A 57,270-nucleotide genomic window follows, 5' to 3' on the forward strand; every position below is an offset into this window, starting at 1 on the left:
ATTGGTCGGGACGAGAGGATTCGAACCTCCGACCCCCACACCCCCAGTGTGATGCGCTACCAGGCTGCGCTACGTCCCGACCGGAAGGGGGGCTATAGGGAGGGGGCTTGGCGAAGGCAAGGGGCGCGATGGCCTTGTTGTGCGCCCCCCATCTGGCTCGTGATGGCCTCGTGATTGCCTTGCGCAGGGCAAGGTGCTAGTCGCGCGTCCCATCACCGGCCAGCGCGGGGCATCCAATGCCACATGCTGGTCTGCCCCGAAAGTTGACGCCGATCCCATGAACGGTCCTGCCATGCTCATGCTCCTTGCCGCAGCAGCCCCGCGCGCCGCCGCCGAACCGCCGATCTACCTGCGGTTCTTGCCGCTGGTGGCGATGGTGGCCATTTTCTACATCCTGATCCTGCGCCCGCAGATGCGCGCGCAGAAGGACAAGCTGGCCAAGATTGCAGGCATCCAAAAGGGCGATCAGGTGGTGACGGCGGGCGGCTTACTGGCCAAAGTGATCAAGGTCGACGAGCATACCGTCGATCTCGAACTGGGCCCCAACGTGCGGGTCAAGGCAGTGAAATCGACCATCGGCGATGTCGTTCCGCCCACCGGCGTCAAGCCCGCCAACGACTGATCAGGTCCACAGGTTATCAGGCTTGCCCTGCCGGGTCGGCCTCATCAGGAAATTTGCAGGCAATGCTGGAATTCTCGCGCTGGAAGGTGATTTGGCTGTGGGCCGTGACGCTGGTGTGCGTCGCGGCCGCGCTCCCTTCTTTAACCGCCACTTTTGGCATCAGGTGGCCCGCTGCGCTCCCGGCGCCGCATGTTAATCTGGGGCTAGACCTCGCAGGCGGCAGCCACATCCTGCTCGAAGCCGATCCTGCGCAAGTAGGCCAGCAGCGCATCGAAGGCATGGACGAATCGGTCCGCGCCAAACTGAAGGCCGGCGCCACGCCGATCCGTATCAGCGATATCTCGAACCGGGGCGGGGCGCTCACCTTCCTTGTCGAAGACGTGTCGAAGATTGATGCGGTGCGCGAAGCTATTCTTCCGCTGACCAACGGCGCAGGCCTTACCGGACAGCGCGACTGGAAGATCGAGGTAATCGACGGCAACCGCTTTGTGCTCACGCCTACTGCCGAGGGGATTGCGCTGGCGGTCTCGCAGGCGATGGAAACCGCCGTCGAAGTCGTGCGCAAGCGCATCGACGCACTGGGCACCCGCGAACCCACGATCATCCGTTCGGGCACCAACCGCATTGTTGTGCAAGTGCCGGGCCTGCAGGACCCGCAGGCGCTCAAGAACCTGATCGGCAAGACCGCCAAGCTTGAATTCAAATTGGTGGACGGCACCGCCTTGCCTTCGGATATCGCGCGCGGGATCGCGCCTCCGGGCAGCGAGATCGTGCCGTTTGCCGATGCCAAGGAGGGCGGTGCGCCATCGATCGCAGTCAAGCGGCTGGGCGGCATTCGCGGTGATCAACTGACCAACGCACAGCTCTCTAATAACCAGCAGACCAACGAGCCGACCGTCGCGATCACGTTCAACAGCGAGGGCGGCGCGAAGTTTGCCAAGCTGACGACCCAGAACGTGAACAAGCCGTTCGCGATCATTCTGGATGGCAAAGTGCTCTCCGCGCCCAATATCAACGAGCCGATTCTGGGCGGCAGCGCCGTGATTTCGGGTAACTTCACCACCGAAAGCGCCAACAATCTCGCCATTTCTCTGCGTTCGGGCGCGCTTCCGGTCGATCTCAAAGTGGTCGAAGAGCGCACCGTGGGGCCGGATCTTGGCGCGGATTCGATCCGCAAGGGCATGATCGCGATGGGCGTAGGCACGCTGGCGCTGATGACCTTCATCCTGCTCAGCTATGGCCGGTTCGGCGCTTATGCCTGCATCGCGCTGGTGATCAATGTCCTCATGATCCTTGGCATTATGGCGATCATCAACACGACGCTGACCTTGCCGGGCATCGCCGGTTTCGTGCTGACCATCGGCGCGGCGGTGGATGCCAACGTGCTGATCAACGAGCGCATTCGCGAAGAGCGGCAGCGCGGACGGCGCGTGGTGCAAGCCATCGAAGTGGGCTATAAAGAGGCCAGCCGCGCAATTTTCGATGCCAATATCACCAACGTTATTGCCGCGCTTTCGATGGCCACATTTGGCACCGGGCCGGTGCGCGGCTTTGCCATCGTGCTGCTCATCGGGATTGCCACATCGGTATTCACGGCGGTGACGCTGACCCGGATGTGGGTGGCGCAATGGCTGCGCCGCGCCCGCCCCACCGATATTGCGCTGTGAAGGAGCAGATGATCCCATGAAACTGCTCAAGCTCGTTCCCGATCATACCAACATCAAATTCCTGCGCTGGCGCATTCCGTTTTATGCCGGTAGCCTGCTGCTGATGGCGCTCAGCCTCACGCTGGTGTTCACCAAGGGCCTCAATCTCGGCGTCGATTTCGTCGGCGGGCAGATGATCCGCGTCACCTTCGTGCAAAGTGCCGAGGCTCCGGTGGCGCAGTTGCGCGGCGAAGTGGGCGCGCTCGGCTTTGGCGAGCCGATCATCCAGCGTTATGGCAAGCCCAACGAGATTTCGATCCGGATGAAGCTGCCCGCGGGCGCTGACCGCGACACAGCGATTTCGGACAAGATGGCGCGCACGATCACTGCCGACCTGAAAACCCATCATCCCGATGCACGGATCGACGGGGTGGATTCGGTCTCGGGCAAAGTGTCGGCTGAACTTTGGCAGAGCGCTATCCTGTCGCTCGGGCTCGCCGCTCTTGGCGTTGCGGCGTATATCTGGGTGCGCTTCGAATGGCAGTTCGGCATTGGCGCACTGTTCAGCCTCGTGCACGATGTGATGCTGACTTTGGGCATGTTCGCGCTGACGCAGCTGGAGTTCGATCTCAATATCGTGGCGGCCTTGCTGACGCTGATCGGATATTCGCTCAACGACACGATCGTGGTTTACGATCGCATCCGCGAAAACTTGCGCAAATACCGCAAAATGCCGATGCCTGAGCTGCTGGATCTGTCGGTGAATGAGACTTTGCACCGCACGATTGTGACCTCGCTGTCGATCCTGATCACGTTGGTCGCGCTGTTGCTACTGGGGCCGGACGTGATCTTCGGGTTTACCGCTGCGATTACGCTGGGCATCTTTGTCGGCACCTATAGCTCGATCTATATGGCCGCGCCGATCCTGATCTGGCTCAAGGTCACGTCAAAGAGCTTTGTGCCGACCGAAACCGCGCTCGACCGGCAGGAAAAGCTGGCCCGCGAACGGGGTTAAGCTTCAACGACCGGCGATCACGCTTTCGTAAATCTTTGCCAGCGCGGTGGCGTTCGCCGCCCAGCTGAAGCGGGCGGCGCAGGCAGCGACTTCGTCTTGAGGGGCCGGATTGGCGATGAGATCGGCCAGCGCAGCGGCAATTTCGGCGGGGTCGCGCGCAACGATGCGGCCTGCCGCCGGAGAGGTGACAACCTCCCGCGCGCCGCCGACATCGGGAATGACGATCGGCGCTCCGCAGGCAAGCGCCTCGATCCAGGCATTGGCAAGGCCCTCGCTCTGCGAGATCAGCACCATGGCGCTGGCCGCACTCAGCAATTGCGGCAGGATATCGTGTTCGACGTTGCCAAGAAAGCGGACGCGGCTGGCGAGGCCGGCCTGCGCGGCGCTCGCTCGCAGGCTTTCCTCGAGCGGTCCTGTGCCAACGATCGCGAGGTTTACCTCAGGCGGCAGCAGCGCCATCGCCGAGATCGCGATCTCGTGGCCCTTGACCGGCACCAGCGCGCCGACGCTCAGCACCCGCGGACCTTCGCCAAGGTTTTCGAGCCCGGGTAGCACCCTCGCTGCCTCACGCGCGGAACCGCGCGGGGAGGGGAAGAAGCGGTCACGATCCAGCCCGGTATAGTGCACGTTCAGCTTATCGCCGCCAAGGCCAAGCGCAGTCATGTCGCGCCCCAAGGCCGCCGAGACCGACAGCACCGCAGCAGCGGCCTGCGCCGCCGCGCGCATCTGGGGCAGCGCGCCCGGTTGCCCCTGCCACACATGAATATCCGATCCGCGCGCCTTGATCGCTAGCGGCACGCTCAGCGCGCTGGCAATCCTCATCGCGGCGGGGCCATCGGGATAGAAGAATTGCGCATCGATCAGATCGAAAGGCGCTTCGGCGTGTAGTCTGGTCGCGAGCGGCATGACCGCACGTGCGATCAGCGCCGGATTGATCCGCCCCGAAAGCGCCGGGATGAGCATGAAGCGCGGATGATGAACGGTAACGCCGCCTTCGTGCTCGATGCGCGGGATCGCGGCCAGCGGCGCATAGCGGCCAATCCGCAGCGGCGGCAGGCCCACCGGGTTGACCACGGTCACATCCCAATCGCCGCGCGCACTCAGCGCTTGCATCTGGCGCGCGACAAAGCGCCCGAAGCCGGGACGCCCCGGCGCGGGATATAGCGTGGCGAGCGAGAGCAGTCTGCGCTTCACCGGCAGATCAAATCTGCCTGACCAGGGTTTCGGCGATGCCGAGCCAGACCGGATGATCGATGATGATCTGCCGCTGGCCCGCGCCGGGCGGTAGCACAGCGATCCGGTCGCCATTTGGCCCTTCGGCCCGGTCGATCATCCGTCCGAACACAAACCGCCCGCCCGGGCGCGGCGCGAGCACATCGCGGTTCAGTGCGCGGGCAAAGTCTTCGGGTTCGATCTGGCGCAGCCAGACTTGATCGCCGCTGCGGTAGTCACCGGCGCTGACTTCTACTGCCATGACCACGAACCGCGCATTTCCGCTGCCAATCTCCAGCACCGCATCCATCGGCCGGGTCATGGCCTCTGCCCCTGATGCTGTCAGCCGGGCGACGAAGCTTGGTTGCACGCTCTGGTCGGGCTTCACCAGAACTTGCGGATCAACCGCCAGCGCGGCGGCAATGCGGTTCATCCATACCAGCGAGAGCGAGCGCATCCCGGTTTCCAGCCGCCCGATTGTCTGCGCGGTGGTCGGCGGATCGCAGCGCGCCGCTACATCGGCCAGCGTGAAGCCCTTTTGGCGGCGGATGTCGCGGATACGATTGATCATGAAGCACGCTCGGCGAGGGTTAGTTCTGCGCGATATACAGTGTTTGCGGGTCGGGGCAAACCGGCCTGAACCGTCTCCCCGCTGTGAAATATGGACGTGACATTTCCTTTGGCACGCTGCACAAACAAAAAGTTAATAGTTAAGCTGGTGACCCATGTGGAAACTACGTACTGAGAGCGAAAAGTTTCTTCATCTGGATGCAATTCGGATAATCTCATCCATTTTGGTTGTAATTTACCACTATAGAAACCAATGGAATTTCGGATCGACGTTTGGAAGCGATTACCCTCAATTTGAGGTGCTACGTCTGTCTGTTGATATGTTCTTTGTTATCTCAGGGGCGATAATCTGCTACTGCTATGGTGAAATGAGAGGTAGTATTGAATTCTGCCAATTCATGTGGAAGCGCGGCGCGCGCCTGCTACCCCTTCATTGGGCGACGCTGGCGTTTTATGTTCTAGTTGGTCTGGTCTATATGCGGATAGATGCCTCACCTGGCGATCCGAGCAAGTATGATTGGAATTGCCTGATCCCTAACGCACTGCTGCTAAATTCTTTTCACCTATGTCCGGGGCATTCTTTTAATCATGTAAGCTGGTCAATTAGTGCAGAGATGTTTTGCTATGCCGCATTTCCTGCATCGCTCATGATCATTAAATGGCGTCGATGGGCGCCTGCGGCGCTGGCCGCGGCATGGATCGTCGGACTCTTTGCCATGCAGTCAACGTTACCAGAAGATTGGACCAACCTCACTCATGACTTCGGGGTCATCCGATCATTGCCAGCATTCCTGCTCGGAATGTCCGCATTTGCTTTGCGCTATGAAATTGCTCGATTTCTTGTCGTACCCGCTGCGGCCTTAGTGTTTGGCTTAGGTTGCTTGATAATCGGAGCAATTTTCTTATTGCCAATCCAATTATTGATCTTTTTGGTCTATTTTATCGCCATCTCCGCCATTGCTGCTGATACGAAGGAGAGTGGGACTTTTGTGAGGTTTCTCGCTCCGTGGGGCCAACTTGCGTATGGCGTATATATGCTTCACACGGTTGTTCGCACGATTATATTTTCAATTTGTGCGAAGGGGTACCTTGGGTCTTCAATTGCAGTTCAGAATTTGGCGTTGGTGATCTGCTTCTTTGCTTTCTTCGGCTTGGCCTATGTGTCATTCTTTGCTTTTGAACGCCCAGCCAGAAAGTGGTTGTGCTCGCTGTGGTCTGAAAGCGAGAGACAAGCGCCTAAAGCTGTAATGAGCGAGAACGATTCCGTTATCCCTCGACCAGCTCCGCTAGGCTGAGCCAACGTTCCTCCGCCGCGTCCTTCTCCGCGCGAGCCTTATCGAGCGCGGCAGAGAGGGCAGCGAAGCGGGCAGGGTTCTTTGTATAAAGGTCGGCGTCAGCCAGCGCGGCCTCATCCCGCTTGATCGCAGCTTCGATTTCAGAGATGCGCGCGGGCAGCAGATCGTAATCGCGCTGGTCCTTGTAACTGAGCTTGCTCTTTTTGGGCGGCTGCGGGGCAGGGGCGGCGGTCTCGGCGGGGCCTGAAAGCTTGGCCACCGGCTTGTTCGCCAGCCTCGCCTTGCGCTGCTTCTCCCAGTCGGCATAGCCGCCCGCGACCACATCGACCGTGCCCGAGCCGTCCATGCCAAGTGTGACCGTGACCGTGCGGTCCAGAAAATCGCGGTCGTGGCTGACGATCAGCACGGTGCCTTCGTAATCGGAGATCACTTCCTGCAGCAGATCGAGCGTCTCCAGATCGAGGTCGTTGGTGGGCTCATCGAGCACCAGCAGATTGGAGAACCGCGCGAACTCGCGCGCCAGCAGAAGCCGCGACCGTTCGCCGCCCGAGAGCGTGCCGACCCGCGCCTCGACCAGATTGGGATCGAACAGAAAATCCTTGAGATAACCGTGGATATGTTTGCGCACCCCCCGCACATCGATCCAGTCGCCGCCTTCAGCCAGCACATCGCGGACGCGCTTTTCCGGGGTCATCAGGCTGCGCTGCTGGTCGATCACGACCGGGGTAAGCGTGTTTGCCAGTGTGATCGTTCCGCTGTCGGGGGCCAGCTCGCCAGTGAGCATTTTGAGCAGGGTGGTTTTCCCCGCGCCATTCGCGCCGACCAGCCCGATCCGGTCGCGCCGGGTGATCCGCAGGCTGAAGTTTCTGACGATGGTGCGCTCGGCTTCACCTGCGCCAAAGACTTTGGTGATCTTGTCCGCCACGATGACCGCCTTGCTCTTGGCGTCGTCGCTGGCGATGGCGATCTTGGCCGCGCCTTGCGGTCCGAGCATGGCTGCGCGCGTGGCGCGCATTTCCCAAAGTTTTTCGAGGCGGCCCTGGTTGCGCTTGCGCCGCGCGGTGACGCCGCGCTCCAGCCAGTGCGCCTCGATCTTGAGCTTGGCGTCGAGCTTGTCAGCGGCGCGCGCTTCCTCGGCGTAAACCGTCTCCATCCAGGCTTCATAGCCGCCAAAGCCGATTTCGCGGCGGCGCAGCGCCCCCCGGTCGAGCCACAGCGTGGCCTTGGTAAGCCGTTCCAGAAACGTGCGATCGTGGCTGATCACCACAAACGCGCCATTATAGCGCATCAGCCAGCTTTCCAGCCATTCGATCGCTGCCAGATCGAGGTGGTTGGTCGGCTCGTCGAGCAGCAACAGATCAGGCTCGCTGGCGAGCGCGCGTGCCAGCGCCGCGCGGCGGCGCTCGCCGCCCGAGGCATTGAGCGCCGGGCGGGCCATGTCGATCCCGAGTTGTCCGGCGATGGCCTCGACCTCGTGACGCGGCGGCGCGTCTGGTCCAGACAGGGCAAAGTCCATCAAGGTATCGAAACCGGTGAAGAACGGGTCCTGCTCCAGCGTGATGATACGCGTGCCCGGCTGAAGCGAGCGAGTCCCTTTGTCGGCATCGACCGTTCCGGCGAGCAGCTTGAGCAGCGTGGTCTTGCCCGCGCCGTTGCGCCCGATCAGCGCCAGCCGGTCGCGGGGGGTTACATGAATGTCGAGATCGCGGAACAGCCAGCCGTTGCCCTGGAGGAGGCTCAGGCCTTCCCAGCTGAGGATCGGTGCAATTGCCATAGGCGATGGCGCTTAGCGGCCGCGCGCGCGCAGGTCCAGCGGTTCGGCAGGCCTTGCACATCGGCGCTCGGTGCTGGCATAGGCTTAGCGCGGGGTAAGGCTTTATGAACTGCACAGATCGGCAACATTCACTACCCGTTCAATGGGTCGAGGCTATACAAACGACCATCATGCGCTTGATCACTTCCCTTTTTGCCTTCGGCCTCATCGCGTTTGCTCCGATTGCCGAGGCGCAGCAGCGCGCCGATGAGCAAGGGCTGGCGCGCCGCGAGATGCGCGCAGGCAACGTCCGTTCGCTGCGCGAGATCGAGGAGCGGGTGCTGCCATCCATGTCCGGCATGCAGTATCTTGGCCCTGAATACGATCCGATCGCGATGGCCTACCGGCTCAAATTCATCCGCGATGGGCGCGTGGTGTTTATTGATATCGATGCGCGCACAGGCCAAATACGGCGATGAATGCGCCGACAGTGCGGTCTCTCGCCGCGCTGTTCCTTGACCGTTCAGCTTCGCTGGACCATTAACTGGCGTATGACTGAAGCGCACTGCGGCGCGCAAAACATGGGGCAGTGTGGAATGCGCATCCTGATCGTCGAGGACGAGCCAACCCTTGGCAAACAACTGAAGTCCACGCTTGAGCAAAACGGCTATGCCATCGACCTCGCCGTGAATGGCGAAGACGGGCACTATATGGGCTCAAGCGAAGAATACGACGCCGTGATCCTTGATCTTGGTTTGCCTGAGATCGATGGTCTCACGGTGCTGGGCATGTGGCGCAAGGAAGGCCGCAAATTCCCCGTGCTAGTGCTGACCGCGCGCGATAGCTGGTCGGACAAGGTCGCTGGGCTTGATGCCGGTGCAGACGATTATCTGGCCAAGCCATTTCAGACCGAAGAGCTCATCGCGCGGCTGCGCGCGCTGATCCGGCGCGCTTCAGGCAATTCGTCGTCCGAGCTGATGGCGGGCGATGTGCGGCTCGATACCCGCTCGGGACGGGTTACGCTCGATGGTGAGCCGGTGAAGCTCACGGCGCAGGAATACAAGCTGCTCTCGTATCTGCTCCATCACAAGGGCAAGGTGGTCAGCCGCACGGAGCTGATCGAGCATATCTATGATCAGGATTTTGACCGCGATTCGAACACCATCGAAGTGTTCGTGACCCGCATCCGCAAGAAGCTCGGCCCCGATGTGATCACCACCATCCGCGGGCTGGGCTATAGCCTCGACGATCCGGCGCTGCCCGGGCGCGGCTGAGGCTGGCGGCGCTGACTGTGAGCAAGGCGCCTGCCATCAAGGACGGCACCGCGAGCCCGCGTAAGGCTGCACCAGCAATCGCCCCGCACACCGGATCGCTGACGCGGCGGATGCTGCTGATTGCGCTGGCCTGGATCACCGTGCTGCTGCTGGGGGGCGGGATTGCTCTCGATCGTACCTTGACCGGGCTGGTGACGCGCAGCTTTGACGAGCAATTGGGCTATATGCTCACCGCCATGGTAGCCTCAGCCGAACTTGGCCCGGACGGCGAGGTTTTCTTTAACCGGCCGCTGGGCGATCAGCGCTTTCTTGAGCCCAATAGCGGGCTTTACTGGCAGATTTCAGGGCCCGGCCACGAGGATTTCCCTTCCCGCTCGCTCTGGGACCGGACGCTCAAACTCAAAGACGACCATTTCGACACCGGACCGCATATCTACGACAGCCTGCAGTTCAAAGGCGAGAAGCTGCGGGTGATCGAGCGGTCGGTTATCCTTCCCGCAAGCAAGACGCGGTGGCAGTTTTCGGTGGCGGCGAGCCGCGCCGATCTGGATGGCCAGATTCAGCGGATCCGCGCTATTCTGATTTGGTCATTTGTGGTGCTGGGGCTGGGGCTCGCCGGGATGGCCGCGCTCCAGACCTACTATGGCCTTGGGCCATTGCGGAGGGTGCGCCGGGCGATCGCGCGGATGCGGCAAGGGGGCGCCGCCCGCGTCGACGAGCCCTTGCCGCTCGAAGTCCAGCCCTTGGTGGAGGAACTCAACGCGCTGCTCGAACACTCGGTGCGCCAAGCCGAAGAAGCGCGCACCCATGCGGGCAATCTGGCGCATGCGCTGAAAACGCCGCTCACCGTGGTGATGAACGCCGCCACTGCCAAAGCCGATGATCTGGCTGATACCGTGATCCGCGAGGCAGCGGTGATGCGCCGCCAGGTCGATCACCATCTGGCGCGCGCGCGCGCGGTGGGGCGGCGCGCCACCGGCCTTAGCCGCGCGATCGCTGGCGAAAGCGCCGAGGCGGTGCAGCGCGCAGTGGTGCGGCTTTATCCCAAGGTGCGTTTCGACATGGACGGGAACCGCGATGCGCTGGTCGCAATCGAGCGGCAGGATCTGGATGAAATCCTGGGCAACCTGATTGAGAATGCCGCAAAGTATGGCGGCGGTTCGGTGTTCATCACGCTCGATGCTGTGCCAGGGGACGCAAAGTTTTGCGAAATCTGGATCGAGGACGATGGACCCGGCGTTCCCGAAGAGGCGCGCGGCCAGCTGTTCGCGCGCGGCGCGCGGCTCGACACTGGCAAACCCGGCACCGGCCTTGGCCTTGCCATCGTGCGCGATGTGGCGGAGCTTTATGGCGGCTCCACTGATCTGGATGAAAGCGACGACCTTGGCGGGCTGCTCGCGCGGCTGCGGCTGCCGCGTTCGGGGAATTGACCCTTGTCTTCGATTGGTGGTGTTTCGTATAAAACCTTGGTGCCCAGCGCTAGATTGGCAGATTGCGGCGTGGCAAATCGCTAGAACTGTCATCATTTCAGGCAGATCGGCAACCTTGGGGGGAGGAAATCTGATGAAGATGGGGTTAGCCGTTAGTCTGGCATGCATTCTGGCGATGTTTGCCAATCAAGCGTTCGCACAAGAGCAGGGGACAACCGCCGCCGCGCAGCCAGCGGACAAGAGCGTGCCCAATAAGGCGGCTTGTGAGCTACATGTGTTCCCCACAGAAAACTACATCGGCTTCAATAGCGGTTTGCTCTCCGGGTTCGGGTTAGTCGGGGCCCTCGCTGATGCGGAGGCACACAAGGGGCGCGTCGCATCGGTCAAGGAACTGATGAAGGACTATCTTGGGCCGGAAGTTCAACTCGCTGAGATGGAGAAGGTCAACTACCTGTCGAAACTAGGCGTTGAAGGCTACCGGGTCATCGTCGAGCCGCCGACACCGTCGGGCGACGCTCTCAAGGAGGATCCCGCACTGAAGGCCAAGGTCAAGGTCCTGAATGCCGATCTCAAGGCTGGAAGGCGGATAACCTCGTCGACAAATCCATGTTACGCCGAGTTTCTGCTCCTCAGCGTCTTTTATTTCAAGGCGATGATGCACGGTAGCCATCTGTTTGTTGGCACGCAGTTTCGTGATTTCAGCAAAGGCGGCGCGCCGCGTATCTCCATCGGCGCGGTGAAGAATCCGCTTGAAAAGTTCCCGCCTAAGACCGCCGATATGGTGGATATCGCTAAAGCTGAATTGCGCGACGCATTCGCCAAGGATTTTCTGGAGTGGACGGAAAAGAAGCTCAAAGCTGATCGGGTGGCGGGCAAGTAATCGCTGCTGCCTTGCGGCTTAAGCCCTAGGGTGCGCGCTGCGGTAGACATCGAGCAGCGTTGCTGCATCGACTTTGGTATAGATCTGGGTTGAGGATAGGCTGGCGTGGCCGAGCAGTTCCTGCAAGCTGCGCAAGTCCGCCCCCGCGCCCAGAAGATGCGTGGCAAAGCTGTGGCGCAACGCATGCGGGGTGGCAGTTGTCGGCAGGCCGAGCGCGCTGCGCGCCTGCGCTACTGCGCGCTGGATCATCCCTTGTGACAGTGGCCCGCCTTTCGCGCCGCGAAACAGCGGCTCGTTCTTGGCCAGCGGGAAGGGCACGCGCGCGGCATAATCGGCAACAGCGCTCTGCACCACCGGCAGTAACGGCACGACACGTTGGCGGCCGCCCTTGCCAGTGATCACCGCGCTTTCGCCCAGCGGCAGCACCGATGCCGGCAGCGCGAGCGCCTCAGCAATGCGCAAGCCCGCGCCATAGAGCAGCAGCAAGACCGCGCGGTCGCGCGCCGCGATCCAGTCCGCCGAGGCGTCCTGCGTCACGCTTTCGGCGAGATTGACGGCTTCATCCGGGGTGATCGGGCGGGGCAGGCCTTTCTTGATCCGGGGTCCGCGCAGCTTGGGGGGCTGGACATGCGGCGTCCCGGCCTGCGCCGCAGCAAAGGCGAGAAAGGCCTTGATCGCCGATATCTCGCGCGCGGCGGAGACATTGCCGATGCCCTCGGCCCGGCGACTGGCCAATTGCGTGCGCAAGGCACCCGCGTCCAGCCGCGTCAGCGTGGTCCAGTCCTGCTCCCCGTCCAGCGCTTCGAGCAGCCGCCGCGCCGCTGTGCTATAGGCGCGGACGGTATGCGGTGAGCGGCGGCGGGCGAGCGCGAGGTGATCGTGCCACGCAATCAGCATGTCCTGACGGTTCATGCGCTGACCAGCGCCGCCGGGACCAGTTCGCCCAGCAGCCCATCGAGCAGCGGCATGCCGCGCCCTGTCACAATCAAACGACTGCCGGTTTCGCGCAGCAAGCCAAGATCGCTGTAAAACGCCCGCTTTGCGGGGATTATGAGGTCGGTCTCGTCAAGACCGAACCGTGCGGCTAGCGCAGCAGGATCGACCCCCTCGGCGAGGCGCAGACCCATTAGCATGGCTTCGGTGGCCTGCTCACGCTGCCCCAGTGCCCGCTGCTCGGCGATACCGTGGCCATGGGCGGCTACCGCCTGGAGGTAATTTTCAGGCTTGCGGTGGCGCATCGTGGCCATCTGCCCGCGCCGCCCATGCGCGCCGGGGCCGATGCCGACATAATCGAGGTAGCGCCAATAGGTCAGATTGTGGCGGCTCTCTTCGCCGGGGCGGGCGTGGTTGCTGATCTCATAAGCGGGCACCCCGGCGGCAGCAGTGTGCTCGCGCGTTTGCTGGAACAGGTCGCCGGCCGCGTCGTTGTCGAGCGGCACAATCTTGCCCTCGCGCACCAGCGTGGCAAAGCGCGTGCCGGACTCGATCGTCAGCTGGTAAAGCGAAAGGTGGCTGGTGCCGAGCGCCAGCGCCTGCGCAAGTTCGCTGTGCCATTGCTCCGCAGTTTGCTCCGGGCGAGCATAGATCAGATCGAAACTGACCCGGGCGAAGTGCCGCTGCGCCACATCGAGCGCAGCCAGACCTTCCGCCGCATCATGAAGCCTGCCCAAAAAGTGCAAGGTCTGGTCATCGAGCGCTTGCAGCCCGAGCGAGGCGCGGTTGATCCCGGCAAGCTTCAGGGCGGCAAAATTGGCGGCCTCGACCGACGAAGGATTGGCCTCAAGCGTGATCTCGATATCCGGGGCGAACCGCCAGTGCCGCGCCGCCGCCGCGATCAGGGCTTCGACCAGCGCGGGCGGCATCAGCGAAGGGGTGCCGCCGCCGAAGAAGATCGAGGTGAGCGTTGCCCCCGGTGTCAATGCGGCTTCGTGCGCCATATCGGCCAGCAGCGCGCTTTGCCACTGTGCGGCATCGGTGGCGGCGCGGACATGGCTGTTGAAATCGCAATAGGGACATTTGGCGAGGCAAAACGGCCAGTGGATATAGAGCGCAAGGGTCATGCGGTGCCCATGGTCAGGAGCCTGACTGCTCGTTTACATGGCTGTTGTCGGTCAATGCGCCTGCGACCAGTTTGGCAAAAGCATCGGCGCGGTGGCTGATTCGATGCTTTTCTGCCGGATCTAGCTCTGCGAAAGTACGGGTGTCTCCAGTGGGTACAAACACCGGATCGTAGCCGAACCCCAGCGTCCCGCGCGGCGGCCAGATCAGGCTACCCATGGCGCGGCCTTCATAGACCGCGCTGGTGCCATCGGGCCAAGCGAGCGCGAGTACGCAAGTGAACCAGCAATCGCGCGGCGTATCCGGGCCAAGCTGCGTCAATTTGCCCTCGACTTTGCCCATCGCCATGTACCAATCGCGCCCGGGGCCGCCTTCGAACGAAGCGGCTTCGGCCCAATCGGCGGTATAGATGCCGGGTGCTCCGCCAAGGGCGCTGACGCATAAGCCCGAATCATCGGCGATCGCCGGAATGCCTGAAGCGGCCGCAGCAGCGTGCGCCTTGATCAAGGCGTTCTCGGCAAAGGTAGTGCCTGTCTCGGCAGGTTCGGGCAGCCCCAGATCCCCGGCCGAGACGCATTCCATCCCGTAAGGCTCGAGCAGCGGGCGGATCTCGCGCAGTTTGCCCGCGTTGTGCGAGGCAATCACCAGTTTGGCGGGCGCGAGCAGGCGTGTCACCGCGTCACGGCCTTTTCCTGCGCCGCGAAGATTTCAGCGCAGCCGATGCGGGCGAGGCGCAGCAGGCGGAGCAAGCCTTCCTCGTCATAAGTCGCGCCTTCGGCGGTGGCCTGCACTTCCGCGATATGGCCGCCTTCGAGCAGCACGAAGTTGGCATCGGCATCGGCCGAGCTGTCCTCGATATAGTCGAGATCGAGCACCGGAGTGCCTTGATGAATACCGCACGAAATCGCCGCGACCTTGCGGGTCAGCGGGTCCTCGGTGATCGCGCCGTTCGCCATGAGGCCCTGCACCGCAAGACGCAGCGCGACCCACGCGCCGGAGATCGAAGCGGTGCGTGTGCCGCCATCGGCCTGAATTACATCGCAATCGATCGTGATCTGCCGCTCGCCCAGCTTCTTCATGTCGGTGACGGCGCGCAAGGATCGCCCGATCAGGCGCTGGATTTCTTGCGTTCGGCCCGATTGCTTGCCTTTGGCCGCCTCGCGCGCGCTGCGGGTGTGGGTGGCGCGTGGCAGCATCGAGTACTCCGCCGTTACCCAGCCTTCGCCCTTGCCGCGCATGAACGGCGGCACGCGCTCTTCAACCGAGGCAGTGACAAGTACCTTGGTATCGCCAAAGCCGATCAGCACCGAACCTTCGGCGTGTTTGGTGAAATGGGTTTCGATCGAGATGCTCCGCATTTGATCTGCGGCGCGGCCGGAAGGGCGCATGGGGTAAGCTCCAGATTGGGGGTGTGCCGGGGGCACTGCGCCCCGAGCAGGATCTTGGCCCTGCTCTTAGCCCGCGCGGCGCGGATTGAAAGAGGCCGGAGCAAAAGGGCGGGTTTTTAATCGCCGCCATCGCGCCTAGATGGCGGGTATGACCGGCGTGACCCTCACTGAACTCTCCAGCCGCGCGCGAGAAATCTTCCGGCTGGTGGTCGAAGGCTATATCGCCAGCGGCCAGCCGGTGGGCTCCAAAACATTGGCCGGCAGCACCGGGATCAATCTGTCCCCGGCCTCGATCCGCTCGGTGCTTCAGGAATTGCAGGACGCGGGCTTGCTCGCCGCCCCGCACACCAGCGCGGGACGGATGCCCACCGATGTCGGTTTGCGGCTGTTTGTCGATGGGATCATGCAAGTCGCCGAGCCTTCGGCCAGCGACCGAGCGCAGATCGAACGCGGGCTTGCGGGCGGCGGCACCATTGAAGCCGCCATTGCAGCGGCAAGCCTTGCGCTGTCCGAGCTTTCGGCAGGGGCAGGCGTGGTCATGGTGCCACGGCGCGAGCCTCGGCTGCGCGAGGTTTCGTTCGTGCCGCTGGGGGTTGAGCGTGCGCTGGTGGTGTTGGTGGACGAAGACGGCGGGATCGATAACCGGGTGATCCAGATGCCCGGGCTTTCCGGCCCGGCCGCGCTGGAGGATGCGGGCAATTACCTGACCGCACGGATGATGGGGCGCACGCTGGCCGAAGCGGCGGCGCTTACCCTGAGCGAGATCGCCGGCGGACGCTCGGCGCTCGATGCGGCCAGTGCCGCGCTGGTTGAGCGCGGACTGGCGGTGTGGAGCCGCGATGCCGCCCAGCGCCCGGTTCTGGTAGTGCGCGGCCAAGCCAATCTGCTCGACGAGGCGGCGCTCTCAGACATCGAGCGGGTCCGGCAGTTGCTCGATCAACTGGAAAACACCGAAGCGATTGCCAACGTGCTCGATGCAGCGCGCGAGGCGCAATCCGCAAGGATTTTCATCGGCAGCGAGAACCGGCTGTTCGCGCTGTCGGGCTCGGCGGTGATCGCCTCGCCGTGGCGCGATGATGGCGGCAAGGTGGTCGGCGTGGTGGGCGTGATCGGGCCGACGCGGTTGAATTATGCGCGCGTTGTCCCCATGGTTGATCTGACGGCTCAAACCTTGAGCAAGATTATCGGACAAGACGGATTTTCAAGAAAATGAGCGACAACGATACCCGCCCGCACGACGCGGCAACGGCAGCCGAAATTGAAATCGAACTGAAAGGTGTGCCGCAGGACATGATTGATCAGCCATCCGCTGATGAGCAAATTGCGCTTCTGCAAGAGCAGCTTGAGGCCGCAAAACAGGACATCCTCTATGCCAAGGCGGAGACGCAGAACGTGCGCCGCCGCATGGAAAAAGACATAGCTGACGCGCGTGCTTATGCTTCCACCGCCTTCGCGCGCGATATACTCTCGGTTGCGGACAATCTGGCGCGCGCGCTTGAGGTTATCCCGGCGGATTTGCGCGACGATGAGAAATGGAAGAATCTGGTGAACGGGCTTGATGCGACCGGGCGCGAAATCGACAAGGTTTTTGGCACCCACGGCATCAACCGGATCGCCGCGCGCGGCCTGCCACTCGATCCGCATCAGCATCAGGCCATGCTCGAAATTCCCTCCGATGATGCCGAGCCGGGGACCGTGCTTCAGGAATTGCAGGCGGGATATACTATCAAGGACCGCCTCCTGCGGCCCGCGATGGTCGCTGTGGCGAAGAAGCCGGATTGATTTTTGCTGGGCCTCCCTGTTGGCGTGTTCAGCGCAAGCGGGGAGGTTTCAGAACGGCAGGAGAGCGCTCAAGGTTTCGAGGGGCGGTGCTGCTGCCGCCGGGCATTGGCGCATCGCCAGAAAGGCGTGGCGCACGAGTTCGGCTTGTTGCTCGATGCCGTAAGCCTCGAACGGTTTGCCGGGCACGAAGCGGTAATCATAGCGGCAGAATGGGTGGCGCATCAGCGGCAACCAAAAGCGCCCTTTTTGCTGCGATTGCCAGACATGAACCATCTCGTGGATGAACAGCCCTTGCAGCGCCACAGTGGCCTCGGCAAAATCGTCGCGGTAGTGCGGGCCTTTAGGGTGGAAATGGATATGACCCATCGGCGCCATGACGGTGGCGGTGGGCTGGAACGGAAAGAAGCGCGCGAGCCGGATTCGCACGGGCGCAAGGTCGATCGCATTCCTGAAAACCTCGCGCACCAGCGCCCCTTCGCCCGGGGTCAGCGGGCGTCCGGCGTCGCTCACCTATGGCCCATATGGCCTGCATCACTGCCGACCGCTTTAATCTTCGCCGGCGCGCTGACCTTGTCGCCATTATCGAGCGTGATCGTGATCTCCGCACTTTCGCCCGCTCTCAGCGATGGAACGACCTCGAACAGCATCGCGTGATAGCCGCCCGGCTTGAAGATCACGGTTTTGCCGTCGCCCAGCGCGACTTCTTTCACTTCAGCCATGGTCATCATCCCGTCCTTCATGCCGCTTTCGTGCATTTCGCTGCGCTTGGCACCGTCGACATAAACCGCAACCAGCTTGCGCGCAGCGCCGCCGCTTTGCGACACGGTGAAGTAGGCGGCACCGGGACGCCCGGCCACGGCGGGAAGCTGGATCACCGCGTCTTTGAGCGCAATCCCGGGGGCGGCATCGGGCGCCGCGGTGCTGCTCGCAGGCTCGGGTGCCGATGGCTGGCAGGCGGCCAGCGCGAGCGGGAGAACAGCAAGAGCAGCGGCAAGCAACAAACGCATGGCAGGACCTTCCAACGGGAACAAAGCAGCGCTGAACTAGGACTTGCGAGGCCTTGTGCCAAGCTAAACCGCACCTATATCGCCCCTGTAGAGCCGTAATCGCAGTGCTCGCCCGCTCGGGGAGCGCTGCATCGGCGGTGTCTCATGCGATAAGGAATTGGGGAAAAATGGCTAAAGTTATCGGTATCGATCTCGGCACGACCAACAGCTGCGTGGCAGTGATGGATGGGGGCACGCCCCGGGTTATCGAAAATTCGGAAGGTGCGCGCACCACGCCCTCGATCGTTGCATTCAGCAAGGATGGCGAGCGTCTGATCGGTCAGCCGGCCAAGCGCCAGGCTGTGACCAATTCGGACAATACGATTTTCGCGGTGAAGCGCCTGATCGGCCGCCGCTTTGACGATCCGATGACGCAGAAGGATATGAGCCTCGTTCCTTATGCCATCACGAAGGGCAAGAACGGCGACGCGTGGGTCAAGGCCGGCTCTGAAGATTACAGCCCCTCGCAGATCAGCGCCTTCATTCTTCAGAAGATGAAGGAAACCGCCGAGAGCTATCTGGGCGAAACCTTGACGCAGGCGGTGATCACTGTGCCGGCTTATTTCAACGATGCGCAGCGCCAGGCAACCAAGGATGCCGGGCTGATCGCGGGCCTTGAAGTGCTGCGCATCATCAACGAGCCGACCGCAGCGGCGCTGGCCTACGGCCTCGACAAGCAGGACGGCAAGACCATTGCGGTTTACGACCTTGGCGGCGGCACTTTCGATATCTCCGTGCTCGAAATCGGCGACGGCGTGTTCGAAGTGAAATCCACCAACGGCGACACCTTTCTGGGCGGCGAAGATTTCGACAATGTCATGGTCGAATTTCTGGCGAGCAAGTTCAAAGCCAAGGAAAACATGGACCTGCGCACCGACAAGCTGGCGCTGCAGCGTTTGAAGGAAGCCGCTGAAAAGGCCAAGATCGAGCTTTCGAGCGCGCAGACCACAGAGATCAACCTGCCGTTCATCACTGCGCGGATGGAAGGCGGCGCTACCACCCCGCTCCATCTGGTGGAGACCGTTACCCGCTCCGATCTTGAGAAGCTGGTCGCGGACCTGATCCAGCGCACGCTCGATCCGTGCAAGAAAGCGCTGGCCGATGCCGGGCTGACCGCCAAGGACATCGACGAGGTTGTGCTGGTCGGCGGCATGACGCGCATGCCGCGCGTGCGCGAAGTGGTGAAGGATTTCTTTGGCAAAGACCCGCACACCGGCGTCAACCCGGACGAAGTCGTCGCCATGGGCGCGGCCATTCAGGCGGGCGTGCTGCAGGGAGATGTCAAGGATGTTCTGCTGCTCGACGTTACCCCGCTTTCGCTGGGCATCGAGACATTGGGTGGGATCATGACCAAGATGATCGACCGCAACACCACCATCCCGACCAAGAAGAGCCAAGTCTACTCCACCGCCGAGGACAATCAGCAGGCGGTGACGATCCGCGTGTTCCAGGGCGAGCGCGAAATGGCGCAGGACAACAAGATGCTCGGCCAGTTCGACCTTGTTGGCATTCCGCCAGCGCGGCGCGGCGTGCCGCAAGTCGAGGTCACGTTTGACATCGACGCAAACGGCATTGTGAACGTCTCGGCCAAAGACAAGGGCACCGGCAAGGAGCAGCAGATCCGCATTCAGGCCTCGGGCGGGCTTTCGGATTCGGACATCGATCAGATGGTCCGCGATGCCGAACAGTTTGCCGAAGAGGACAAGAAGCGCCGCGAGGCCGCCGAGGCCAAGAACAACGCTGACAGCCTCGTTCATGCAACCGAGCGCCAGATCGAGGAAAACGGCGACAAGATCGATGCCTCGCTGAAGAGCGAGATCGAAGCTGCTATCGCCGAGGCCAAGCAGGCAATCGAGGGCGGCGATGTGGCCGACATGAATGCCAAGACGCAGGCCCTGACGGAAAAGGCGATGAAGATGGGTCAGGCCATCTACGAGAAGGAGCAGGCTGCTTCGGCTTCGCCGGGCGCGGCTGATGCGCCCGCCGCCGATGAGGACGTGGTTGACGCGGAATTTTCCGAAGTCGACGACAAGAAAGCCTGATCTTCGAAACAGAGTAGGGATAGCGTTCGCCCACACCTGGCGCTTGTGTGCAAGGTGTGGGCGGCGCTTGGGGTGGAACAATGGCAGCGGAAGCTGATTTTTACGAACTGCTCGAGGTTGACCGGGGGGCCGACGACAAGACCATTAAGTCGTCGTACCGGCGATTGGCGATGAAATTCCATCCCGACAAAAATCCCGGCTGCGCCGATAGCGAGGCCACGTTCAAGTCGATCAGCGCGGCCTATGCCTGCCTGTCCGATCCGCAAAAGCGCGCGGCCTATGACCAATACGGGCATGCCGCGTTCCAGCAAGGCGGCGGCGGTGCGGGCGGTTTTGGTGGCGGCGGCGCGGAGTTTGGCGATCTCGGCGATATCTTCGAGACTTTCTTTGGCGGTGCCTTTGGTGGCGGCGGGCGCGGACAGGCGCGGCGCGGCGCCGATTTGCGCTATGACATGGAAATCACTCTCGAAGATGCGTTTCATGGCAAGCAGGCCGAGATCACGGTCGAGGTGGCGCAAACTTGCGCGCCCTGCGGCGGATCGGGTGCAACGCCTGGCACATCTGCCCGGCGCTGCAACTTGTGCGGCGGACAGGGCAAAGTGCGCGCGCAGCAAGGCTTCTTCATGGTCGAGCGCAGCTGCCCGACCTGCCATGGCCGCGGCGAAGTGATCGCGAGTCCCTGCTGCTCCTGTCGGGGCGAGGGCCGCGTCGATGCCGCACAGAAGCTGGAAGTCGCGATCCCGCCCGGGGTCGACAACGGCACCCGCATCCGCTTGGTAGGGAAGGGCGAGGCCGGGCCGCAAGGCGCGCCGGCAGGCGATCTGTATATATTCCTGCACGTCGCGCGGCACCGCGTGTTCGAACGCGAGGGCACGACGCTGCTCACCCGCTGCCCGATCAGCTTTACGGTGGCATCGCTCGGCGGCGAGATCGATATCCCCGGGCTCGATGGGGCGCGGCACACGATCGAAATTCCCGCGGGAATTCAATCGGGAAAACAACTGCGCAAGCGCGGCGCAGGCATGCCGGTGCTGCAGGCGCGCGGCGTGGGTGATCTGGTGATCGAGATCCAGGTGGAGACACCGACGAAATTGAGCGCACGTCAGCGCGAACTGCTCCGCGAATTCCAGGCCACCGAAACCGGGGATGAGTCCCCGCAATCGAAGGGCTTCTTCGACCGGATCAAGGATGCATGGACGGATCTGACGGAGTAGTTGTCGCCTCCGAGAACATCGCATGGACCTCGCCGATCACGCGATCGACCATGCCAGGTTCTGCTTTGAGGCGCCCGCGCTCCTCCTGAAGAATGGCAAGAAACGCGTCGCGCTTGAATATCCGCACGTCGCTCGCGTCGAGCGCGGGTTCTGCAGTGGAGGCGATCAGATCGATCGTCCGCTCAGCGCCGTGAAGCCGGCCCCAGAGATAATCGTTCTCGCGGTAAGCGCGGCTGAAAAACGCCCCGAAGCTGAAAAATTCCGTGCCGCGCAGGCAAGAAGCGGTGCCACCCGGGCGGATCGAGGTGGCATCGTCGGGTGAAATCCGGTCGACCTTGATCGGGTCGAACTCGCCCATCCCTTCGCCTTGCAGCAATGGCAAAGTCGCCACATCGTAAAACGGGAAGCCCAAGTATTCATAGAGGAAATGCCGCCGCAGCGGCTTGGTCATGCCTGCCAGCGCAGTAATGATCATTCCATCCACGGTGACATCGATCCTGGTGAGATCACGCCGCTGTTCAATCGCTGCCAGCACCAGCGCGGGATCTTCGCAGATCAGCGCCGCAATCATCGGGAAATCCTCGCCGAGACCCGATGCAGTCTGTTTTTCCTGATAGAGCGCCTGCGCGCGGTAGACGGTATCGCGCGCCGCTTCACGATCCGCCGCGCTCACTGTTTCTTCGCTTTCGTCCCAATTCTGCCGCAAGCGTCTTGCGAGTAACTTCATCCGGCGAACCCGGAAGGCCAGATCATGCGCCCGGAAAAAATCGATCGCTGCGGCGGTCGCGCCGCCTTTGGCCAGCGAGAGCTGATCAAAGCCCAGCATCGCCAGATGGCTCCACAAGGCGGCTTCAACGCGCTCGCGCGGGGTTGCACCGGGAGCCGCCTCGTAAATCACCTCAGCTAGCGCGGCGACAATTCCCGCCAGCTTGACTTGGGCGTAGCCATGGAAAGCGAAGCCTGCCTGCTGCGCAGCGGCTTGTTGTGCCTTTGCGCGCCACGCAGTGAGCCGCTTGCGGGTGGGCTGATCAAAGAAAAAGGTATAGCCGAACAGCGTTTCCACCGCCGTATCGATTTGCGGGCGCAACGCATCGATGATCATGCGCAGCCTCCCGGTTTCGCGCGATTGCGCCTCGATGACCTCAAGATTATCACGGATCGGTTGTTCGCGCGGGATCGAGGACAGCGAGCCGAAAATGGCTGAGAAAAACCCGACCGTGCGAACTCCGTTCGCGGCCATGCGCATATGATCAGGGCTGGGATCGATGTAAACCAGACGCCGGTCCACCTCGCGCTGCGCCGGCCGATCGCGCAAGACGCTCATCGCTTGCGCAAATGGCCGGTTGACCAGCACTGCGCCATCGACCAGCGCCACATCGCCGGTTTGCCCGCGTTTCCAGCGGCTAGGCATGATTCGCTTCAAGAAATCTTCGCGACCGGGCCAGGCCAGATCGCGCTGCGCCGCCATCGCATCGATCTCGTCGAGCATGAGCGGCGGGAACGCGCCGGGGAAGCTGGCCGTCGCTCGTGCTGCGAGGACCAGCTCGGCCCGCGCCGCAAGGTCGCTGCTGCCCGCCGTATCGGCGGAGCGGCGAAATCCGATCGCGAGCCGGTGCTCGCTCTCTTCGACAACCATCGGGCTGTGAAGCCGTAGTTCCTCAAGATGCCCGTGGAAATCGGTTGCCGTGACCAGCAAGTCCAGCGGATGCCCGGGGGGCATCAGCGGAGCACGATCAGTCGCGGTCTGCGCCATCGCCTCAAGCGCGTCGCACAAGAGCTGCGAAAAGCCGATACCGCTGAACGGCGGAGCGAACCAGCGCGCGCGGATCAGCCGCGAGACCTTGAGCCGGACCTCGGCGCGGGTCTCCTGCGCAACGGTGCTTGAGACGACATTGCCCGGGCGCGACAGCACAAACCACACGATCGGCTGCGCCCAGAATTTGGCAAAGCGGCTCCAAGGCCGGGCGTCGGGATCAAGCAGGATATCGACATCTGCCTTCTCGAGCCACAGCTGGGTTAACGGTTCAAGGCTCTGCCCGCTCGCCATCGCTTGTGCCAGAAATACGCCGTTGATGCCGCCAGCGCTTGCGCCGGAGATGATATCGGGAATGAAGCGCAGCTTGATGCTCCGCAAATCGGCAATTTTGGCAAGCAAGGCATGATAAATTCGCTGCGATCCGCTCTCGGGTGGATCACCTTGGTGAAAGGCGCGGCTGGCGCGGGTGGCGTACCAGATTTCCTTGGTCACGCCGTGCATGTAGACCGCAAGGCTGATTCCGCCATAACAGACCAGTGCGAGGCGCAGTTCTTTTTGCCGCATGACGTGTATCATGACAGGGCTTGACTGCGGCGGCCAGAGTGTAAGTGTGGCACGCGTTCAATCTGCTTGGCCATGTAAATCAATCCGACATCGGGCGTGTGTTTTGCCCGGAGTCGCTTCAGAATTGGGGCGTTCGGGCCCCATGAATCTGATGGCGGAGCTGTCAAGTTTACCGACGCTTTACACCTGAGCGCTTACAGACACGGTTCATGGGGCCCATTCCGGGCCGCCAACCGGGTGAGTGCGGCGCTTTATGATCCGCCTGTTCAAACATTACATCCCGAATGCCGTGCTGCTGCTGGGCCTGCTCGATTTCGTCGGGCTGATCGTGGCGGGTGAGCTGGGCTGGCTGGTTCGTGCGCATCAGATTGGGATCGATGTCGGCGCGGTCAGTGATCGTCAATTGCCCCTGATGATCTTTGCGGTGCTGGTGCAGACCGCGATGATCGCGGTGGGTGTCTATGGCTCGGATGCGCTGCGCTCGGTGCGCTATGCTACTGCGCGGTTGATGGTTGCCGTCAGTCTTGGCATCATTGCTCTATCGGTGGTGTATTTCCTGCTGCCCGGGCGCACTTTGTGGCGCTCCAATCTGTTTTACGCGATGTTCATCGCCATGGCGATCCTGGTGTTCATCCGCATTTTGCTGGGCGGATTGCTGGGAACCGCGGTGTTTCGACGCCGCGTGCTGGTGCTGGGCGCAGGCCAACGCGCCGACCGTTTGCGCAAACTGGGCGAGCGGACCGAAGCAGGCTTCGTCATTGTCGGCTACATCGGCATGAGCGACGGCGCGCATGTTATCGAAGAGGCCATCAACCGCAGTGCGATCCACAACTTCACCCGTTATGTCGAAAATTTGGGGGTGAGCGAGGTGGTTCTGGCGCTCGAGGAACGGCGCAATGCGCTGCCGCTCAAGGACTTGCTGCGGATCAAGACCACCGGGGTTCATGTCAACGATTTCTCGACCTTCATGGAGCGCGAAACCGGCCGTGTCGATCTCGATACGGTCAATCCCAGCTGGCTGATCTTCTCTGACGGGTTCTCGTCCGGGCGGATGATTTCGAGCGCGATGAAGCGTCTGTTCGATATCTTTGCTAGTCTGATCCTGCTTGCGCTGACCGCACCGCTGATCGCGCTCTTTGCGCTTCTGGTGAAGCTCGACAGCAAAGGGCCGGCGCTGTTTCGGCAGACCCGCGTCGGGCTGTATGGGCAGAATTTCAATCTGATCAAGCTGCGCTCGATGCGCACCGACGCCGAAAAAGCAGGCGCGCAGTGGGCTTCGAAGGATGATCCGCGGGTTACGCGGGTGGGCCGTCTGATCCGCAAGCTGCGCATCGACGAGCTGCCGCAGGCTTGGACCGTGCTCAAAGGCGAGATGAGCTTTGTCGGCCCCCGGCCCGAACGCCCGGAATTTGTTGGCGAACTGGAAGAGCAGCTATCGTATTATGCCGAGCGCCACATGGTGAAGCCGGGGATCACCGGCTGGGCACAGATCAATTATCCCTATGGCGCTTCGATCGAGGATTCGCGTCACAAGCTCGAATATGACCTCTATTACGCCAAGAACTACACGCCGTTCCTTGATCTCCTGATCCTCATTCAGACGCTGCGCGTGGTGCTCTGGAATGAGGGCGCGCGGTAATCCTGGTCATGATCGGCGCTTTCAACTGGGTTAGCCTCGGCTATTGGAGCAACCTTTTGGCGGTCTTTGCCGCGCTGGTGCTGGCGGTTTGGCTGGGCGACCGGCTGCGGCGCCGAAAATCTGCCAGCCGCGCCCAGATCGCGGCGCTGGTGATCGGTGCGGTCTGGTCGTTGCTCGAGGCCGCACTTGGGCCCGATGCGATCACGACCGAGCTGGGCGAAGTGATGCGCAATCTGGGCTGGCTGGTGGTGCTCTTCGGGCTCTTCGCCCGCGACAACCGGCATGCCACCGTAGGGCCGGTGCGCCCGGTGCTGCTGGTGCTGGGAATGGTCGAGCTGCTTCAGTTGCTGCTGCTGGCGCTGCAATGGCGCTTTATTGCGATTGCGCCCGCTGCGGCCATGATCTTTCAGATATCGGTGATGTTTCGCTTGCTGTTGGCGACCGGAGCGCTGGTTCTGGTGCACAATCTTTATGCAGGCGCGTTGCTTGCGCAGCGCGGCAGCGTCCGCTGGACTTCGCTCGCTTTGGCGCTGATGTGGGGTTACGACCTCAATTTCTACACTATCGCTTATCTTGGTCACTCCATCCCGGTGGAACTGGCTGCGCTGCGCGGACTGGTTCAGGTGGCCGCGATTCTGCTGCTGGCGACCGGTGTGCTGCGCGGGGTTTCGGCCATGCGCTTTTCCCCTTCACGCGCGCTCGCCTTTCAATCGCTCTCTTTGCTGGTGATCGGCGGTTATCTCATCCTGATGGTCGCGGCGGCGCAATCCATGGCGTGGCTGGGCGGGGATGTTAGCCAGCTGACGCAGCTCGGTTTTGCCTTTGTGACGACGGTGATGGTGATCGCGCTGGTGCCATCAGGGCGCGTGCGCGGCTGGATCAATGTGATGCTCGCCAAGCATTTCTTTCAGCACCGCTATGACTACCGCGCCGAATGGCAGCGCTTTACGCGCACGATCGGGCGCGCCGGAGCCAATGCCGCCCCGCTGCATGCCCGTGTGGTACAGGCTGTCGCTGACATCACCGATAGCGCGCGTGGCATACTGCTGGTGCCGGGAGAGACCGGAGAACTGGTGTTGGCGGCGCAGTGGCAGTGGCCCACACTGGCAGTTCCGGCCCAGGCGATGGCGCCCGCTGGTGCGGCCTTTTTCGAGCGTAGCGGATTTATTGCCGATCTCGATGAGGTGCGCGCCGGGATCGACCATGAGGGCGAGGCTGCCGCTGTGCCGAAATGGATGAACGGCGAGGATGCCGTGTGGGCGCTGGTTCCGCTGATCCACTTTGATCGCATGATCGGACTGGTCGTGCTTGGCCGTCCCCCTTTGGCGCGCAAACTCGATTGGGAAGATTTCGATCTGCTTCGCGTCGTTGGCCAGCAGTTGGCGAGCTATCTGGCCGAAAACAACGGACAGACCGCGCTGCTGGAGGCAAGCCGCTTTGATGAATTCAACCGCCGCATCGCCTTTGTGATGCACGACATCAAAAACCTCACCAGCCAGCTCGCGCTGCTTTCGCGCAATGCCGAGCGCCATGCGGAGAATCCTGAATTTCGCAAGGACATGCTGGTGACTTTGCGCAATGCAGCGGAGAAGCTGAACACGCTGCTGGCGCGCCTGTCGCGCTATGGTTCGGGCAATGTCGATCAGATCGAACAGGTGGACGCGGCCGAAGTGCTCGAGAGGATTGCGTTGCGTTACCGGGCTGCTGGGGCTGCTACTCACGACGGTCCGCAGGTTCATGTGGTGCAGCCAGCGGCTTGCCCGGTCATGGCCAATCGCGAAACGCTGGAACAAATTCTGACCCATCTGGTCCAGAATGCGATCGATGCCAGTCCGCCCGGCATGCCGGTGCTTCTGCAAACCCGCATCGATGGCGGCCAAGGCTTGATCGAGGTGATCGATACCGGCTGCGGCATGAGCGCAGACTTTGTCCGCAACCGCCTGTTCAAGCCGTTTGTCTCGACCAAAGCAGGCGGCTTCGGGATTGGCGCGATGGAAGCGCGAGAACTGGTAAGCGCGATGCACGGACGGCTTGAAGTGGAAAGCCGCGAGGGGCTGGGCAGCCGCTTCACGGTGCGCCTGCCGCTGCCGGCGCCGGCGACGCCCGCAGCGGCGGATGGAATTGACACAATGTCGGGCGCGGCGGCCTTGCCCGAGATGAAGGTAGCGTAATGTCTGAAACCCGTCCCAAGTTGCTCATCGTGGAAGATGATCCCGGCCTGCAGGCGCAGTTCAAATGGGCCTATGAGGATTTCGAGGTGTTCATTGCCGGTGACCGCGCGAGCGCGCTGGCCTTCCTGCGCGCTGAAGAGCCGCCGGTGGTGACGCTTGATCTTGGCCTGCCGCCTGATCCGGACGGCACCAGCGAAGGCTTTGCGGTGCTGGAAGAGATCATGGCGCTCAAGCCCGACACCAAGGTGATCGTCGCCAGCGGCCACGGCGCGCGCGAAAGCGCGCAGCGTGCAATCAGCCAGGGCGCATATAATTTCTATCAGAAGCCGGTCGACATCGACGCGCTGGGCCTCATTGTGCGCCGCGCTTTGCACCTGCACCGGATCGAGGCCGAGAACCGCGCTTTGGCCAGCCGGGCCCCGCAGGACAACCGCGTGCTGGGCCGATTGATTACTGCCGCTCCTGAAATGGTCAAAGTTGCGCGCACAATCGAGCGCGTTGCCAATACCAACGTCTCGGTCATGCTGCTGGGTGCCAGCGGCACCGGCAAGGAATTGCTGGCGCGCGGGCTGCACGATGCTTCGGCGCGCGCGCGCGGCGCGTTCGTGGCCATCAATTGCGCCGCGATCCCGGAAAACCTGCTCGAAAGTGAACTGTTCGGCCATGAGAAGGGCGCGTTTACTGACGCGGTCAAGACCACCGAGGGCAAGATCGAATTGGCCAGCGGCGGCACATTGTTTCTTGACGAGGTCGGCGACATTCCGCTGCAGCTACAGGTCAAGCTGCTCAGGTTTCTTCAGGAACGCACGATTGAACGGATCGGCGGGCGGCGCTCGATCGCGGTCGACACGCGGATCGTTTGCGCCACGCATCAGAACCTTGAGGCGATGATTGCCGACGGCCGGTTTCGCGAGGATCTGTTCTATCGTCTGGCCGAGATCGTGGTGCGCATTCCGGGGCTGGCCGAGCGGCCCGGTGACGCGACATTGCTGGCCAAAGTGTTTCTCAGCCGGTTCGCCGCCGAGATGAATCCGTCGGTCAAAGGCTTCGCTCCGGCGGCGCTGGCCGCGATCGATGGCTGGAGCTGGCCAGGCAACGTTCGCGAACTCGAAAACCGGATCAAGCGCGCGGTGATCATGGCGGATGGCAAGCTGGTCAGCGCGGCAGACCTCGATCTGGCCGCGCCGGTTGACGATTGCGAGCGCCCGCTCAACCTCAAAACCGCCCGCGAAGTGACCGACCGCAAGGTGATCCGCCACGCGCTGGCGCGTAGCGAAGGCAATATCTCGAGCACCGCGCGCTTGCTCGGGGTCAGCCGGCCGACGCTGTATGATTTGCTCAAGCAATATGATCTTCAGCATTAGCGCATGGCGCGTCTTGCTGCCATGCGCGCTGGTGCTCATGTTGGCAGGATTGAGCGCGACGCGGGCAAGCAGCCCGCTGGCGCAGGCGAGCGAACTGGACGCGGTGCGCACCAAAGTGCGTGCGGCGCTCCAGCGGCGCGATCCGATTGCTGCCGAAGTGCCCCTTCGCGAAGCGATCAGCAAAGGCGCGGATGAAGATGCCTTGCGTGCCTTGCTGGGCGAGGCGCTGCTCGCGCGCGGCGAGCGCAGCGAGGCTTTGAAGGTGTTGGAAGCCGGTGATTTTACCCCCGATACAGCGGCGCTCGGCTGGCGCATGCGCGGCCAGGCACGGCTTGGCCGGGGCGACTTGAAAGGGGCGGCGCAAGCCTTCGATCAGGCTTACCGGTTTGCGCCAGACGATGCCGAGTTGTGGGTGGCGATTGCCACCCTGCGGTTTTCGGGCGGCGAACAAGCGCAAGCCTTTGAAGCGGCGGACCGCGCCGTCCGGCTCGATCCGCGTAATCCGCGCGCGCTCAACAAGCGCGGTCTGCTCGTGCGCGATCAGTTTGGCCTCGCTGCGGCGTTGCCCTGGTTCGAGGCCGGATTGAAGGTCGCGCCCGAGGACCCGACATTGCTGGGCGAATATGCCGCCACGCTGGGCGAGATGGGCGCTTACCGCGCCATGTTGGTGGTGTGCCGCAAGCTCGTGACCATCGATCCCAAGAATGCCCGCGCGGCATCCCTGCAAGCCATTCTGGCCGCGCGTGCGGGCAAGAGCGAGCTAGCCCGCGCGATCCTTGGGCGCACCGGCACCGCGCTGCGTGATGTTCCGGCGATGATCCTATTGAGCGGCGTGCTGGAATACCGCGCGGGGAACACCAATCTGGCCGGCGATCAGTTCGAGCGATTGGTACGGCTTCAGCCTGATAATCTCCAAGCCCGCCAACTGCTGGCACGCGTGCTGCTGCGGCAAGGCCAGGCCCAGCAAGTGGTGGAGCGCTTCGATGTCGCGGCGCGGGCACCGGGCGCATCCCCATATCTTATGCAAGTGGTCGGTCAGGCCTGGCGTATGTTGGGCGACGAGGCGCAGGCGGATGCATTGTTCGCTTTGGTCCGCTCTCCCGAAAGCCGCGCCGCTTCGCCCTTAACCTCCGATGTCCCGCTTGGCGTTGCGGCACTGCGTTATGCTGAAGCGCCAAACGCTGCGGCGGCCGCAGTGCCTTATATCCGCGCACTGATCGGGGCGGGGCGAGGCGATGAGGCGCAGGCGGCGGCAGACCGTTTGAAGGCGGCCAATCCCGGCTTCGCCGATGCGCATTTGCTGGCAGGCGATCTGCGTATCTTGCGCGCAGATCCCGCAGGCGCGCTGAGAGACTACGAAAAGGCATCGACGATTCACTTGAGCGAACCAGTCTTCACCCGGATGGATGCAGCTTTGCGGGCACTTGGCAAACCGCTTGAAGCCGATGCCATGACCGGGCGCTATCTGAAGCAAAATCCGCAGAGCTTGGCGGCGATGAAGCGGCTGGATGCTTCGTGGCGCAAAGCCGGTCGGGTCGACGCGGCGGCGTCCATGGCCCTCGCCCTTGCGGCGCGCGGACAGCCAGCATCGTTGCGTTAAGGCTCGACAACGCCATTCCGGCCCGGCAACAGATGATCTCAACCGATCAATTAAGGGGCTGGGACATGGCAGGCGCGCTGGAAGGACTGACGGTACTCGAATTTGCAGGCATCGGGCCGGGTCCATTTGCGTGCATGATGCTGGCCGATCACGGCGCGCGCGTGATTCGCATCGACCGGCCCGGCAACGCGGAGCGGGCAGGCGATGCGGACGACAACCGGGACATTCTGAACCGCAACCGCGAGCGGATCGCGCTCGACTTAAAGGACCCCGCTGCGATTGCGCAAATCCGCGCGCTGGTGCGCGAGGCCGATGCGGTCATCGAGGGCTATCGGCCCGGGGTAATGGAGCGGCTTGGGCTAGGCCCGGATGTGCTGCTCGCCGACAATCCGCGCCTGGTTTACGGACGCATGACAGGGTGGGGGCAGGAAGGCCCGATGGCGCCGCTGGCCGGGCATGACATCAACTACATCGCGCTCTCGGGCGCGCTGCATACTTATGGCGCGGCAGGCGGCAAACCTCAGTTTCCGGCCAACGCGGTCGGCGACTTTGGCGGCGGCGGCATGATGATGGCGTTCGCCGTGATGGCTGCTGTGTTTTCGGTGCAGCGCACCGGCAAGGGGCAGGTCATCGATTGCGCCATGGTCGACGGCGCGGCCATCCTTTCGGCGATGACCTGGACAATGTTCAACAATGGCCAGTGGCAGGACAATCGCGGCATTAATCTGCTCGATGGCGGCGCGCCCTTCTATGACACATATGAAACCGCCGATGGCAAATACATCTCAATCGGTTCGATCGAACCGCAGTTCTATGCATTGCTGCTTGAACGCACCGGGCTCAAGGACGATCCCTTGTTTGCCGCGCAAATGGATGCCAGCCAGTGGCCCTCGCTCAAGGCCAAAGTGGCCGCGCTGATCGCGACGCGCTCGCGCGGTGAATGGTGCGCCATCATGGGTGGTGCCGACCTCTGCTTCGCGCCTGTGCTGAGCCTCAAGGAAGCACCGCGCCATCCGCACATGGCGGCGCGCGGCACGTTTATCGAGGCAGATGGCAAGACCATGCCTGCGCCCGCGCCGCGCTTTATGGGAACGCCTGCGCCCGCGCCGGTGATGGCTTCAAAGCCGCTGAAATAGGCGCGCCTATTTGGGCTGGTAGGTTTGCTCCGGGCCGGGAAACTGGCGCGCGCGCACTTCGGCGGCATAATGCGCCGCCGCGCCGGCGATGGTCTCTGCCAGATTTTCGTAGATCTTCACAAAGCGCGGCACGCGTTCGAACATGCCGAGCATGTCCTCGGTGACCAGCACTTGCCCATCGCACTGCGCCGAAGCGCCGATGCCGATGGTGGGGCAGGGCACTTCGTGGGTAATGGCGATCGCGACAGGTTCGATCACGCCTTCGATCACGATGGCGAAGGCTCCTGCATCTGCCAATGCTTTTGCATCGCCAAGGATCTTGGCCGCCTCCGCCTTGCTGCGCCCGCGCGCGCCATAGCCACCCAGCACGTTGACGGCCTGCGGGGTCAGGCCGACATGCCCCATGACGGGAATGCCGCGCTGCGTGAGAAATGCTACCGTCTCGGCCATGGCCGCGCCGCCTTCAAGTTTGATCGCCGCGCAGCCGGTTTCCTTGAGCACACGCGCCGCACTGGCAAAGGCCTGTTCCGGCGAGGCTTCGTAGCTGCCGAACGGCATGTCGACGATCACCACGGCGTGATAAGATCCGCGCACCACTGCCGCGCCGTGCGCGATCATCATGTCGAGCGTAACAGGCACGCTTGAAGGCAGGCCGTAAATCACCTGTCCCAGAGAATCCCCGACCAGCAGGAGATCACAATGCTCATCGAGCAACTGCGCTTGCCGGGCGGTATAGGCAGTCAGCATGACCAGCGGCTGCGCTGTCACACCTTCTGCCTTGCGTTGGCGGACCAGCGGCACTGTCAGGCGCTTCATTGGGGCCGGCGTCGGGTTGGCGCGGCTGGTGGAGGTATCAAGCTGGAATGTGGTCGACATGGCGCAGGCCCTCGTTGCGGGCTATGGATTCTAAACCTTTGCCCAAAAGCCGCAAGGCTTCCTCGCTGCTTGACGTATGCGAGGGAAAAAGCGCTTTCCCGAACACGATCACCGCGCTAGCCTGATAGGTGACAACCTGGTTACTGGTGCAACCGCAAGGCCGTGCAGGGCGGCGCTGCGGCGGATGCGCACCGATCCAAGGCAGGAGAATTGCATGTTCGGTCGCGTCAAGTCCCTCGACGCCATTCTAGCCACTGCCGAGAAAAAGTCGCTTCAACGCTCGCTTGGTGCTTTTCAGCTGACCATGCTCGGAATTGGCGCAGTCATCGGCACCGGTATCTTCGTGCTCACCGCAGAAGCGGCACAGAAAGCCGGGCCGGGCATGATGATCAGCTTCGTGATCGCCGGTTTTGTCTGCGCGGTAGCGGCGCTGTGTTATGCTGAAATGTCGGCGATGGTTCCGGTTTCGGGCTCGGCTTACACGTATAGCTACGCGGTGATGGGCGAACTCGTGGCGTGGACGGTCGGCTGGGCGCTGATCCTTGAATACGCGATTGCTGCGGGCGCGGTCTCGGTCGGCTGGTCGGGCTACATGATCGGCTTTATCCAGAGCAGCCTGCACATCACCATCCCGCTTGAACTGGTGCGCGGGCCGTTTGACGGCGGCATTATCAACCTGCCTGCTATGGCCATTGCCGGGCTGGTCACGTGGCTGCTGGTGCTCGGCACACGTGAAAGCGCCACGGTCAATGCAGTGCTCGTTTCGGTCAAGATCGGGGCCTTGTCGCTGTTTGTCATCCTCACGTTGCCGTTGATCAAGGGTGAGAATTTCGTGCCGTTCGCCCCGCTTGGTTTCAGCGGGATATCAGGCGCGGCCGCTTCGATCTTCTTTGCTTATGTGGGCTTCGATGCGGTTTCGACAGCGGCGGAGGAGACCAAGAACCCGCAGCGCAATATGCCGATCGGGCTGATCGGCAGTCTCGGCATCTGCACCATCTTTTACATGCTCGTGGCATCGGGCGTGATCGGCACGGTTGGCGCGCAGCCGGTGTTCGGCCCGAACCAGGAGGTGCTCTCGCCCGGCACAACGGCGTTGTCGCAGGCGTGCACCGCGATCAATGAGGCCGCCGTGGTCTGCTCGAAGGAAGCACTGGCTTGGACCTTGCGCCAGGTCGGCTATCCGCTGGTTGGCTATCTGGTCGGCGCGGCGGCAATCATTGCGCTGCCTTCGGTTATTCTGATGATGATGTTCGGCCAGACCCGCATCTTCTTCGTGATGAGCCGCGATGGCTTGCTGCCGGAGTTCTTTTCGCGGGTCCATCCGCGCTATCATACGCCTTATCTGATCACGATTCTCACTGGTGTCGGCGTGGCTCTGTTTGCCGCGTTCTTCCCGGTCGGCTTGCTCGCGGACGTTTCGAATACGGGAACGCTGTTTGCCTTTGCGGCGGTTTCGATTGCGGTGCTGGTGCTGCGGCGGACCGATCCTAATCGTCACCGCCCGTTCCGCACGCCGTTCGTCATGATTACCGCGCCGATCTCGATCGCGGGCTGCGTCTATCTGTTCTTCAGCCTCTCACAGGTCACGCTGCTGCTGTTCGTCGGTTGGGCGCTGATCGGGTTTGTTGTTTATTACACCTACAGCCGCAGCCGTAGCCATGTCGGGCGCGGGTTCATTGAAGTGCACGAGGATGACGCAGGCATCCCGCCGCAGCCGGTGCCGCCGATCGCTTGATCGCGGGCGTTTAGTGAGACCGTAAGGGCCGCTTCCTGTTGGGAGGCGGCCCTTTTCGATGCGTTCAGAGCTGCGTTTCGACGTACGTTCCCTCGGTGTCGCCAGTGATGTCCATGCCCAGCGCCATTTTGGCCGTGCTCAGCAGACCTAGATTGCTATCCCAGATCGCGGCATTGCCCAGATCCATCCGCAGCATCAGCACGTCGGGGTCGTCCTTGCCGCGGGGAAACCATGCGGCGACAGAGTTGTTCCACTGCTTGTCAAACCGCGCCCTGTTATTTTCCATCGCGAGCGTGCCGGTGAACCGCGCGAAAAGGTCGTGGCCCTTGGCTGACAATGTGGCGGTAACCGGACCGAGTTGGGCAAAATTGCCCTGACGGCTGGTGAAAAACCAGATCTTGCCGGTCACTGCCTCGTCCAGCTGTGCGCTCATCGGCGCTGCTGTGCTGGGATCGCTATCGAGCTGGAGCATGACAATAGGCGAATGCGACAGTGCCCTCCAGAATTTGTCCTTGAGGTCAAACGTGTCGTTTGGCTCGGTTGTCATTTCTATAATCCTGCATGGTTGAAGATGCAGGGCAAACCGGCGGTATCGTGGATGGTTCCGTGATCCGGGGGCGTGGTGCCCGCAGGGGATAGATCGAGAAAGGCGTCTTGCGCGAACTTCAAATAAGAACATAATAAGAACATGACGCGAATCGATCCTGCTCCAATGCCCACCTCGACTGCTTCAACCGCGCTGCCCCCCGGCCTTGGCATGCCCGCGCGCACTGCGCGCTGGCGTCCCGGGCTGGCGGCCACGTGCCATCATACCGAGGTTTTTGCGAGCAGCGCCGAGGCGAGCGGGGCGGGGCTGGCGCTGGCCTTGGCGATAGATGCCCTGCGCGCGGCTGCAGCGGATCCCGCCGCCGATGTGCCCGATGAACGGGCCTGGCTCTGGGTGCAGGACAAGGCGGCGCTGCGCCTTTCCGGGCGGCCCTATCGCCCGGGCCTGCCTGCCACCTTGCGCCACCGCTTGATCCATGTCGCGGCGGACAAGCCTGAAGATGCGCTGTTTGCGCTGGAGGAGGGCCTGCGCTGCCGCGATCTGGCATTCGTGATCGGCGAAATCGCGGGCAATCCGCGTGCGCTCAATTTCACCGCTTCGCGCCGCCTCAGCCTTGCTGCGGAAAAACACGGCGTGCCGCTGTGGCTGGTCCGGCTCGATGCCCGGCGCGATCTGGGCTCGGCGCGGATGCGCTGGGACGCCGCGCCTGCGCCCAGCCAGCCGCCGCGTTGGAACCCGCAGGCTCCCGGCGCGCCAAGCTGGGCGGCAGGCCTGTTTCGCGCGCATACCTTTCAACCCGGACAATGGATACTGCGCGATGACGGCCTTGTTCCCCACGGCAGGCCCCACGGCAAGCTTGTTGCCGAGCTCGTTAGCGGCCCAAATGCCAGCCCGCCGGATCATGGCGATCTGGTGCGGCGCGCTGGCGATCGACCGCTGGCGGCTGGGTGAAGGCTGCGCGGCGGGAGAGGGCGCTGATGCGCAGCCGCTCGCGCTGATTGCCGACACCGCGCATGGCCCGCGCATCACCGCTGCCAACCGCGCCGGGGTTCAGAGCGGCGCGTGCGCGGGCATGATGCTCGCTGATGCGCGCGCGCTGTGTCCGCAGCTCGCGGTGCGGCCAGCCGATCCGGCGGGGGATCTCGCTTTTCTGGAAAGCCTGGCGCTGTGGGCACAGCGCTGGGGGCCGTGGAGCGCGATCGATCCGCCCGATGGCATTCTGGTCGATACCACGGACGCAGCGCATTTGTTCGGCGGCGAGGCAGCGATGCTTGCCGATGCACAGCGCTTGCTCGCGCGGCGCGGGCTGAGCGCGCGCGCGGCGATGGCGCCCACAGCGGGCGCGGCCTGGGCGCTGGCGCATCATGGCCCCGATGGCGCGCTGCTGCTGGCCTCAGATGAAGACATGGCCTCGCGCCTTGCCGCGTTGCCGGCGGCGGCCTTGCGGCTTGATGATGATGTGCTGGTGCTGCTGCGGCGGCTGGGGCTGAAGCGGCTGGGCGATCTGACGGGCATCGGGCGCGACGCATTGGCGCGGCGTTTTCGCACCCGCCGCTCGCCCGCTGCCAATCCGCTGACGCGGCTCGATCAGCTGCTTGGTTCAGTTCCCGAGCCATTGTTGCCGGTGATCGGCGTGGCCGCGCCGATGGTTCAGCGCCGTCTGGCCGAGCCGATCCGCCACCGCGCCTTGCTCGATCGGGTGCTGGCCGATCTGGCGCGCGACATGGCGCGTTTGCTCGAAGCGCAGGGGCAGGGGGCGCGGCGGCTCGAACTGGGGCTCTGGAAAGTGGATGGCGAGGTGCTCGTGCGGCGGCTGGAGATGGCCGCCGCTGCGCGCGATCCCGCGCATGTCTGCCGCCTGTTTGCAGCGCGGCTCGATGATCTGGATGCCGGCTTCGGCATCGAGCTGGCGCGGCTGCGCGCGCCGTGGACCGAGCCGCTGGTGATGGCGCAGGCCGAGCTTGACGCAGCGGCGGAGCGCCATGGCACCAGCCTGGCTGCCTGCATCGACCGGCTCACCGTAAGGCTGGGCGCGGATGCAGTGCGCCGCCCGCTGCCTCATGCCAGCCATCTGCCCGAGCGGGCGCAACGCTGGTGTCCGCCGCTCATGGCCCAGCCCGGCGCGCAGGAAACCTTGGATTTTCACGCCCGGCCTCTGAAACTGCTCGATCGGGCCGAGCCGATTGCGGTGATTTACGAGGCCCCCGGCGGCCTGCCCCGCCTGTTTCGCTGGCGCGGCCATGTGCACGAGATCGCGCGCGCCGAAGGGCCAGAGCGGATTGCGCCCGAATGGTGGCGCGAAAAATCGACCGTGCGGCTGCGCGACTATTACCGGATCGAGGATAGCACCGGTCGCCGCTACTGGATCTATCGCCATGGCCTTGCCGGGGATGGACGCGGCGGCGCGCCCGAGTGGTTCCTGCAAGGGCTGGCGCCTTGACGTCAGATATCCATGCCTGAAGCGGCGCTAACCCCTGAGCGGCGGCGGATCGAGCTGGAGGAGGAATGCAGCCCGCCGCCGCGCGCGCCGTTTGTCGAACTGGGGCTGGCCACGTGCTTTTCCTTTCTGCGCGGCGCCTCGGATCCGGTCGATCTGGTCATCGCTGCCCGCGCGCTGGGCTATGATGCGCTGGGCGTGGCCGATGCCAATTCGATGGCCGGGGTGGTGCGCGTGCATGGTGAGGCCAAGGCGCTCAAACTGCGGCCGGTGATCGGGGCACGGCTCGAAACGACCGAGGGGCTGGCCTTCCTTGCCTATCCGCAGGACCGCCCCGCTTATGGCCGCTTGTGCCGGCTCATCTCGGCCGGGCGCATGGGCACGCTGGATGGAGGCTGGCAGGCCAAGGGCGTGTGCGAGATCAACCTCGCCATGCTGGCTGCGTATGCGCAAAGGCTGCACCTGATCCTGCTTCCGCCCCGCGACCTTGACACGACGTTCGATCTGCGACCCCGCGAAGACGGTGGCCTCAGGCCGCCAGCAGAGCCTTTAACGGGAGGAGGCCCCCGCCTTCGCGGGGGCGCTGCGCATCTCCGGCTTGTGCACAAACAATCCGGCCCGTTTCCAGAGCTTCTCCCTCACCTTGTCCACAGCCTGCCCACCATGCGCCATCTGGCCGCGAGCTATCTGTATACCGGAGACGACATCGCCCGGATCGAGGCGCTCGATGCGCTGGCAAAAGCCCATGACATGAGCCTGCTGGCGACCAATGATGTGCTCTATCACGAGGCCGCGCGGCGCCCGCTTCAGGATGTGATGACCGCGATCCGCCACAAGACCACCGTGGCGCGCGCCGGGCACTTGCTCCATCCCAATGCCGAACGGCACTTGAAATCGCCGCAGGAAATGGAGCGGCTGTTCGAGCGCTGGCCCCATGCGATCAAGGCGGCGCGCATGATCGCCGATGCCTGCACCTTCAGCCTGGATGAATTGCGTTATGAATATCCCGAGGAGATCTGCCCTGAGGGCCGCGATCCGCAGACATGGCTTGAAGAACTGACCTGGGCGGGGGCTGCGGGGCGCTACCCTTCCGGCGTGCCTGAAAGTGTGGCGCACACATTGGCGCGCGAGCTGGCCCTGATCGGCAAGCTGAACCTTGCGACCTATTTCCTGACGATCAAGGATATCGTTGATTTCGCCCGCCAGTGTGATCCGCCGATCCTGTGTCAGGGGCGCGGCTCGGCGGCCAATTCGGCGGTATGCTATTGCCTTGAAATCACGGCGGTAGACCCTGCGCGCCATGCCTTGCTGTTTGATCGGTTCATTTCGGAGGAGCGCAAGGAGCCGCCCGATATCGATGTCGATTTCGAACATGAGCGGCGCGAAGAAGTGATCCAGTATATCTATCGCCGCTTTGGCCGCCAGCGCGCCGGGCTCTGCGCCACGGTGATCCACTATCGTCCGCGCATGGCGATCCGCGAGGTGGGCAAAGCGATGGGCCTGTCCGAAGATGTGACCGCGGTGCTGGCGCGCACGGTGTGGGGCGGATGGGGCACCGAAATCGCCGAGAAGCATCTGGCCGAAACCGGGCTCGATGGTACCGATCCGCACCTCAGGCGCGTTCTCAAGCTCACCGAGCAGATGATCGGCATGCCGCGCCATCTCTCGCAGCACGTCGGCGGCTTTATCCTCACGCAAGGGCCGCTGACCGAGACCATCCCGATCGGCAACGGTGCCATGCCCGATCGCAGTTTCATCGAGTGGGACAAGGATGATATCGATGCGCTGGGCATCCTGAAAGTCGATGTGTTGGCGCTGGGCATGCTCACCTGCATTCGCAAGTGCCTTGATTTGCTGGGCGCGCACCATGGCCGCGATCTCACCCTCGCCACCGTTCCGCGTGAGGATCCAGAGACTTATGCCATGCTGCGCAAAGGCGATTCGCTCGGCGTGTTTCAGGTGGAAAGCCGCGCGCAGATGAACATGCTGCCGCGCCTGCGTCCGCGCGAGTTCTATGATCTGGTGATCCAGGTGGCGATCGTGCGCCCAGGGCCGATCCAAGGCGATATGGTGCATCCTTATCTCAAGCGGCGACGCGGCGAGGAAAAGGTGGAGATACCCGCGCCCGGCCCGGCGCATGGGCCGCCGGATGAATTGACCTCGATCCTCGCGCGCACGCTGGGTGTGCCGATTTTTCAGGAGCAGGCGATGAAGATCGCGCTCGATGCGGCCAAATTTTCAGGCCTCGAGGCGAACCGGCTGCGCAAGGCCATGGCCACCTTTCGCAGCCGGGGCATGGTCGATGAGCTGCAGGACATGATGGTCGAGCGCATGGTTGCGCGCGGTTATGACCGCGATTTTGCGCAGCGCTGCTTCAATCAGATCAAGGGTTTCGGCGAATATGGCTTTCCCGAAAGCCATGCCGCCAGTTTTGCGCATCTGGTCTATGTCTCGAGCTGGCTCAAATGCCATTATCCGGCGGCGTTCGCCTGCGGCTTGCTCAATTCGCAGCCGATGGGGTTTTATGCGCCCGCGCAGATCGTGCGCGATGCGGCGGAACATGGCGTTGCCGTACTGCCGGCCGATGTGAACCATTCGCTGTGGGATTGCACGCTGGAGGAACGGGGGGCGGAGAACGATGCGGCGCTGCGCCTCGGCTTGCGCCAGATCGACGGTCTGCCTGAACATGCCGCCGCCATGCTCGTGTCCGCGCGCGCGCAGGGTGGGCGGTTTGCCGATGTCGGCGCGCTCAAGGAGCGGGCGGGGCTTTCGCCCGCCGTGATCGAGCGGCTCGCGGCGGCCGATGCGTTTGGATCGATCGGGCTGGCGCGGCGGCAGGCGCTGTGGGACGCGCGCAGCCTGATCGCCGCCCGCGAAATGCCGCTGTTTGCCGCCATGGCCGCGCGCGATGAAGGCGCGGAACGCGCAGAAACCCGGCTCCCTGCGATGCCGCTCAGTGAAGAAGTGGTCGCCGATTACCAGACCCAGCGCTTGTCGCTGAAAGCCCATCCGCTCGCCTTTCTGCGCGCAGGGCTGGCCGAGCGCGGCTTTGTGCGCGCCAGCGATCTGCGCGCGCGCAAGGTGCGCAGCGCGGTGCAGGTGGCGGGAGTGGTGCTGGTTCGCCAGCGCCCCGGCAGCGCCAAGGGGGTATGCTTTATCACGCTCGAAGACGAGACCGGGGTCGTCAACCTCGTGATCTGGCCCGATCTGATGGAAAAGCAGCGCAAGGTCATCATGGGATCGCGCCTGATCGAGGTGCGCGGCCGGGTGGAATATGACGACGAAGTGATCCACGTGATCGCCGCCCACCTGACCGATGCCAGCGCCGCGCTCGCTGGCCTGTCCGATGTTCCCATGCAGCCGGCCATGGCCCACGCCGATGAAGTGAACCGCCCGGTTCCGGGGCGATCACCGCCGCCCGCGCGCGGGCATCCCCGAAACGCACGGATCATCCCAAAGTCGCGCGACTTTCATTGAGGGGGGGGCCAAGCTGCCACAATTCGGCCTGAACCATCTGCCATGGTGCCATCATGGATATTGTTCGTATCACAGCCGATGATGCGGCGCGGTTTGTGGCCATGCGCCACGCTGCGCTCGTGAACGATGCCGCCAGTTTCCGCACATCCGCTGAAGACGATGCCAAAGTCCCGCTGGCCCAATGGGAGCAGCGCCTGGCAGCAGAGCATGTCTATGCGGTGAAGCGCAGTGACGCGTGGCTGGCGATCGGCGGGCTCTCTCGCGAAAATCGAGCAAAGCTTGATCATAAGGGGTTGATCTGGGGCATGTATGTCGCGCCTGAAGCCAGGGGGACAGGGGCGGCGGACCAGCTGATGGAGGCGCTTGTTGCGGCGGGCCGGACGCTGGGGCTGCGGCAATTGCAGCTCACCTTGATGGCAGACAATGTCCGCGCCATGCGGCTTTATGAGCGGCACGGCTTTGCCACTTATGCGACCGAGCCCGCCTCCGTACGGTTTGGCGAGGGTTATGCAGATGAAGCGCTGATGTGGAAACTACTCTGAGTAACGCGTAGGCCTCAAGTCCGCAGCCGCTCAATCCCCTGCGCCAACGCGACATACAGTTTGCCCATATCAGACGAGAGCAGGGTCACACCGAGCACATTGCCGTCACGCGTCGAGAGCAATTGGCGCAGCATCGATTCAAAATCGTGGATGTAGCGATTGACGTGGCCCTGGAATTCGCGGTCGTTCTCGTAATGCTGCTGCACCGCGCGAACTTCCCCACTATCGAGCAACGACACCGCGCGGCGGGTGAAAATGCCGCGGTCGCCGCGCAAGTATGATGCCCATGCCGTTTCCGAAACATCGGCAGAGATCGCTTTGGCGATATCGATCGCGGTGGAATTGAGCGATTCGGTGATGATCGCGGTGCGGCGTGCAAAATCGTTGTTGACCTGCTCCTCGGCGCGTTGGCGCGCCCGCGTCACCCGGTCTTCCAGATTGCTGGCCAGCTCGTCCAATTTGACAAGCTGATCGCGCATCTGGCCCGCCGTATCGCGGCTGGCTGCGGCAGCGTTGTCGATCGCGTCTTCGAGCCGGGCAATAAGTTCGGCCCCGCGCCCTTGTAATACGCTGGTGATGGCCGCGGTGCTGTGTTCGCCGAGCTTTTCGGCCAGCGCTTCGATCTGGTGCAGCGTGCCTTCGCTCAAATCGGCTTTGGCCTTGCCTGCGGCTTCGGAAAGCTGCGCAATCGCCGCCTGCAGGCTCTGCTCGATATCCAGCGACAAAGCTTCGCTTTCGCTGCGCACAACGGTGAGCGTTTTACGCAGCGCGCCAAGCCGCGCAGATTGCTCATTCACGTGCCCGGCAAGGGCTGCTTGCAGCTCGGTGATGTCCTCCATCGTGCCGCCGATGTCGCTGCGCGCGGTGCCAATGTGATCGGAAAGCGCGCGGCCCTTGTCGCCCGCTTCGCGCAAGGCGTCGCGCATGGCCAGAACGCGATCTTCGACCTTGCCCAGCCCGGCCTCGGTGCTGCGCAGCGCCTCGGGCAATTGCTTGCGGGTATGGTCGCTGCTGGCCTGAATGAGTTCGAGCAGACGCACGGCGGAGTCGGTCAGATTGTCGATCTCATGGTCGGTGCCGCCAAGCGCCTCGCGCATATCGATGATCCGCTGGCTGAGCACCTGCATCGCGCGATCGAGCACCGCTGCGGCATCGCTGCCTTGCGTGCTAGATGCGTGCAATGTCGCCGAGAAGGCAGCAACGCGCTCGCCGATCGCATCGCACTGGCCGCTAAGCGCCAAAGCGCCTTCCAGCTGGCTCTGCCGCTGATGCGCAATTGCGCCATCAAGCTCCGCCAGCTTGGTGGTTAGCGCGTCTGCGGCCTGAATCGCGGCGGCCGACATGGCAGCCCGGCTTTCTGCCAGTTTTGCATCAAGCGCTTCGGATTCACCGGCAAGCCGCGCGGTAAGCTGCTGTGCGCCTTGTTCGAGGCTGGCAAGCCGATCGCGCGATTCGGCAACTACCGCATCATGGCGCACCGAAACATCCGCGATCGCCGTGCGCAGCGCCGCGATCTGCGCGCTCGCGCGCTCGGAAAACGCCGCTACCGCGACCTCTTCAAGCTGCGCGATTGTTCGGCCGAACCCGCCGCTTTCGGCTTGTAGCGCAGCAAACCGGGCAGACAGCGCGGCCAGCGCTTCCTGCTCGGTCGCGGCGATTGCTTGTCGCTGCTGGTCAAGCTCGCTTGCCAATTCGTCCGAACGGCTCCGGATCGCAGCCAGCGCGGCAATTTCTTCCTGAGCAAGCCGCACACTGTGTTCGTCTGCAACCTTTTCAAAAGCGCCAAACCGCTCGTTCATCATCGCGCCGATCCGGTCCGACGCATCACCGAATTTCTCAAGCGCGGCATCAACACGCTCACGCACTTGCGCCACATGGCGCTCGCTGGCGAGGCCGAATTCATTGAGGCGCTGGAAACCAGCAACCAGATCTTCAAGCTGGATGTGCGCCGCGCGGCCGACATTGCCAATGGTATTGGTGACATCCTTGGCCGAATTGGCGATCACTGGCAGCTGGCCGCGCAACTTCTCCATATTGATCAGCGCGTGATCCGACACTTCGCCGATGCGATCAACTTGCGCGCCGTTGGTCTGGATAAGGTCTTGCAGCCGGGTAGCTCCGTGCGAGAGCCGGTCAGCCGCTATCCGGCCCAGCGATTCCAGATCGCGTGCCTGCGCGGCGATGAAATCGCGGGCCAGCGAGAGTTCGGTGTTGATCGCCGAAAGGCGAAGTTCAAGCCGCGCTGATTCATGGTTCAGCAAGTGCGCAACTTCGCCAAATCGCACCGCTTCGCGGCGGCTTGAACGCATGATCACCTGCAGCATGATCAATACCAGCAGAACCGGAGCTGACCACGCGCTGATCAGATCGGTCCACACCGCAAGGGGCGCGGGGATGCGGATCTTCTCCAAGTTTGCCCAAGAAAACGCCGCAGACCAGCCAGCGACTATGAGCGAGGCCGCTGCCGGGGCCAGCCAGCCGCGCGTGAGGCGCGGGGGCGACTCTTCGGGATCAACCCAATCCGGATTGGTGGCAAACACGGGCCATCCTTCGATTCCGGTGGCATCGATAGCAGCGCCCTCGGTTCCGGTGGCTTCGCTTAACGGCAGACCGCCCTCGGACTGGTCCGGCTCGATCTTGGTTATCTTGCGCTTGAACGTCACCCATCAAGCTTAACACAGTTTTCCGCGACCGTTAAACCCACCTTAACGCGTTATCGGTTAACAACCTCACCATGGCTTATCTTGGCGAGGCAATCGACACCCATCTTTCTGCGGCAACCGGCGATGATTCGGGTTTGTTTCAGGAACTGCGTGCCGCTTTTGTCGAAAGCGCGCGCCGTCAGGTCGATCTGCTGGAGCGCGCGCGCTGCGATGCCAATTGGGATGTCACGGCGCGGCGGCTGAAAAGCCTCGCAGCGACCTTCCATGCCACCGAACTGATGGCCCTGGCCGATCAGACTTTGGCATCGGCTCCCGGCGACCCGGTGATCTTGCGCCGTTTGAACGCGTTGCTCGATGATCTGGAACCCAGCGGCTGAAAGGTTGCTGAGCCGGTCAAGGGTAGGCCGCAACGACATCACAGCATCGACAGACCGCAGCGCGGGGCCTACGGTAGCCGCAAAGGGGTCGGGCGTTTGCGGATTGCATTGTTATCGTTGATGGAAACCGTCCCCGGGGAGCCATCCGGGCGGCGTGGCATGCTCTCCATCGGCGGGCACTGTTTATTGCGTCATCAGCTTGGCCTTGCGCTGGCGCTGGGATGCGCCCGGATCGTAGTCATGGCCGAGACGCTGACCGGCGATCTCGTTGCCCTCCAGCACATCGCCGAAGCAGGCGGCGCGCGCTTTCACGTCGTCGGTTCGGCGCGCGCGCTGGCGCCGCTGGTGGCAGCCGAGGATGAGTTGTTCGTTCTGGCCGATGGATTGCTGGCCACGCCCGAAGACGCGCTGCGGCTGCTAGGCGAAGGTCATTGCGTGCTCACATTGCCGATTGAGACCGGGTTGCCAGCAGGGTTCGAACGGATCGACATCAACAATGCCTATGCCGGCGCGATGTGTCTGCCCGGACGGCTGATGGCCGGGCTCGGCGAACTGCCTGCCGACTGGAATCCCGGCGCGGCGTTGCTGCGGCTGGCGATGCAGGCGCGCATTGCCCAGCGCCCGGTGCCCGCCGCATCGATCGATCAAGGGCGCTGGATGCTGGTCCGGAGCGAGGCCGAAGCACACCGCGCCGAGCCGGGCTGGGTAAGGGTGCATATCAAGGCTGATGTGGTCCGCTCGCCCGGTGCCTCGATCGCGATGATGGCGGTGTTGCGGTTTGGCCCGGCTTTGCTTCACGCTGGAACGCGGCCGATGGTCATTGGGCTGGCTGCATTGGCGACCGCGCTGTTTGGTATCGGCGCAGGGTGGTTTGGCTGGTCGGCGCTTGGCTTTGGCCTGCTCGGCCTGGCGTGGTTGATCGTGCAAATCGCCGGGCTGCTCACGCAAGTCGAGCTGAGCTCGCTGTTGGCCCGCCCCGGTCGGCTGAACTCTGCCGGATTTGCTCTCTGGGGCATCGATGCTGCGCTGGTCACGCTCTGCGCCTGGCGCAGCGATCTTCCCGCCATGGCGCGATCACCGATCGGGATTGGCTGGTTCACGCCCATCGTCTTGCTGCTGGTCTTGCGCCTGGCGCAAGGGGCATTGCCCCAGCGGCGCTGGCTGTGGTGGCTCGAGGATCGCCTGATACTGGCGATGTTGCTTGCGGGCGCTTGCGCGTTCCTGCCGTTCGATGCGGTGTTGCAGGTTGGCGTTTTGATCGTACTGATCACCGGCATTGTAGCATTGGGGCGCGGTGCGGCGCGGTCTAACGCTGAATTAACCACTCGGGGTTAAACGCTGAAAGCATGGTTGACCCCTTATCTTCCGGCCCAATCTCTTCCGGGGGCAAGCAAAGCGCGTCTGAAGCGCTGCTGAGGAATGAATTGTCGGCGTGCGATCAGGCTCTTGCCAATTGCGCGCCAATTCTGCGCCACCTGCTGCGCAATGAAGACGCCTCGATCTACAGCGAATTGATCGTGGCGCGGGTCCGGGGAATGTTTCAAGATATTGCTCGCCAATTGGTCATCGCGCTGGCCGAGGCAGCCGGCCATGCCGAGCCACAAGCCTGGGCCCACGAAGCGGCCGGCGAACTGGCGGCGTTGCTCGCCGAAAATCCCATCTTTCTCGCCCATTTCCATGCGCTGGCCCTTGAATGGCAGATGGCCGAGCGGCTGCAGACGCAAATGGCGCTCGACCCGGTGGTAACGCCGCTGCTGCAAGCGCGGATCGCCTCAGCCGATCCCGAGATCGCCGCCACGGCCATGAGCTTGCTGGCCGCGCAAGCCCGGTTTGGTCAAGCGCAGCGCCGCATGCTCCTGCCTATGGCCGAGCTTCCGGGCGATCTGTTCCATGTCGCGATGGTCACCATGCGCACCTATGTGGGCCATGAAGCGAGTGCCGACGGCTACGCCCTCATTGCCGAGCGTGCGATGCGCGCGCGCTTTGATGAGCAGCGCGGGCGGCTGGCCTTGGTCGGCCGCGTGCTGGGCGCAATGGCGGACAATGAGGCGCGCAGCGCACTATCGATCGAGCATGCCGGCGTCACGCTGTTCGTGACCGCGCTTGGGCAGGCTTCCGGGATAGGCCGCGAGTCGATCATCATGGCATCAACCGAGGGTCAGCATTTGCGCATGGCACTGGCGCTTTGCGCCAGCGGTCTCGGCCCCGACCGCATGACCTCACAATTCTGCGCGATACACCCAGACGCGGTGCTGCCTGAAGCGGTGCGCGAACTGGAACGGGAGGCAGCTGCGGCGGTGTTGCGCGATGCGGGCTTGGCTTTCCCATGATCGCGCCGCTGACCAAGGCGTGGGCGCGATGAGCACCGCGATCTCCATTCGCGGGCGCTGCGATGCGCAGGATCGTCTGATCGAGGCGGATGAGCCGCTGGCCGGTCTGCAAACGCGCTGCGGGGGCGAATTGCCCGGGGTGATTGCCATCCCGGCGCTGCTTGCGCTGGCGCGCCGCGCGCGGCTTGCCCGCATGTCGATCGCCCGTTCGATCAGCGCGATGGACGACGGTCAGCCGATTTCGTTCTGGGTAAAGATTGCCCCCGACGAGGAAGGTGCGCGGCTGGAATGCAGCCAATGGCGCCAGACGGGCCATCCGCCTGCCGACGTTTCCGCGCCGAATGTGCTACTCTGGCTGATTGCCGAGGCCCATCTGCTGCTGGATGACGAGCAACGCGTGCTGACAGTGCATACAGAAACCGACGAGCTGGCAGCGCTGGAAGCCGGTATTGGCAAAGTCTGGTCCGAGCTGGTGAAATTGGGAACGATGGGAGAGGCGGCCGCCGATCGCGACCAGCCGCTTCATTGGCGTTTGCTCGATGATGCGTCGTTTACACTGGGCGATGCGCCGCGGCGCTGGCGTTCGCGCATCCAGCCGCGCGCGGGCGGGGGTTTCGAATTGCTCATCATCCCAGAAACCATCGTCCATTTGCCGCCGCAGCCCGGCGGCGCCGCGGCTGCGCCGCCACCATGGAACACGCTGCTTGGCCGCGATCTGGCCCCGGCGCTGCGTCAACCGATTAACCGCATCATCGCCAATGCCGAGACCATCCGCACCCGGCTGGCCGGCCCGTTGGCCGATGAATACGCCGGTTATGCCGGCGATATCGCCGAGGCGGGGCGGCACTTGCTCAGCCTAGTCGAAGATCTGGCCGATCTCGACGCGCTCGAATCCCCCGGCTTCAGCCCGGCACCCGATCGCATTGATCTGGCCGATTGCGCACGCCGCGCGGCAGGTATCCTGTCGGTGCGGGCCAAGGAGCGTGCGATTGCGCTGCATTTGCCGCCAGACGATGCGCATGCGCCCGCGATCGGCGAGTATCGGCGGGTTCTTCAAATCCTGCTCAATCTGCTCAGCAACGCCATCCGCTATACGCCGGGGCACACGGCGGTTTCATTGGCAGTGGGGCGGGCCACCGATGCGAACGGCACCGAGAACGCGTGGATTGCCGTAAGCGACCAGGGAGACGGCCTGACCGAAGCACAGATGGCGCGGGTGTTCGAGAAGTTCGAGCGACTGGGGCGAAGCGGCGATGGCGGCAGCGGGCTGGGTCTTTACATCTCGCGGCGGCTGGCACGCGCGATGCAGGGCGATCTGCGCGTGACCAGCTCACCGGGCACGGGGGCGAGTTTTGTGCTCAGCCTGCCCGCGGATCGCGCCTGACAACTATTTGCGGCGAACGATCAACGCCGCTTGCCGCTGCGCAGCACCAACCCCAAGCCGATCAGCGCCAAGAGCGCCCCCCACAAGATCCACTGCTGCTGCGCCAGCATGAAGCTTGAGGCTGGCCACATGATCAGCCCCGCACCCTGACCCATCCACAGCAGGCCCATCAACACAGCGGCCACGCCGAAAATTCGCATTACGGTGGTCATGGCAAACGGCTTTCCGGGTTGTCGCTGCTTCGTGAACGGCTCAACGCTCGGTCAGCGGAACATAATCGCGCGCTGCCGGCCCTGTATAAAGCTGGCGCGGACGACCGATCTTCTGGCCTGGATCGGAGATCATTTCGTTCCATTGCGCGATCCAGCCCACCGTGCGCGCGATGGCAAACAGCACGGTAAACATCGTGGTGGGGAAGCCAATCGCCGAAAGGATGATCCCCGAATAGAAATCAACGTTAGGAAACAGCTTCTTGTCGATGAAGTAGGGATCGTTGAGCGCCAGTTCTTCAAGCCGTAGCGCGGTCTCGAACAAGGGGTCCTTGACCTTCAGCGCGGTGAACACTTCGCGCACGGTTTCCTGCATCACCGTGGCGCGCGGATCATAGTTTTTGTAGACGCGGTGGCCAAAGCCCATGAGGCGGAACGGATCATTCTTGTCCTTGGCGCGCTCGATATAGTGCGGAATCCGGTCTGGCGTGCCGATTTCCTTCAGCATGTTGAGCGCCGCTTCGTTGGCGCCGCCATGCGCTGGACCCCAGAGGCAGGCGATGCCCGCCGCGATGCAGGCAAACGGGTTCGCGCCCGATGAACCAGCGAGCCGCACGGTCGAGGTCGAGGCGTTCTGCTCGTGATCGGCATGGAGCATGAAAATGCGGTCCATCGCCTTTTCTACTGCAGGCTCGATCACGTATTCCTCGGCCGGCACGGCAAAGGTCATGCGCAGGAAATTGCCGGTGTAGCTAAGGTCGTTGCGCGGATAGACGAAAGGCTGCCCGACGGAATACTTGTAAGCCATCGCCGCGATCGTGGGCATCTTGGCGATCAAGCGGTGGGCGCTGATCGTGCGCTGCTCCGGATCGCTGATATCGGTCGAGTCATGATAGAACGCGGAAAGCGCGCCAACCACGCCGCACATGATTGCCATCGGGTGCGCATCGCGCCGGAAACCACGGTAAAAAGTGCTGAGCTGCTCGTGGACCATGGTGTGGCGCGTGATTGTGCGCGAAAACTCGGAAAGACCGTCGGCCGATGGCAGTTCGCCATTCAGCAACAGGTAGCACACCTCCATGAAGCTCGAATGTTCGGCCAACTGGCCGATGGGATAGCCGCGGTGCAGCAGTACACCTTCGTCGCCGTCGATGTAGGTGATCGCGCTGTCGCAGCTCGCCGTGCTGGTAAAGCCCGGATCATAGGTGAACAGGCCGGTCTGGCCATAAAGCTTGCGAATATCGACCACATCCGGGCCGATCGTCCCGGATTTGACCGGCATGTCGACGGTCATGCCGTCTGCGTTCAGGGTTGCGGAATTCTCGCTCACGATATGGCCTCCTGATAGGTGGTATGCGGCGTTTAAGCCGGGTTTGTTACTGATCCCAAAACTCTTATTGTTCAGGGCGATGCATCTGATCGCGAATCCGCGCCAATGCCTCTTCCTTGCCCAAAAGCGTCAGAACGTCAAAGATGCCGGGCGAGGTGGCCTGCCCGGTCAGCGCCGCGCGCAACGGCTGGGCCAGCTTGCCAAGCCCGAGATTGTGCGCTTCTGCCAATGCTTTCAGCGTGGCTTCTAGCGCCTCGCTTGTCCAGTGCGCTTCATCCGCGAGCAGTGCCGCTACCATCGCCAGCAAGCCGCGCGCGTCATCGGTCAAGAGGGCCGCCGCCTTCGGGTCGAGCGCCAAAGGACGATCAGCGAACAAGAACCCGGTGCTGCGCGCCAGCTCGCCCAGATCGGCGGCGCGCACTTTGAGCACCGGCATCGCGGCCTCAAGCAGCGCAAGCTGCGAGGCATCAAGGCCGCCAAGCCGGGGCGCGACCAGTCCGGCCAGACGGGCATCATCGGCTTCGCGCAAGTAATGTCCGTTAAGGTTGAGCAGCTTCTTGATATCAAAGCGCGCCGCACCTTTGCCGACAGCGGCGATATCGAACCATTCCACCGCCTGCGCGCGCGAAATGATCTCATCATCGCCGTGCCCCCAGCCCAGCCGCAACAGATAGTTGAAGACCGCCTCGGGCAGCAGGCCCATTTCGTCGCGGTAGGCATCGACGCCCAGCGCGCCGTGGCGCTTGGAAAGCTTGGCACCGTCCGCGCCGTGGATTAGCGGGATATGCGCGTAAGCCGGATCGTCCCAGCCCCCCTCGATCGCCTGCATCGCGCGGATCAGCACCAGTTGGCGAAAGGCGTTGTTGATGTGGTCATCGCCGCGGATGACATGCGTCACCCCCATATCATGATCATCGACCACCACCGCGAGCATGTAGGTCGGCGTACCGTCCGAACGCAGGATTACATAATCGTCGATCTCGCTGTTCTGCACGGTGATCGGACCCTGTACCAGATCCGGGATCGTGGTTTCGCCGGTGCGCGGTGCCTTCAGGCGCACCACATGCGGCTGGCCTGCAGGGCGGCTGGCAGGATCGGCATCGCGCCATTCGCTGTCGATGCGGAACGGCAGCCGCGCGGCCTGCGCTGCCTCGCGCCGCGCCGTCAGTTCTTCGGTGCTGAGATAACACCGATAAGCGCGGTCTGCCGCGACCAGCTGATGCGCGACCTCTGCGTGGCGGGCCGAGCGCGCAAACTGAAGTACCGGTTCCTCGTCACCGCCGAGGCCCAGCCAGTCGAGGCCGTCATAAATCGCGGCGATGGCAGCATCGGTAGAGCGGGCGCGGTCGGTATCTTCGACGCGCAGGAGATATTGCCCGCCATGATGGCGCGCGAAGAGCCAGTTGAACAGCGCGGTGCGCGCGCCGCCAATATGCAGGAATCCAGTCGGCGACGGCGCAAAACGGGTGACGACACGCGCCGCTGTGCTGGCGGCGACTAGGGCCGGTGCTGCAGAAACGGTATCAGTCATGCTTGCCATTTCGGCCAAAATCCCTCCTAATCTTGGGCATGGCTGAGCCAGTCCCTGGCAGCGCGAAAGTCGGCGCTGAAATCGTTGCGGCCGGACTGCGTCTCATCGCGCTGGCTGCGGCGGCGGTCTGGGGCAATCTCGCCCAATTGTCCAGTATGCACCGCACCATTGAACGCTTCCTGATGGAGCGCGCGTTCGAGCGCGGTCCATGGCTGGCGGTGGCGTTTGCCGCCGGGATTGCGGGCTGGACAGTTCTAGAGGGGCCGGCCGATTGGGCGGCGCTCATGGCATTGTGCGGTGCGGTCTTTCTGCTCGCCAGCTTGATCCCGCCCGATAGCGATCTACCATACTTGCGTCAGGCCTTGCTCGCCGTCACGCTGATGGTCGCTGCGGGCTGCGCCACGATCTGGGCCAAATCGGCATTGGTGGGCGAACCGGGCATCGCGTGGCCCGAGGTCTCGTGGATAGAGGGCGAAGTGCTCGACCGGCAGGACGAGCGCGCGCAAGGGCGCATCCGTCTGGTTCTGGCGGGCCAGGTTGAAGGGCACGGCCAGCCGCTGCGTCTGCGTATCAACGTGCCGGTGCAAGGCGATCTTCCGGCGCTGGCGGAGGGAGCAAGGGTGCGCCTGCGCGCCCGGCTGATGCCGCCCGCCGCGCCGATGCTGCCGGGCGCTTACAACTTTGCTCGCACCGCGTGGTTTGCCGGACTTGCGGCCACGGGCAACGCGATCGGGCCGGTCGAGGTGCTGACTCCGGCTACGGACCGCTGGTCGCTGCGCCAGATCCAGCAACGCCTGGCCGACCATGTCAGCGCCAATCTCTCCGGGTCGCCCGGCGCAATTGCCGCAGCACTGGCCAGCGGCGATCGCGGCGCGATTGCGCAAAGCGATGAAGACGCCATGCGCGACGCGGGCCTCACGCACCTGCTCTCGATAAGCGGGCTGCATGTCAGCGCGGTGATTGCGGCGGTCTATGTCATCACGATCCGCATGCTGGCGCTGTTTCCCTACATCGCGCTGCGCGTGCGGCTCCCTGTGTTCGCGGCGGCGGCGGGAGCATTGGGCGGGATTGCTTATACGCTGGTGACGGGTTCCGAAGTGCCGACTATCCGTTCGGTGGCCGGATCATTGCTGGTGCTGGCCGCGCTGGCGCTGGGCCGCGATCCGCTCTCGCTGCGCCTGCTTGCGACGGCGGCGCTGTTTGTGATGCTGTTCTGGCCGGAATCGGTGTTCGGCCCCGGCTTCCAGATGAGCTTTGCCTCGGTGATTGCGATTATCGCGTTCTACAGTGCTGCGCCCGCCAAGGCGTTTCTGGCAGCGCGCGAGGAGGGGTGGCTGATGCGCACAGCGCGCCATTTGCTGATGTTGCTCGCCTCGGGCGTGGTTATCGAACTGGCGCTGATGCCGATCAGCTTGTTCCATTTTCACCGCGCGGGGCTTTACGGCGCCGCCGCCAATGTGATCGCGATCCCGCTGACGACCTTTGCCACAATGCCGCTGGTTGCCATTGCGCTATTGCTGGATCTGGTCGGCGTGGGCGCGCCGGCCTGGTGGCTGGTGGGTAAATCTCTCGAGTTGCTGCTCTGGCTGGCGCATGTGGTCGCGGCGCAGCCGGGCGCGGTGACCATGATGCCGGGGATGCCGGGGTGGACGTTTGGCCTGTTTGTGGCCGGGCTGCTGTGGGCGGCGCTGTGGACAGGGCGGGTGCGGCTGTGGGGCTTTGTCCCGATCGCGCTGGCGACGGCTGCCTTGCTGGCTCAACGGACGCCCGATGTGCTGGTATCCGGCGACGGACGCCATGTCGGGATTACCGGCGAAGGCCCCGACTTGCTCGTGCTGCGCGACATGCGCGGCGATTATACCCGTGATGCCATGCTCGAAAGCGCCGGGATGGACGGACAGGTGACACCGCTCGACAGCTGGCGCGGCGCGCAGTGCAACCCTGACTTTTGCCGCATAACCGCGGCGCGGGGAGGGCGGCGCTTTGTTCTGCTCATGGCCCGGGGCCGCGATCTGGTGGAACGCACCGCGCTGGAACCAGCCTGCGCCGCCGCCGACATCGTGATCGCCAGCCGCCGACTGCCGCTGTGGTGCAAACCGCGCTTGCTCAAAGCGGACCGGGAGATGCTGAGGCGCACCGGCGGGGTCGCCATCAGCCTCATCTCAGGCGAGATCCGCACGGTGGCCGAAACACAAGGCCAGCATGGCTGGAACCAGCAGGCATCGACACCGTCACCCCGCTATCGCCGACCCTACGAAGCGATGCGCGGCTCGCCCGCATTGCCAAAAACCGATCAGTGATAGCGGCGCAGCAGCCCCGCCAGCTTGCCCTGAACCTGAACCTCGTCAGGCCGGTAAAACTGCGGATCATAGGCTGAATTGGCCGGATCGAGCCGGATCATGCCCTTCTCGCGGCGCAGATATTTGAGCGTGGCTTCCTCACCGCGCACCAGCGCCACCACAATCTCTCCGTCACGCGCCGTATCGGTGCGGCGCACCAGCGCAAAATCGCCGTCCAGAATGCCGGCATCGACCATCGAATCGCCTGATACCTCAAGCGCATAATGTTCGCCTGCGCCGAGCAGCGCAGCAGGCACGGGCATCGTCGCGGTGTCCTCCAGCGCCTCGATCGGCAGGCCGGCTGCGATCCGGCCGTGAAAGGGGATCTCGATAATGTCGTTGGCAGGCATCGGATGAGCGGGCAGGGGTGCCTTCGCAGCGGGGCGCAAGGCCGCCAGCGCGGGGGCAGGGACACGCGCCGGGGCTTTGCCGGTGCTCGATTCCGGCTCCTTGATCACTTCCAGGGCGCGGGCACGGTTGGCGAGGCGGCGAATGAAGCCGCGCTCTTCAAGCGCCGAGATCAGCCGGTGCACGCCCGATTTGGATTTGAGGTCCAGCGCTTCTTTCATTTCTTCGAACGAAGGCGAGATCCCGGATTCTTCAAGCCGGTTCTGGATAAAGCTGAGCAGCTCGTGCTGTTTGCGCGTTAGCATTCCGCGTCCCTCCCATAAGCGAACGAATGCGGAACGAATAAGCAACCTCGCGCAGCTCGTCAAGCATATCCGCCACTTTCGAGCAGATATACTGGAACAAACGATCCCGCCGGGGCCAGCGGCGCGCCCGCCGCGCGCTGAATGAGCGCATTGGCATGGGCCAGCGGGGTCAGCATGCCCGAATCCTGCAGGCTGCCCAGCGTGACTTGCTCTCCATCCCAGTGCGCGCGCAGAAATTCCATGCGGCTGCCGCCGCCGGGCAGGTCAGCCGCGAGCGGCGCGCGAAAGGCGCGCGGAAGCGGATAGGCCGCGCCCAATGCCGCGCGCAGCAGCGGCAGCATAAACAGATAGGCCGTGACATAGGCCGAGGCTGGATTGCCGGGCAGGCCGAGGATTACCTGATGTCCGCGCTGCGCCACCAGAAGCGGCTTGCCCGGCTTGATGCCGACGCGCCAGAAACTGATTTTCGCGCCCGCCGCCTCGAGCGCGGGGCGGATCAGATCGTGATCGCCCACCGATGCCCCGCCGCTGGTGACGATCACATCGGCGCCATGGCCCGCATCGAACGCGGCAACCAAGGCTTCGAGCCGATCGGGCACCGGCCCGAGCCGGCTGACTTCAACCGGGATCTGAGCGGCCATCACCGCCAGCATCGTGCCGTTGCTGGCCGGTATCTGCGCTGGTCCGGGAGTCTTGCCGACAGCGGCAAGTTCATCGCCGCTATCAATGATCGCCAGCTTGACTGCGCGCCGCACCGGCAAGTGGGTGTGACCCCCGGCAATAGCCAGCGCGATCTGCGCCGCGCCCAGCCGCGATCCGGGCGCAAGCAAGGGCGTATCCTGCCAGAAATCCATTCCTGCCGGGCGGATATGGCGATCGGTGGGTGAAGGCGGTGTGCCGGTGAGCGCCAGCGCATCGCCTTCGCGCGCCGTGTCCTCTTGCAGGAGGATCATATCGGCGCTGCCCGGAACAACCGCGCCGGTGCTGATCCTAATCGCCTCGCCGGCGGCAATGATGCCGGGGAAAGGATGCCCGGCTGCGCTCTCGCCGATCACGCGCCATGGCCCCGGCAGGTCGGCGGCGCGCAAGGCATAGCCGTCCATGGCCGAAAGCGGTGCAGGCGGGTTGGTGCGCCGCGCAACCATGGGAGCGGCGAGATAGAAACCGAGGCATTCTGGCGCCATCCGGTGCTCGACGGAAAGCTGCGGCGCAAGCGCGATCAGGCGGCGCTGGGCCTCCTCAAGTGGCAGCGGCGGGGTGCGGGCGGGCGCAGGACCAGCCATTCAGGCCGCTTTCCAGTCGCCCGATTTGCCGCCGCGCTTTTCGATCAGGCGGACATCATGAATGACCATGCCTTTATCGATGGCCTTGGCCATGTCGTAGATCGTCAGCAGCGCGATCGAAACGGCGGTGAGCGCTTCCATTTCCACGCCCGTTCGCCCGGTGAGCGATGCGGCGGCGCGGGCCTCGATCCCATCTTCCAGATAGGCGAATTCTACCGACACCGCATCAAGGCCCAGCGGATGGCACAGCGGGATGAGCTCGGCGGTTTTTTTTGCCGCCATGATCCCGGCGATCCGCGCCGCTGCCAGCACATCGCCCTTGGGCACGGTGCCGCCGCGCAGCGCGCCGAGCGTCGCCGCGTTCATACGGATGGCACCAACGGCAATCGCCACCCGCTGGGTTGCGGCTTTTGCACCGACATCGACCATGCGCGCGCGGCCTTGCGGATCGAGATGGGTGAGCTCGCTCATGCGCCGAAAACCTTCCAAGTTGACATAGTTGACACAGTCCAGAGAACAAACTTGGCGATCCCGGGGCGGGGCGCTGGCGCGGCCTGCGCAGCGCGATGAAGGGCGGTGTTGCGTGCTATCATCGTGCCGTGATGCCATAGCTCGCAGTTGTAGGACAGATCGAAAGCGGGGGCGGCCTGCTCGCTCCCATTATGGCCGCATCCGCCCTGGATGGCATCTGCGCGGCGCGGCGCTACCGGGCGAGGCGCGCGGACTGGCTAGTGGACAGCGGGTGCCGGATCGCTAACGTGATCGTTCATAGCGTGAAACGGGGGAAGCATGATGCGCAAACGGACGGCCGGTTTGATCGGAGCGGCGGCGACGATGCTGGGCGGGCTGGGCTGGTATGCCAGCCTCGATGCGGAAACGCGCGGGTTGCTCGGTGCCTTGCCGACCAATGCCGATGTGCTGAGTTGGTCGGTGCCGCAGCGCGACGCTGCGTTTCGCGCCATGGACCGCCTGCCGGTGCTCGCCAAGGCGCACGAGATTGCGGCATCGGACAAACCGCTGCCGTTGCCGCCGGGCAGGCCTTTGGCGATCCCCGGGGTGGAGGCCTACATGGCGGCGCAGCGCGCGGCGGGGCTGGTGATCGTGCAGGACGGCAAAGTGCGCTTCGAGCGCTACGGCCTCGGCTTTAATGCGAAAGGACGCTGGACCAGCTTTTCAGTCGCCAAGTCGTTTACTTCGACTTTGGTCGGCGCGGCGCTGCGCGATGGCGCGATCAAAAGCCTCGATGACAAGGTAAGCCAGTACATCCCCGATCTGCGCGGCTCTGCCTATGACGACGTGAGTGTTCGGCAATTGCTGACGATGAGTTCCGGCGTGCGCTGGAACGAGGACTATGAAGATCCCAAGTCCGACGTCGCGATGTTCAACACAGCCCAGCCCGACAAGGGCGTGGATGCAACGGTAAGCTATATGCGCAAGCTGCCGCGCGCGCATTCGCCGGGGACCGTGTGGCACTACAATACCGGCGAGACCAACCTGATCGGCGTGCTGGTATCATCGGCCACGCACAAAACCTTGGCACAGTACCTGGAAGAAAAGATCTGGAAACCTGCGGGCATGGAGGCCAAGGCGACTTGGCTACTGGGCAAGACCGGCCATGAGATCGCCGGGTGCTGCCTTCAGGCCGCGACGCGCGATTTTGCGCGAATGGGCCTGCTGGTGCTGGCGAACGGTCAGGCGGGTGGCCAGCAGATCGTTGCGCCAGACTGGTTTGCCCAAGCCACACACAAGCAGAAGGACATCGGCGAGGCGGGCAAGGGCTATGGCTACCAATGGTGGACTTACGACGATGACACCGTCGCCGCGCAGGGCATCTTTGGGCAGGGCATTTTCATCGACCCCAAGCGGCATCTGGTGATCGCGAGCAACGCCGACTGGACCCGCGCCAGCGAAGGGCCGGAGGGCGATGCGCGCGAGGCCTTTTACCATCAGGTGCAGGCGATCATTGACGCCGGGGGATGATCATTCCAGCGGTTTGCCGCGTGAGCGGATGACGTAGTATTTGGTGTAGCCCTTGGTATCCCACGTTCCGCGCCATTCGGCGGGCACGGTGACGGCATCGCCGGGGCCGAGGGTAGTGAC

At 63.4% G+C, this 57,270-nt stretch carries 48 protein-coding genes and 1 tRNA gene (1 of these 49 only partly in view); 28 read left to right on the forward strand and 21 right to left on the reverse strand.

Annotation, left to right across the window (positions count from 1 at the left end; all coding sequences use genetic code 11):
* Positions 1-2: 2 nt before the first annotated feature.
* Positions 3-79: transfer RNA gene (locus tag Q0O40_RS02005), tRNA-Pro, on the reverse strand.
* Positions 80-277: 198 nt separating this feature from the next.
* Between Q0O40_RS02005 and yajC the strand changes: the two genes are divergently transcribed.
* The 3 genes from yajC to secF all read left to right on the forward strand — a co-directional run bounded on the left by yajC (position 278) and on the right by secF (position 3,283).
* A complete protein-coding gene (gene yajC / locus Q0O40_RS02010; RefSeq protein WP_295525534.1) occupies positions 278-622 on the forward strand; it encodes a preprotein translocase subunit YajC in 345 nt (114 codons plus the stop codon).
* Between the two features lie 62 nt (positions 623-684).
* Positions 685-2,289 carry a protein translocase subunit SecD gene (gene secD / locus Q0O40_RS02015; protein ID WP_295525536.1) on the forward strand — a complete coding sequence of 535 codons (1,605 nt, stop codon included), beginning with the start codon at positions 685-687 and terminating at the stop codon, positions 2,287-2,289.
* Positions 2,290-2,305: 16 nt separating this feature from the next.
* A complete protein-coding gene (gene secF / locus Q0O40_RS02020; RefSeq protein WP_295525538.1) occupies positions 2,306-3,283 on the forward strand; it encodes a protein translocase subunit SecF in 978 nt (325 codons plus the stop codon).
* 3 nt (positions 3,284-3,286) lie between these two features.
* On the opposite strand, the gene Q0O40_RS02025 is transcribed toward secF, so the two are convergent.
* Both Q0O40_RS02025 and Q0O40_RS02030 read right to left on the reverse strand, forming a co-directional pair.
* On the reverse strand, positions 3,287-4,477 hold the full coding sequence (locus Q0O40_RS02025; protein WP_295525540.1) for a glycosyltransferase: 1,191 nt from the start codon (positions 4,475-4,477) through the stop codon (positions 3,287-3,289).
* A gap of 7 nt (positions 4,478-4,484) precedes the next feature.
* On the reverse strand, positions 4,485-5,066 hold the full coding sequence (locus Q0O40_RS02030) for a helix-turn-helix transcriptional regulator (protein WP_295525542.1): 582 nt from the start codon (positions 5,064-5,066) through the stop codon (positions 4,485-4,487).
* A 154-nt stretch (positions 5,067-5,220) separates the two neighbouring features.
* Here Q0O40_RS02030 and Q0O40_RS02035 point away from each other — a divergent pair, with 154 nt between their 5' ends.
* The gene (locus Q0O40_RS02035) at positions 5,221-6,360 is read left to right on the forward strand and encodes an acyltransferase (protein ID WP_295525544.1); all 1,140 of its coding nucleotides are present in this window, start codon (positions 5,221-5,223) and stop codon (positions 6,358-6,360) included.
* Here Q0O40_RS02035 and Q0O40_RS02040 read toward each other — a convergent pair.
* The gene (locus Q0O40_RS02040; protein ID WP_295525546.1) at positions 6,332-8,134 is read right to left on the reverse strand and encodes an ABC-F family ATP-binding cassette domain-containing protein; all 1,803 of its coding nucleotides are present in this window, start codon (positions 8,132-8,134) and stop codon (positions 6,332-6,334) included. The two genes, Q0O40_RS02035 and Q0O40_RS02040, sit on opposite strands and share 29 nt — an antisense overlap.
* Before the next feature lie 170 nt (positions 8,135-8,304).
* On the opposite strand from Q0O40_RS02040, the gene Q0O40_RS02045 reads away from it, so the two are divergent.
* The 4 genes from Q0O40_RS02045 to Q0O40_RS02060 all read left to right on the forward strand — a co-directional run bounded on the left by Q0O40_RS02045 (position 8,305) and on the right by Q0O40_RS02060 (position 11,697).
* A complete protein-coding gene (locus Q0O40_RS02045) occupies positions 8,305-8,592 on the forward strand; it encodes a PepSY domain-containing protein (RefSeq protein ID WP_295525548.1) in 288 nt (95 codons plus the stop codon).
* Between the two features lie 117 nt (positions 8,593-8,709).
* Positions 8,710-9,387 carry a response regulator transcription factor gene (locus Q0O40_RS02050; protein WP_295525652.1) on the forward strand — a complete coding sequence of 226 codons (678 nt, stop codon included), beginning with the start codon at positions 8,710-8,712 and terminating at the stop codon, positions 9,385-9,387.
* A gap of 110 nt (positions 9,388-9,497) precedes the next feature.
* A complete protein-coding gene (locus tag Q0O40_RS02055) occupies positions 9,498-10,817 on the forward strand; it encodes a HAMP domain-containing sensor histidine kinase (RefSeq protein WP_295525655.1) in 1,320 nt (439 codons plus the stop codon).
* Positions 10,818-10,950: 133 nt separating this feature from the next.
* Entirely contained in the window at positions 10,951-11,697 is a 747-nt protein-coding gene (locus Q0O40_RS02060; protein WP_295525549.1) for a hypothetical protein, read from the forward strand.
* An 18-nt stretch (positions 11,698-11,715) separates the two neighbouring features.
* Here the strand turns inward: Q0O40_RS02060 and Q0O40_RS02065 are convergent, their stop codons facing one another.
* From Q0O40_RS02065 to rph, 4 genes are read right to left on the reverse strand one after another with little or no spacing between them, the layout of a single operon-like run.
* Entirely contained in the window at positions 11,716-12,609 is an 894-nt protein-coding gene (locus tag Q0O40_RS02065) for a tyrosine recombinase XerC (RefSeq protein ID WP_295525551.1), read from the reverse strand.
* Positions 12,606-13,757 carry a radical SAM family heme chaperone HemW gene (gene hemW / locus Q0O40_RS02070; protein ID WP_295525553.1) on the reverse strand — a complete coding sequence of 384 codons (1,152 nt, stop codon included), beginning with the start codon at positions 13,755-13,757 and terminating at the stop codon, positions 12,606-12,608. Before hemW ends, Q0O40_RS02065 begins: the two co-directional genes overlap by 4 nt.
* Positions 13,758-13,770: 13 nt before the next feature.
* Positions 13,771-14,430 (reverse strand): RdgB/HAM1 family non-canonical purine NTP pyrophosphatase, encoded by a 660-nt coding sequence (rdgB, locus tag Q0O40_RS02075; RefSeq protein WP_295525556.1) that lies wholly within the window; start codon positions 14,428-14,430, stop codon positions 13,771-13,773.
* A complete protein-coding gene (rph, locus tag Q0O40_RS02080) occupies positions 14,427-15,143 on the reverse strand; it encodes a ribonuclease PH (RefSeq protein WP_295525559.1) in 717 nt (238 codons plus the stop codon). Before rph ends, rdgB begins: the two co-directional genes overlap by 4 nt.
* Before the next feature lie 148 nt (positions 15,144-15,291).
* Here rph and hrcA point away from each other — a divergent pair, with 148 nt between their 5' ends.
* Positions 15,292-16,356 carry a heat-inducible transcriptional repressor HrcA gene (hrcA, locus tag Q0O40_RS02085; RefSeq protein WP_295525658.1) on the forward strand — a complete coding sequence of 355 codons (1,065 nt, stop codon included), beginning with the start codon at positions 15,292-15,294 and terminating at the stop codon, positions 16,354-16,356.
* Positions 16,353-16,925, forward strand: coding sequence for a nucleotide exchange factor GrpE (grpE, locus tag Q0O40_RS02090; protein WP_295525561.1), 573 nt, complete (start codon positions 16,353-16,355; stop codon positions 16,923-16,925). The genes hrcA and grpE overlap by 4 nt, the downstream gene beginning before the upstream one ends.
* A 48-nt stretch (positions 16,926-16,973) precedes the next feature.
* Here grpE and Q0O40_RS02095 read toward each other — a convergent pair whose 3' ends face one another.
* Positions 16,974-17,435 carry a vgr related protein gene (locus Q0O40_RS02095; RefSeq protein WP_295525564.1) on the reverse strand — a complete coding sequence of 154 codons (462 nt, stop codon included), beginning with the start codon at positions 17,433-17,435 and terminating at the stop codon, positions 16,974-16,976.
* On the reverse strand, positions 17,432-17,932 hold the full coding sequence (locus Q0O40_RS02100) for a copper chaperone PCu(A)C (protein WP_295525567.1): 501 nt from the start codon (positions 17,930-17,932) through the stop codon (positions 17,432-17,434). Before Q0O40_RS02100 ends, Q0O40_RS02095 begins: the two co-directional genes overlap by 4 nt.
* Before the next feature lie 167 nt (positions 17,933-18,099).
* Here Q0O40_RS02100 and dnaK point away from each other — a divergent pair, with 167 nt between their 5' ends.
* Both dnaK and dnaJ read left to right on the forward strand, forming a co-directional pair.
* The gene (gene dnaK, locus Q0O40_RS02105; protein WP_295525570.1) at positions 18,100-20,013 is read left to right on the forward strand and encodes a molecular chaperone DnaK; all 1,914 of its coding nucleotides are present in this window, start codon (positions 18,100-18,102) and stop codon (positions 20,011-20,013) included.
* An 80-nt stretch (positions 20,014-20,093) separates the two neighbouring features.
* Positions 20,094-21,227, forward strand: coding sequence for a molecular chaperone DnaJ (gene dnaJ, locus Q0O40_RS02110; RefSeq protein WP_295525573.1), 1,134 nt, complete (start codon positions 20,094-20,096; stop codon positions 21,225-21,227).
* Here dnaJ and Q0O40_RS02115 read toward each other — a convergent pair.
* Positions 21,196-23,547 carry a patatin-like protein gene (locus tag Q0O40_RS02115; protein WP_295525577.1) on the reverse strand — a complete coding sequence of 784 codons (2,352 nt, stop codon included), beginning with the start codon at positions 23,545-23,547 and terminating at the stop codon, positions 21,196-21,198. The two genes, dnaJ and Q0O40_RS02115, sit on opposite strands and share 32 nt — an antisense overlap.
* A 253-nt stretch (positions 23,548-23,800) precedes the next feature.
* Here Q0O40_RS02115 and Q0O40_RS02120 point away from each other — a divergent pair, with 253 nt between their 5' ends.
* From Q0O40_RS02120 to Q0O40_RS02140, 5 genes are all read left to right on the forward strand, one after another.
* Positions 23,801-25,186 carry a TIGR03013 family XrtA/PEP-CTERM system glycosyltransferase gene (locus Q0O40_RS02120; RefSeq protein WP_295525580.1) on the forward strand — a complete coding sequence of 462 codons (1,386 nt, stop codon included), beginning with the start codon at positions 23,801-23,803 and terminating at the stop codon, positions 25,184-25,186.
* An 8-nt stretch (positions 25,187-25,194) separates the two neighbouring features.
* Entirely contained in the window at positions 25,195-27,357 is a 2,163-nt protein-coding gene (gene prsK, locus Q0O40_RS02125; protein WP_295525582.1) for an XrtA/PEP-CTERM system histidine kinase PrsK, read from the forward strand.
* Positions 27,357-28,721 (forward strand): PEP-CTERM-box response regulator transcription factor, encoded by a 1,365-nt coding sequence (gene prsR, locus Q0O40_RS02130; RefSeq protein WP_295525584.1) that lies wholly within the window; start codon positions 27,357-27,359, stop codon positions 28,719-28,721. Before prsK ends, prsR begins: the two co-directional genes overlap by 1 nt.
* Positions 28,705-30,321: a tetratricopeptide repeat protein gene (locus tag Q0O40_RS02135; RefSeq protein WP_295525586.1), complete on the forward strand. Its 1,617-nt coding sequence runs from the start codon at positions 28,705-28,707 to the stop codon at positions 30,319-30,321. Before prsR ends, Q0O40_RS02135 begins: the two co-directional genes overlap by 17 nt.
* Before the next feature lie 65 nt (positions 30,322-30,386).
* A complete protein-coding gene (locus Q0O40_RS02140; protein ID WP_295525589.1) occupies positions 30,387-31,457 on the forward strand; it encodes a CaiB/BaiF CoA-transferase family protein in 1,071 nt (356 codons plus the stop codon).
* 6 nt (positions 31,458-31,463) lie between these two features.
* Here Q0O40_RS02140 and panB read toward each other — a convergent pair whose 3' ends face one another.
* Positions 31,464-32,333, reverse strand: a complete 870-nt coding sequence (gene panB / locus Q0O40_RS02145) for a 3-methyl-2-oxobutanoate hydroxymethyltransferase (protein WP_295525591.1) — start codon at positions 32,331-32,333, stop codon at positions 31,464-31,466.
* Positions 32,334-32,547: 214 nt separating this feature from the next.
* On the opposite strand from panB, the gene Q0O40_RS02150 reads away from it, so the two are divergent.
* Positions 32,548-34,068: an amino acid permease gene (locus tag Q0O40_RS02150; protein ID WP_295525594.1), complete on the forward strand. Its 1,521-nt coding sequence runs from the start codon at positions 32,548-32,550 to the stop codon at positions 34,066-34,068.
* A gap of 64 nt (positions 34,069-34,132) precedes the next feature.
* On the opposite strand, the gene Q0O40_RS02155 is transcribed toward Q0O40_RS02150, so the two are convergent.
* The gene (locus tag Q0O40_RS02155) at positions 34,133-34,615 is read right to left on the reverse strand and encodes a pyridoxamine 5'-phosphate oxidase family protein (protein ID WP_295525596.1); all 483 of its coding nucleotides are present in this window, start codon (positions 34,613-34,615) and stop codon (positions 34,133-34,135) included.
* A 210-nt stretch (positions 34,616-34,825) separates the two neighbouring features.
* Between Q0O40_RS02155 and Q0O40_RS02160 the strand changes: the two genes are divergently transcribed.
* Genes Q0O40_RS02160 through Q0O40_RS02175 form a run of 4 tightly spaced genes read left to right on the forward strand, consistent with a single transcriptional unit; the run spans position 34,826 to position 41,071 of the window.
* A complete protein-coding gene (locus tag Q0O40_RS02160) occupies positions 34,826-35,566 on the forward strand; it encodes a hypothetical protein (protein ID WP_295525661.1) in 741 nt (246 codons plus the stop codon).
* Positions 35,499-37,055, forward strand: a complete 1,557-nt coding sequence (locus Q0O40_RS02165; RefSeq protein ID WP_295525598.1) for a DUF6504 family protein — start codon at positions 35,499-35,501, stop codon at positions 37,053-37,055. The genes Q0O40_RS02160 and Q0O40_RS02165 overlap by 68 nt, the downstream gene beginning before the upstream one ends.
* 12 nt (positions 37,056-37,067) lie before the next feature.
* Positions 37,068-40,529: an error-prone DNA polymerase gene (locus Q0O40_RS02170; protein WP_295525600.1), complete on the forward strand. Its 3,462-nt coding sequence runs from the start codon at positions 37,068-37,070 to the stop codon at positions 40,527-40,529.
* Positions 40,530-40,582: 53 nt separating this feature from the next.
* A complete protein-coding gene (locus Q0O40_RS02175) occupies positions 40,583-41,071 on the forward strand; it encodes a GNAT family N-acetyltransferase (RefSeq protein ID WP_295525603.1) in 489 nt (162 codons plus the stop codon).
* A 14-nt stretch (positions 41,072-41,085) separates the two neighbouring features.
* Here Q0O40_RS02175 and Q0O40_RS02180 read toward each other — a convergent pair whose 3' ends face one another.
* Positions 41,086-43,734, reverse strand: a complete 2,649-nt coding sequence (locus tag Q0O40_RS02180; protein WP_295525606.1) for a hypothetical protein — start codon at positions 43,732-43,734, stop codon at positions 41,086-41,088.
* Positions 43,735-43,805: 71 nt separating this feature from the next.
* On the opposite strand from Q0O40_RS02180, the gene Q0O40_RS02185 reads away from it, so the two are divergent.
* The 4 genes from Q0O40_RS02185 (at position 43,806) to Q0O40_RS02200 (ending at position 47,825) form a co-directional block, all read left to right on the forward strand.
* Entirely contained in the window at positions 43,806-44,111 is a 306-nt protein-coding gene (locus Q0O40_RS02185) for an Hpt domain-containing protein (RefSeq protein WP_295525609.1), read from the forward strand.
* A gap of 120 nt (positions 44,112-44,231) precedes the next feature.
* The gene (locus tag Q0O40_RS02190) at positions 44,232-45,446 is read left to right on the forward strand and encodes a hypothetical protein (RefSeq protein WP_295525612.1); all 1,215 of its coding nucleotides are present in this window, start codon (positions 44,232-44,234) and stop codon (positions 45,444-45,446) included.
* An 89-nt stretch (positions 45,447-45,535) separates the two neighbouring features.
* Positions 45,536-46,441 carry a hypothetical protein gene (locus tag Q0O40_RS02195; RefSeq protein WP_295525615.1) on the forward strand — a complete coding sequence of 302 codons (906 nt, stop codon included), beginning with the start codon at positions 45,536-45,538 and terminating at the stop codon, positions 46,439-46,441.
* 28 nt (positions 46,442-46,469) lie between these two features.
* Positions 46,470-47,825, forward strand: a complete 1,356-nt coding sequence (locus tag Q0O40_RS02200; RefSeq protein ID WP_295525618.1) for a HAMP domain-containing sensor histidine kinase — start codon at positions 46,470-46,472, stop codon at positions 47,823-47,825.
* Between the two features lie 20 nt (positions 47,826-47,845).
* Here Q0O40_RS02200 and Q0O40_RS02205 read toward each other — a convergent pair whose 3' ends face one another.
* From Q0O40_RS02205 to gltX, 3 genes are all read right to left on the reverse strand, one after another.
* Complete coding sequence (locus tag Q0O40_RS02205) at positions 47,846-48,037, reverse strand: hypothetical protein (RefSeq protein WP_295525620.1); 192 nt, start codon at positions 48,035-48,037, stop codon at positions 47,846-47,848.
* 40 nt (positions 48,038-48,077) lie between these two features.
* On the reverse strand, positions 48,078-49,364 hold the full coding sequence (locus Q0O40_RS02210) for a citrate synthase (RefSeq protein ID WP_295525623.1): 1,287 nt from the start codon (positions 49,362-49,364) through the stop codon (positions 48,078-48,080).
* A gap of 64 nt (positions 49,365-49,428) precedes the next feature.
* Complete coding sequence (gene gltX / locus Q0O40_RS02215) at positions 49,429-50,895, reverse strand: glutamate--tRNA ligase (RefSeq protein WP_295525626.1); 1,467 nt, start codon at positions 50,893-50,895, stop codon at positions 49,429-49,431.
* A 38-nt stretch (positions 50,896-50,933) separates the two neighbouring features.
* Between gltX and Q0O40_RS02220 the strand changes: the two genes are divergently transcribed.
* Complete coding sequence (locus Q0O40_RS02220) at positions 50,934-53,195, forward strand: ComEC/Rec2 family competence protein (RefSeq protein ID WP_295525629.1); 2,262 nt, start codon at positions 50,934-50,936, stop codon at positions 53,193-53,195.
* Here the strand turns inward: Q0O40_RS02220 and lexA are convergent.
* Genes lexA through moaC form a run of 3 tightly spaced genes read right to left on the reverse strand, consistent with a single transcriptional unit; the run spans position 53,189 to position 55,641 of the window.
* Entirely contained in the window at positions 53,189-53,887 is a 699-nt protein-coding gene (gene lexA, locus Q0O40_RS02225; protein ID WP_295525631.1) for a transcriptional repressor LexA, read from the reverse strand. The two genes, Q0O40_RS02220 and lexA, sit on opposite strands and share 7 nt — an antisense overlap.
* 59 nt (positions 53,888-53,946) lie before the next feature.
* The gene (locus tag Q0O40_RS02230; protein WP_295525634.1) at positions 53,947-55,170 is read right to left on the reverse strand and encodes a molybdopterin molybdotransferase MoeA; all 1,224 of its coding nucleotides are present in this window, start codon (positions 55,168-55,170) and stop codon (positions 53,947-53,949) included.
* Complete coding sequence (gene moaC, locus Q0O40_RS02235) at positions 55,171-55,641, reverse strand: cyclic pyranopterin monophosphate synthase MoaC (protein WP_295525636.1); 471 nt, start codon at positions 55,639-55,641, stop codon at positions 55,171-55,173. It lies immediately after the preceding gene.
* Between the two features lie 318 nt (positions 55,642-55,959).
* Between moaC and Q0O40_RS02240 the strand changes: the two genes are divergently transcribed.
* A complete protein-coding gene (locus Q0O40_RS02240; RefSeq protein WP_367183707.1) occupies positions 55,960-57,150 on the forward strand; it encodes a serine hydrolase domain-containing protein in 1,191 nt (396 codons plus the stop codon).
* Here the strand turns inward: Q0O40_RS02240 and Q0O40_RS02245 are convergent, their stop codons facing one another.
* Positions 57,151-57,270, reverse strand: the 3' end of a protein-coding gene (locus tag Q0O40_RS02245) for a cupin domain-containing protein (RefSeq protein WP_295525638.1). Its footprint extends 318 nt past the window's final position; the window shows 120 of its 438 coding nt (coding positions 319-438); the start codon falls outside the window, past its right edge — the gene reads right to left on this strand; its stop codon occupies positions 57,151-57,153.

Origin of the sequence: Novosphingobium sp. Chol11 (genome assembly GCF_945870625.1) — a bacterium.
Classification (GTDB): Bacteria; Pseudomonadota; Alphaproteobacteria; order Sphingomonadales; family Sphingomonadaceae; genus Novosphingobium.

Bases quoted from the DNA above. Each gene is read 5' to 3' on its own strand.
- Q0O40_RS02190 (WP_295525612.1), top strand. From the start codon at position 44,232: ATGGAAACCGTCCCCGGGGAGCCATCCGGGCGGCGTGGCATGCTCTCC.
- Q0O40_RS02030 (WP_295525542.1), bottom strand. From the start codon at position 5,066: ATGATCAATCGTATCCGCGACATCCGCCGCCAAAAGGGCTTCACGCTG.
- Q0O40_RS02175 (WP_295525603.1), top strand. From the start codon at position 40,583: ATGGATATTGTTCGTATCACAGCCGATGATGCGGCGCGGTTTGTGGCC.
- Q0O40_RS02040 (WP_295525546.1), bottom strand. From the start codon at position 8,134: ATGGCAATTGCACCGATCCTCAGCTGGGAAGGCCTGAGCCTCCTCCAG.
- Q0O40_RS02185 (WP_295525609.1), top strand. From the start codon at position 43,806: ATGGCTTATCTTGGCGAGGCAATCGACACCCATCTTTCTGCGGCAACC.
- dnaK (WP_295525570.1), top strand. From the start codon at position 18,100: ATGGCTAAAGTTATCGGTATCGATCTCGGCACGACCAACAGCTGCGTG.
- Q0O40_RS02035 (WP_295525544.1), top strand. From the start codon at position 5,221: ATGTGGAAACTACGTACTGAGAGCGAAAAGTTTCTTCATCTGGATGCA.
- Q0O40_RS02065 (WP_295525551.1), bottom strand. From the start codon at position 12,609: ATGAACCGTCAGGACATGCTGATTGCGTGGCACGATCACCTCGCGCTC.
- hemW (WP_295525553.1), bottom strand. From the start codon at position 13,757: ATGACCCTTGCGCTCTATATCCACTGGCCGTTTTGCCTCGCCAAATGT.
- Q0O40_RS02100 (WP_295525567.1), bottom strand. From the start codon at position 17,932: ATGCGTTTGTTGCTTGCCGCTGCTCTTGCTGTTCTCCCGCTCGCGCTG.
- Q0O40_RS02055 (WP_295525655.1), top strand. From the start codon at position 9,498: ATGCTGCTGATTGCGCTGGCCTGGATCACCGTGCTGCTGCTGGGGGGC.
- secD (WP_295525536.1), top strand. From the start codon at position 685: ATGCTGGAATTCTCGCGCTGGAAGGTGATTTGGCTGTGGGCCGTGACG.
- Q0O40_RS02160 (WP_295525661.1), top strand. From the start codon at position 34,826: ATGCCCGCGCGCACTGCGCGCTGGCGTCCCGGGCTGGCGGCCACGTGC.
- secF (WP_295525538.1), top strand. From the start codon at position 2,306: ATGAAACTGCTCAAGCTCGTTCCCGATCATACCAACATCAAATTCCTG.
- panB (WP_295525591.1), bottom strand. From the start codon at position 32,333: ATGTCGACCACATTCCAGCTTGATACCTCCACCAGCCGCGCCAACCCG.
- Q0O40_RS02115 (WP_295525577.1), bottom strand. From the start codon at position 23,547: ATGCGGCAAAAAGAACTGCGCCTCGCACTGGTCTGTTATGGCGGAATC.
- hrcA (WP_295525658.1), top strand. From the start codon at position 15,292: ATGACCGGCGTGACCCTCACTGAACTCTCCAGCCGCGCGCGAGAAATC.
- Q0O40_RS02050 (WP_295525652.1), top strand. From the start codon at position 8,710: ATGCGCATCCTGATCGTCGAGGACGAGCCAACCCTTGGCAAACAACTG.
- Q0O40_RS02135 (WP_295525586.1), top strand. From the start codon at position 28,705: ATGATCTTCAGCATTAGCGCATGGCGCGTCTTGCTGCCATGCGCGCTG.
- prsK (WP_295525582.1), top strand. From the start codon at position 25,195: ATGATCGGCGCTTTCAACTGGGTTAGCCTCGGCTATTGGAGCAACCTT.
- Q0O40_RS02155 (WP_295525596.1), bottom strand. From the start codon at position 34,615: ATGACAACCGAGCCAAACGACACGTTTGACCTCAAGGACAAATTCTGG.
- Q0O40_RS02165 (WP_295525598.1), top strand. From the start codon at position 35,499: ATGCCAGCCCGCCGGATCATGGCGATCTGGTGCGGCGCGCTGGCGATC.
- yajC (WP_295525534.1), top strand. From the start codon at position 278: ATGAACGGTCCTGCCATGCTCATGCTCCTTGCCGCAGCAGCCCCGCGC.
- Q0O40_RS02205 (WP_295525620.1), bottom strand. From the start codon at position 48,037: ATGACCACCGTAATGCGAATTTTCGGCGTGGCCGCTGTGTTGATGGGC.
- gltX (WP_295525626.1), bottom strand. From the start codon at position 50,895: ATGACTGATACCGTTTCTGCAGCACCGGCCCTAGTCGCCGCCAGCACA.
- Q0O40_RS02060 (WP_295525549.1), top strand. From the start codon at position 10,951: ATGAAGATGGGGTTAGCCGTTAGTCTGGCATGCATTCTGGCGATGTTT.
- dnaJ (WP_295525573.1), top strand. From the start codon at position 20,094: ATGGCAGCGGAAGCTGATTTTTACGAACTGCTCGAGGTTGACCGGGGG.
- Q0O40_RS02240 (WP_367183707.1), top strand. From the start codon at position 55,960: ATGATGCGCAAACGGACGGCCGGTTTGATCGGAGCGGCGGCGACGATG.
- Q0O40_RS02170 (WP_295525600.1), top strand. From the start codon at position 37,068: ATGCCTGAAGCGGCGCTAACCCCTGAGCGGCGGCGGATCGAGCTGGAG.
- moaC (WP_295525636.1), bottom strand. From the start codon at position 55,641: ATGAGCGAGCTCACCCATCTCGATCCGCAAGGCCGCGCGCGCATGGTC.
- rph (WP_295525559.1), bottom strand. From the start codon at position 15,143: ATGCGCCCTTCCGGCCGCGCCGCAGATCAAATGCGGAGCATCTCGATC.
- Q0O40_RS02200 (WP_295525618.1), top strand. From the start codon at position 46,470: ATGAGCACCGCGATCTCCATTCGCGGGCGCTGCGATGCGCAGGATCGT.
- Q0O40_RS02120 (WP_295525580.1), top strand. From the start codon at position 23,801: ATGATCCGCCTGTTCAAACATTACATCCCGAATGCCGTGCTGCTGCTG.
- lexA (WP_295525631.1), bottom strand. From the start codon at position 53,887: ATGCTAACGCGCAAACAGCACGAGCTGCTCAGCTTTATCCAGAACCGG.
- Q0O40_RS02140 (WP_295525589.1), top strand. From the start codon at position 30,387: ATGGCAGGCGCGCTGGAAGGACTGACGGTACTCGAATTTGCAGGCATC.
- Q0O40_RS02230 (WP_295525634.1), bottom strand. From the start codon at position 55,170: ATGGCTGGTCCTGCGCCCGCCCGCACCCCGCCGCTGCCACTTGAGGAG.
- Q0O40_RS02045 (WP_295525548.1), top strand. From the start codon at position 8,305: ATGCGCTTGATCACTTCCCTTTTTGCCTTCGGCCTCATCGCGTTTGCT.
- Q0O40_RS02220 (WP_295525629.1), top strand. From the start codon at position 50,934: ATGGCTGAGCCAGTCCCTGGCAGCGCGAAAGTCGGCGCTGAAATCGTT.
- Q0O40_RS02150 (WP_295525594.1), top strand. From the start codon at position 32,548: ATGTTCGGTCGCGTCAAGTCCCTCGACGCCATTCTAGCCACTGCCGAG.
- grpE (WP_295525561.1), top strand. From the start codon at position 16,353: ATGAGCGACAACGATACCCGCCCGCACGACGCGGCAACGGCAGCCGAA.
- prsR (WP_295525584.1), top strand. From the start codon at position 27,357: ATGTCTGAAACCCGTCCCAAGTTGCTCATCGTGGAAGATGATCCCGGC.